Source organism: Pseudomonas fluorescens, assembly GCF_902497895.1.
GTDB classification, from domain to species: domain Bacteria; phylum Pseudomonadota; class Gammaproteobacteria; order Pseudomonadales; family Pseudomonadaceae; genus Aquipseudomonas; species Aquipseudomonas fluorescens_BP.
In genome coordinates this window covers 115,344-158,092 of record NZ_CABVHQ010000006.1, presented here as the reverse complement: position 1 = coordinate 158,092, position 42,749 = coordinate 115,344, and the positions used below count along the sequence as shown (strand labels likewise).

At 51.0% G+C, this 42,749-nt stretch carries 49 protein-coding genes and 3 pseudogenes (1 of these 52 only partly in view); 19 read left to right on the top strand and 33 right to left on the bottom strand.

Features of this window, described 5'->3' with window-relative positions:
- Nucleotides 1-528: 528 nt before the first annotated feature.
- Nucleotides 529-2,118: a peptide chain release factor 3 gene (locus F8N21_RS05125; RefSeq protein ID WP_150641089.1), complete on the bottom strand. Its 1,590-nt coding sequence runs from the start codon at nt 2,116-2,118 to the stop codon at nt 529-531.
- Between the two features lie 431 nt (nt 2,119-2,549).
- On the opposite strand from F8N21_RS05125, the gene F8N21_RS05120 reads away from it, so the two are divergent.
- From F8N21_RS05120 to F8N21_RS05100, 5 genes are all read left to right on the top strand, one after another.
- A complete protein-coding gene (locus F8N21_RS05120; protein ID WP_150641088.1) occupies nt 2,550-2,903 on the top strand; it encodes a hypothetical protein in 354 nt (117 codons plus the stop codon).
- Between the two features lie 19 nt (nt 2,904-2,922).
- Nucleotides 2,923-3,318, top strand: coding sequence for a hypothetical protein (locus tag F8N21_RS05115; protein WP_150641087.1), 396 nt, complete (start codon nt 2,923-2,925; stop codon nt 3,316-3,318).
- 85 nt (nt 3,319-3,403) lie between these two features.
- On the top strand, nt 3,404-4,198 hold the full coding sequence (locus F8N21_RS05110) for a TIR domain-containing protein (protein ID WP_150641086.1): 795 nt from the start codon (nt 3,404-3,406) through the stop codon (nt 4,196-4,198).
- 148 nt (nt 4,199-4,346) lie between these two features.
- Nucleotides 4,347-4,817 carry a helix-turn-helix domain-containing protein gene (locus F8N21_RS05105; protein WP_150641085.1) on the top strand — a complete coding sequence of 157 codons (471 nt, stop codon included), beginning with the start codon at nt 4,347-4,349 and terminating at the stop codon, nt 4,815-4,817.
- A gap of 882 nt (nt 4,818-5,699) precedes the next feature.
- On the top strand, nt 5,700-6,566 hold the full coding sequence (locus F8N21_RS05100; RefSeq protein ID WP_150641084.1) for a hypothetical protein: 867 nt from the start codon (nt 5,700-5,702) through the stop codon (nt 6,564-6,566).
- Nucleotides 6,567-6,690: 124 nt separating this feature from the next.
- Here the strand turns inward: F8N21_RS05100 and F8N21_RS05095 are convergent, their stop codons facing one another.
- The 3 genes from F8N21_RS05095 to F8N21_RS05085 all read right to left on the bottom strand — a co-directional run bounded on the left by F8N21_RS05095 (nt 6,691) and on the right by F8N21_RS05085 (nt 9,499).
- Nucleotides 6,691-8,283 (bottom strand): relaxase/mobilization nuclease domain-containing protein, encoded by a 1,593-nt coding sequence (locus F8N21_RS05095; RefSeq protein ID WP_150641083.1) that lies wholly within the window; start codon nt 8,281-8,283, stop codon nt 6,691-6,693.
- On the bottom strand, nt 8,280-8,624 hold the full coding sequence (locus F8N21_RS05090; protein WP_224788164.1) for a DUF936 domain-containing protein: 345 nt from the start codon (nt 8,622-8,624) through the stop codon (nt 8,280-8,282). Before F8N21_RS05090 ends, F8N21_RS05095 begins: the two co-directional genes overlap by 4 nt.
- A gap of 665 nt (nt 8,625-9,289) precedes the next feature.
- On the bottom strand, nt 9,290-9,499 hold the full coding sequence (locus tag F8N21_RS05085) for a hypothetical protein (RefSeq protein WP_150641082.1): 210 nt from the start codon (nt 9,497-9,499) through the stop codon (nt 9,290-9,292).
- A 333-nt stretch (nt 9,500-9,832) separates the two neighbouring features.
- On the opposite strand from F8N21_RS05085, the gene F8N21_RS05080 reads away from it, so the two are divergent.
- Complete coding sequence (locus tag F8N21_RS05080; RefSeq protein ID WP_224788163.1) at nt 9,833-11,329, top strand: type IV secretory system conjugative DNA transfer family protein; 1,497 nt, start codon at nt 9,833-9,835, stop codon at nt 11,327-11,329.
- A gap of 284 nt (nt 11,330-11,613) precedes the next feature.
- On the opposite strand, the gene F8N21_RS05075 is transcribed toward F8N21_RS05080, so the two are convergent.
- The 5 genes from F8N21_RS05075 to F8N21_RS05055 all read right to left on the bottom strand — a co-directional run bounded on the left by F8N21_RS05075 (nt 11,614) and on the right by F8N21_RS05055 (nt 14,264).
- Nucleotides 11,614-12,285: a hypothetical protein gene (locus tag F8N21_RS05075; RefSeq protein WP_150641081.1), complete on the bottom strand. Its 672-nt coding sequence runs from the start codon at nt 12,283-12,285 to the stop codon at nt 11,614-11,616.
- Nucleotides 12,286-12,293: 8 nt separating this feature from the next.
- The gene (locus F8N21_RS05070; RefSeq protein WP_150641080.1) at nt 12,294-12,491 is read right to left on the bottom strand and encodes a hypothetical protein; all 198 of its coding nucleotides are present in this window, start codon (nt 12,489-12,491) and stop codon (nt 12,294-12,296) included.
- On the bottom strand, nt 12,478-12,702 hold the full coding sequence (locus F8N21_RS05065) for a hypothetical protein (RefSeq protein WP_150641079.1): 225 nt from the start codon (nt 12,700-12,702) through the stop codon (nt 12,478-12,480). The genes F8N21_RS05070 and F8N21_RS05065 overlap by 14 nt, the downstream gene beginning before the upstream one ends.
- A 266-nt stretch (nt 12,703-12,968) precedes the next feature.
- Nucleotides 12,969-13,388, bottom strand: a complete 420-nt coding sequence (locus F8N21_RS05060; protein ID WP_150641078.1) for an ankyrin repeat domain-containing protein — start codon at nt 13,386-13,388, stop codon at nt 12,969-12,971.
- A 33-nt stretch (nt 13,389-13,421) separates the two neighbouring features.
- Nucleotides 13,422-14,264 (bottom strand): hypothetical protein, encoded by an 843-nt coding sequence (locus F8N21_RS05055; protein ID WP_150641077.1) that lies wholly within the window; start codon nt 14,262-14,264, stop codon nt 13,422-13,424.
- A 239-nt stretch (nt 14,265-14,503) separates the two neighbouring features.
- Between F8N21_RS05055 and F8N21_RS05050 the strand changes: the two genes are divergently transcribed.
- From F8N21_RS05050 to F8N21_RS05040, 3 genes are read left to right on the top strand one after another with little or no spacing between them, the layout of a single operon-like run.
- On the top strand, nt 14,504-15,196 hold the full coding sequence (locus tag F8N21_RS05050) for a hypothetical protein (RefSeq protein ID WP_150641076.1): 693 nt from the start codon (nt 14,504-14,506) through the stop codon (nt 15,194-15,196).
- Nucleotides 15,189-15,812 (top strand): J domain-containing protein, encoded by a 624-nt coding sequence (locus F8N21_RS05045; protein ID WP_150641075.1) that lies wholly within the window; start codon nt 15,189-15,191, stop codon nt 15,810-15,812. The genes F8N21_RS05050 and F8N21_RS05045 overlap by 8 nt, the downstream gene beginning before the upstream one ends.
- Entirely contained in the window at nt 15,803-16,381 is a 579-nt protein-coding gene (locus F8N21_RS05040) for a TerY-C metal binding domain-containing protein (protein ID WP_150641074.1), read from the top strand. Before F8N21_RS05045 ends, F8N21_RS05040 begins: the two co-directional genes overlap by 10 nt.
- A gap of 46 nt (nt 16,382-16,427) precedes the next feature.
- Here the strand turns inward: F8N21_RS05040 and F8N21_RS05035 are convergent, their stop codons facing one another.
- Nucleotides 16,428-16,757, bottom strand: coding sequence for a hypothetical protein (locus tag F8N21_RS05035; RefSeq protein ID WP_150641073.1), 330 nt, complete (start codon nt 16,755-16,757; stop codon nt 16,428-16,430).
- An 85-nt stretch (nt 16,758-16,842) separates the two neighbouring features.
- On the opposite strand from F8N21_RS05035, the gene F8N21_RS05030 reads away from it, so the two are divergent.
- Nucleotides 16,843-17,298 (top strand): hypothetical protein, encoded by a 456-nt coding sequence (locus F8N21_RS05030; RefSeq protein WP_150641072.1) that lies wholly within the window; start codon nt 16,843-16,845, stop codon nt 17,296-17,298.
- Between the two features lie 99 nt (nt 17,299-17,397).
- Here F8N21_RS05030 and F8N21_RS05025 read toward each other — a convergent pair whose 3' ends face one another.
- Nucleotides 17,398-17,910, bottom strand: coding sequence for an antirestriction protein ArdA (locus F8N21_RS05025; protein ID WP_150641071.1), 513 nt, complete (start codon nt 17,908-17,910; stop codon nt 17,398-17,400).
- 590 nt (nt 17,911-18,500) lie between these two features.
- On the opposite strand from F8N21_RS05025, the gene F8N21_RS05020 reads away from it, so the two are divergent.
- The gene (locus F8N21_RS05020) at nt 18,501-19,169 is read left to right on the top strand and encodes a hypothetical protein (protein ID WP_150641070.1); all 669 of its coding nucleotides are present in this window, start codon (nt 18,501-18,503) and stop codon (nt 19,167-19,169) included.
- A gap of 168 nt (nt 19,170-19,337) precedes the next feature.
- On the opposite strand, the gene F8N21_RS05015 is transcribed toward F8N21_RS05020, so the two are convergent.
- Nucleotides 19,338-19,712, bottom strand: a complete 375-nt coding sequence (locus F8N21_RS05015) for a hypothetical protein (protein WP_150641069.1) — start codon at nt 19,710-19,712, stop codon at nt 19,338-19,340.
- A 554-nt stretch (nt 19,713-20,266) separates the two neighbouring features.
- Here F8N21_RS05015 and F8N21_RS05010 point away from each other — a divergent pair.
- Nucleotides 20,267-20,488, top strand: coding sequence for a hypothetical protein (locus F8N21_RS05010; RefSeq protein ID WP_150641068.1), 222 nt, complete (start codon nt 20,267-20,269; stop codon nt 20,486-20,488).
- A gap of 95 nt (nt 20,489-20,583) precedes the next feature.
- Here F8N21_RS05010 and F8N21_RS05005 read toward each other — a convergent pair whose 3' ends face one another.
- Entirely contained in the window at nt 20,584-20,916 is a 333-nt protein-coding gene (locus tag F8N21_RS05005; RefSeq protein WP_150641067.1) for a hypothetical protein, read from the bottom strand.
- A gap of 428 nt (nt 20,917-21,344) precedes the next feature.
- Here F8N21_RS05005 and F8N21_RS05000 point away from each other — a divergent pair, with 428 nt between their 5' ends.
- From F8N21_RS05000 to F8N21_RS04990, 3 genes and pseudogenes are all read left to right on the top strand, one after another.
- Nucleotides 21,345-21,524 (top strand): hypothetical protein, encoded by a 180-nt coding sequence (locus F8N21_RS05000; protein ID WP_150641066.1) that lies wholly within the window; start codon nt 21,345-21,347, stop codon nt 21,522-21,524.
- A 566-nt stretch (nt 21,525-22,090) separates the two neighbouring features.
- Nucleotides 22,091-24,664 (top strand): EAL domain-containing protein, encoded by a 2,574-nt coding sequence (locus tag F8N21_RS04995; protein ID WP_150641065.1) that lies wholly within the window; start codon nt 22,091-22,093, stop codon nt 24,662-24,664.
- Between the two features lie 48 nt (nt 24,665-24,712).
- Nucleotides 24,713-25,007: pseudogene (locus F8N21_RS04990) on the top strand (hypothetical protein); the annotation flags it as partial.
- Nucleotides 25,008-25,045: 38 nt separating this feature from the next.
- Here F8N21_RS04990 and F8N21_RS04985 read toward each other — a convergent pair.
- From F8N21_RS04985 to F8N21_RS04970, 4 genes and pseudogenes are all read right to left on the bottom strand, one after another.
- Nucleotides 25,046-25,420, bottom strand: a complete 375-nt coding sequence (locus F8N21_RS04985; protein ID WP_191624193.1) for a chemotaxis response regulator CheY — start codon at nt 25,418-25,420, stop codon at nt 25,046-25,048.
- 60 nt (nt 25,421-25,480) lie between these two features.
- Entirely contained in the window at nt 25,481-26,329 is an 849-nt protein-coding gene (locus F8N21_RS04980) for a MinD/ParA family protein (RefSeq protein WP_150641063.1), read from the bottom strand.
- Between the two features lie 512 nt (nt 26,330-26,841).
- Nucleotides 26,842-27,564 (bottom strand): hypothetical protein, encoded by a 723-nt coding sequence (locus F8N21_RS04975; protein ID WP_150641062.1) that lies wholly within the window; start codon nt 27,562-27,564, stop codon nt 26,842-26,844.
- 252 nt (nt 27,565-27,816) lie between these two features.
- A pseudogene (locus tag F8N21_RS04970) lies at nt 27,817-28,168 on the bottom strand (transposase); the annotation flags it as partial.
- Between the two features lie 811 nt (nt 28,169-28,979).
- Between F8N21_RS04970 and F8N21_RS04965 the strand changes: the two are divergent.
- Nucleotides 28,980-29,216: a hypothetical protein gene (locus tag F8N21_RS04965; protein ID WP_150641061.1), complete on the top strand. Its 237-nt coding sequence runs from the start codon at nt 28,980-28,982 to the stop codon at nt 29,214-29,216.
- 377 nt (nt 29,217-29,593) lie between these two features.
- Here the strand turns inward: F8N21_RS04965 and F8N21_RS04960 are convergent, their stop codons facing one another.
- Nucleotides 29,594-29,908, bottom strand: coding sequence for a hypothetical protein (locus F8N21_RS04960; RefSeq protein WP_150641060.1), 315 nt, complete (start codon nt 29,906-29,908; stop codon nt 29,594-29,596).
- Nucleotides 29,909-29,941: 33 nt separating this feature from the next.
- A complete protein-coding gene (locus F8N21_RS04955; RefSeq protein WP_150641059.1) occupies nt 29,942-30,454 on the bottom strand; it encodes an antirestriction protein ArdA in 513 nt (170 codons plus the stop codon).
- Nucleotides 30,455-31,022: 568 nt separating this feature from the next.
- Between F8N21_RS04955 and F8N21_RS04950 the strand changes: the two genes are divergently transcribed.
- On the top strand, nt 31,023-31,202 hold the full coding sequence (locus tag F8N21_RS04950; protein ID WP_150641058.1) for a hypothetical protein: 180 nt from the start codon (nt 31,023-31,025) through the stop codon (nt 31,200-31,202).
- 9 nt (nt 31,203-31,211) lie between these two features.
- Here F8N21_RS04950 and F8N21_RS04945 read toward each other — a convergent pair whose 3' ends face one another.
- The 10 genes from F8N21_RS04945 to F8N21_RS04900 all read right to left on the bottom strand — a co-directional run bounded on the left by F8N21_RS04945 (nt 31,212) and on the right by F8N21_RS04900 (nt 39,428).
- Nucleotides 31,212-33,146 carry an AAA family ATPase gene (locus F8N21_RS04945; RefSeq protein WP_150641057.1) on the bottom strand — a complete coding sequence of 645 codons (1,935 nt, stop codon included), beginning with the start codon at nt 33,144-33,146 and terminating at the stop codon, nt 31,212-31,214.
- Nucleotides 33,136-33,642 (bottom strand): ABC-three component system middle component 5, encoded by a 507-nt coding sequence (locus tag F8N21_RS04940; protein ID WP_224788162.1) that lies wholly within the window; start codon nt 33,640-33,642, stop codon nt 33,136-33,138. The genes F8N21_RS04945 and F8N21_RS04940 overlap by 11 nt, the downstream gene beginning before the upstream one ends.
- A 1-nt stretch (nt 33,643) precedes the next feature.
- Nucleotides 33,644-34,192, bottom strand: a complete 549-nt coding sequence (locus F8N21_RS04935) for an ABC-three component system protein (RefSeq protein ID WP_150641056.1) — start codon at nt 34,190-34,192, stop codon at nt 33,644-33,646.
- Nucleotides 34,182-34,499: a hypothetical protein gene (locus F8N21_RS04930; protein WP_150641055.1), complete on the bottom strand. Its 318-nt coding sequence runs from the start codon at nt 34,497-34,499 to the stop codon at nt 34,182-34,184. Before F8N21_RS04930 ends, F8N21_RS04935 begins: the two co-directional genes overlap by 11 nt.
- A gap of 35 nt (nt 34,500-34,534) precedes the next feature.
- Nucleotides 34,535-35,275, bottom strand: coding sequence for a PaeR7I family type II restriction endonuclease (locus F8N21_RS04925; protein WP_150641054.1), 741 nt, complete (start codon nt 35,273-35,275; stop codon nt 34,535-34,537).
- 2 nt (nt 35,276-35,277) lie between these two features.
- Nucleotides 35,278-36,999 (bottom strand): Eco57I restriction-modification methylase domain-containing protein, encoded by a 1,722-nt coding sequence (locus F8N21_RS04920; RefSeq protein ID WP_224788161.1) that lies wholly within the window; start codon nt 36,997-36,999, stop codon nt 35,278-35,280.
- Between the two features lie 20 nt (nt 37,000-37,019).
- Nucleotides 37,020-37,319, bottom strand: coding sequence for a HigA family addiction module antitoxin (locus F8N21_RS04915; protein ID WP_150641053.1), 300 nt, complete (start codon nt 37,317-37,319; stop codon nt 37,020-37,022).
- Nucleotides 37,320-37,727: 408 nt separating this feature from the next.
- Nucleotides 37,728-38,879 carry a tyrosine-type recombinase/integrase gene (locus tag F8N21_RS04910; RefSeq protein ID WP_150641052.1) on the bottom strand — a complete coding sequence of 384 codons (1,152 nt, stop codon included), beginning with the start codon at nt 38,877-38,879 and terminating at the stop codon, nt 37,728-37,730.
- 17 nt (nt 38,880-38,896) lie between these two features.
- On the bottom strand, nt 38,897-39,169 hold the full coding sequence (locus F8N21_RS04905; protein WP_150641051.1) for a hypothetical protein: 273 nt from the start codon (nt 39,167-39,169) through the stop codon (nt 38,897-38,899).
- Between the two features lie 52 nt (nt 39,170-39,221).
- Complete coding sequence (locus tag F8N21_RS04900) at nt 39,222-39,428, bottom strand: hypothetical protein (RefSeq protein WP_224788160.1); 207 nt, start codon at nt 39,426-39,428, stop codon at nt 39,222-39,224.
- Nucleotides 39,429-39,696: 268 nt separating this feature from the next.
- On the opposite strand from F8N21_RS04900, the gene F8N21_RS04895 reads away from it, so the two are divergent.
- Entirely contained in the window at nt 39,697-39,969 is a 273-nt protein-coding gene (locus tag F8N21_RS04895; RefSeq protein WP_150641050.1) for a hypothetical protein, read from the top strand.
- Between the two features lie 90 nt (nt 39,970-40,059).
- Here F8N21_RS04895 and F8N21_RS04890 read toward each other — a convergent pair whose 3' ends face one another.
- The 4 genes and pseudogenes from F8N21_RS04890 to F8N21_RS31405 form a co-directional block, all read right to left on the bottom strand.
- Complete coding sequence (locus tag F8N21_RS04890) at nt 40,060-40,389, bottom strand: helix-turn-helix domain-containing protein (protein ID WP_150641049.1); 330 nt, start codon at nt 40,387-40,389, stop codon at nt 40,060-40,062.
- On the bottom strand, nt 40,382-40,750 hold the full coding sequence (locus F8N21_RS04885; RefSeq protein WP_150641048.1) for a type II toxin-antitoxin system RelE/ParE family toxin: 369 nt from the start codon (nt 40,748-40,750) through the stop codon (nt 40,382-40,384). The genes F8N21_RS04890 and F8N21_RS04885 overlap by 8 nt, the downstream gene beginning before the upstream one ends.
- Nucleotides 40,751-40,876: 126 nt before the next feature.
- Entirely contained in the window at nt 40,877-42,082 is a 1,206-nt protein-coding gene (locus F8N21_RS04880) for a tyrosine-type recombinase/integrase (RefSeq protein WP_150641047.1), read from the bottom strand.
- A 199-nt stretch (nt 42,083-42,281) separates the two neighbouring features.
- Nucleotides 42,282-42,344: pseudogene (locus F8N21_RS31405) on the bottom strand (hypothetical protein); the annotation flags it as partial.
- A 403-nt stretch (nt 42,345-42,747) separates the two neighbouring features.
- Here F8N21_RS31405 and F8N21_RS04875 point away from each other — a divergent pair.
- On the top strand, nt 42,748-42,749 hold a 2-nt sliver of the coding sequence (locus tag F8N21_RS04875; RefSeq protein WP_150641046.1) for an ABC transporter permease. The gene runs 715 nt beyond the window's last position; just 2 of its 717 coding nucleotides fall inside the window; only part of the start codon is in view: it crosses the right edge, with 2 bases visible at nt 42,748-42,749; its stop codon lies beyond the right edge, outside the window.

Here is a 42,749-nt window from a genome sequence, read left to right as displayed (position 1 = left end):
CCCTACCTGTGGCGAGGGGGCTTGCCCCCGCTGGGTCGCGAAGCGGCCCTAAAACCGGCAATCGCGGTTTTCCAGGTAGAACGCATCCGCCGGTTTTACCACTGCTGCGCAGCCGAGCGGGGCGGTGCGGCGTTCCGACAAGCCCCCTCGCCACAGTATTCGGCAGCCCTTAAAAGATGCGTAGATACCTATGCCCACGGGGGAGAGGGAGCAGAATGTGGGTTCTGAGGATGTACTGCGACCTGAAAGTAATTCGTTGAATCCATAGTCGACCCGGTTTCCCAGGTCGCAGCAACTCGATAGACACTCAAGATCAGTCCCCTCGCCCCCTTGGGGCGGTCCGACGTTTCGGGAGGGTTAGGGTGAGGGGTGGATCCTGAGCCTGGCGAACAATCGGAAGCGCTCCTCGCAAAAATGCCGTTTAACTGACTGGCATTAGGGCTTGCTCCTCACCACACCAAATTTCACCAGCCAATAAAAAACCCCGCAGCTTTCGCAACGGGGCTTTTGGGTATTACCGCTCAGCGCTTAATGATGCTCTCGCGTCGCGCGGAATTTCACGTCCGGCCAGCGTTCTTCCATCAGCGCCAGGTTGACCCGGGTCGGGGCCAGGTAGGTCAGGTGACCACCGCCGTCGATCGCGAGGTTTTCCACGGCCTTGATGCAGAACTCTTCAAGCTTCTTCTTATCGCTGCAGTCGATCCAGCGGGCGGAATACACGGTGATCGGCTCGTAGGCGCATTCGACCTTGTATTCCTCTTTCAGGCGGCTGGCGACCACATCGAACTGCAGCACACCGACGGCGCCGAGGATGATGTCGTTGCTGCGTTCCGGGAAGAACACCTGGGTCGCGCCTTCTTCGGCCAGCTGTTGCAGGCCCTGGCGAAGTTGCTTGGACTTGAGTGGATCTTTCAGACGCACGCGACGGAACAGTTCCGGGGCGAAGTGCGGGATCCCGGTGAAGCTCAGCGCTTCGCCTTCGGTGAAGGTATCGCCGATCTGGATCGTGCCGTGGTTGTGCAGACCAATGATGTCGCCGGCGAAGGCTTCTTCCAGTTGCTCACGCTCGGAGGAGAAGAATGTCAGTGCATCGCCGATCCGTACGTCCTTGCCGGTGCGCACATGGCGCATTTTCATGCCTTTGTCGTACCTGCCCGAGCAGATTCGCATAAAGGCTATACGGTCACGGTGTTTCGGGTCCATGTTCGCCTGGATCTTGAACACGAAGCCGGCGAATTTCTCTTCAATCGGCTCGACCGTGCGCTCGTTGGCGACACGGGCCAGCGGCTTGGGCGCCCAGTTGACCACGGCGTCGAGCACGTGATCGACACCGAAGTTACCCAGAGCGGTACCGAAGAACACCGGGGTCAGTTGGCCGTCGAGGAATTCCTGTTGATTGAATTCGTGGCAAGCGCCCTGCACCAGCTCCAGTTGATCGACAAAACGATCGTACTCGTCGCCCAAATGCGCACGGGCTTCGTCGGAGTCGAGCTTCTCGATGATTTTCACATCGGTGCGCTCGTGGCCGTGGCCAGCGGTGTACACGATGATGTAGTCATCGGCGAGGTGGTACACGCCCTTGAAGTCGCGGTAGCAACCGATCGGCCAGGTGATCGGCGCGGCCTTGATCTTCAGGACCGCCTCGATCTCGTCGAGCAGTTCGATCGGGTCACGAATGTCCCGGTCGAGTTTGTTGATGAAGCTGACAATCGGCGTGTCGCGCAGACGGCAGACGTCCATCAGGGCGATGGTCCGTGGCTCTACGCCCTTACCACCGTCGAGGACCATCAAGGCCGAGTCGACCGCCGTCAGGGTACGGTAGGTGTCTTCCGAGAAGTCTTCGTGGCCCGGGGTGTCGAGCAGGTTGATCATGTGATCGCGATACGGGAACTGCATGACCGACGTGGTAATGGAAATACCACGCTGTTTTTCCATTTCCATCCAGTCGGAGGTGGCATGACGGTCCGACTTTCGGGATTTCACCGTACCGGCAATAGCAATGGCCTTGCCCATCAGCAAGAGTTTCTCGGTGATGGTGGTCTTACCCGCATCGGGGTGGGAAATGATGGCAAACGTGCGTCTGGCGTTGACTTCATTGACAATTTTACTATCGGACATCGCTTAAAATCTCGATTGTGTACGCTGATATGTACACAGTTAAAAAAGTACCTTTGGCCGATTGCAAAGGCCAACACAGAGAACCGCGCATTGTAACAAATGGCGGCCAGGAGTGCCCGGTACGATGGCATCACCCACCAGAACGCGCAGAATCAACAGGCTTGTGTTCAACGCGTGCTGTCTCTGAACTTCAACCACACTGCAGCCCTACGGACTGCGCCAGCAGCAGGGATGGACGGGCTAGTGGCCAATTAGGTAGCGTTAGACTCGTTGCGTCCGTACCGCCGTTGAGATTGACGTATGTCGGCGCGCGTGTTAGTGGAGGCTGTCGCACTTTCCTCGGCGGACTCCGCATAAAGCAAGGCCTTGCAGGGCAACAAGGAACGTTATAGGACAGTAATATCGTCCCAATATTACTTATAAGGAAAAACATGACCGAGTTTATAAAGTCAGCATCAGAAAATGGATTAGCATCAACTCTGATTGGCGCTGTAGTTATTGGATTAATCAGCTGGTTGTGGCAGCTACGTCAAAATAGAAAAGATAGCCAGACTATTTTCGATTTCCTAACTGAATCAACCATTAAGACGCCGCACACTTTTCGGAGTACGGAAGCTATTGCATCCAAAACAAAATCACAGAATCTCGCATTGAAAGCCTATGCATTAAACATCCAAAAATACAGCGCAACGAAAAAGAAAAGCAATCTTGGAGACTCGTCGATTGAACCGCCATATAGAACCATCCACTACAGCATTCTAATTATTGTCGCCCAGCATAATTGATACGCAAGGACACAGAGCAATGAAATTTATCGGAAAATATGGCGAGCACGCAGTTATGCTAAAACTTCTATCATCAGGAGTGGAGGCTTACCTTGCCATAAAATCCAATCAAGAAGACTATGATATAACGGCAATCATTGATGGAGTGCGGGTCAAGCGGATTCAAGTGAAATCCACAGTCCTCCAAAATAAAAACACCAACAACTCTATAGATGGCACGGAAAAGAATTATGATTACCTAGTAATTGTAATTCGCGACTCTAATATCGATAGATTTTTTGTCTTGACAAAAACTGAGGCAGACATGGAAAGGCGTGATAGCGTAAAAATGGGTGCCTCTCAGAAATTGAAGGGCATTTATCATGTTAAGCATAGTTTCCTTCAACATGAAGATCAGTGGCAAAAAATCTTGTAACAATTGATTCCAGCTAGCGCATTTGGTGCGGCTGAATTTTGACTTTATACCTTAAAATAACTCCATTGAGTTTGGGGGATAAGTAATGAGCATTGATTTTTTAGAAACAGATTTTGAAAAAGCAAGCTACTTGTTAAACTTATTGGTTGCTCATGCCACAGGAAAAGCGGCAGATTCAGGGGAGTATGAAAAACTTCGGCATGAATTTCTTAGCAATCCGAAATTAAACACCCAACTTCCTGCATGGATAAAGCTACACCGGAACCTTGACTCGTTCTGGGGATTTATTCAGCCAAAATTTTCCACATACGCAGAACGAAGAACATTCCTTTCAGAACAGTTTACCCCGCTTTTAGACTCATTAGAATTTGGCGTGAGCGAGACCAAGCCCAGCCAAACTTTAAGCTCTCCCACAAAGGAGAAACTTATTGCCAGAAACAAAAGAAATGTATTCATCGTCCACGGCAGGGATAATGAAGCCAAGCATGAGATTAGTCGCTTTATAGAAGCTTTAGGGCTAAAAGCAATAATACTGCACGAACAAGCCAGCTCGGGCATGACCATTATTGAGAAAATAGAGCACTACTCTAACGACGCTGACTTCGCTCTAGTTTTATATACGCCGTGCGACCACGGCAGAGGTGTTCACGAGTCAAAGTCTCCTCCCAAAAACAGAGCGCGGCAAAACGTCGTTTTTGAACACGGATACTTAATGGCAAAGCTTGGTAGAGAGAATGTGTGTGCCCTGGTAAAGGGAGATATAGAAACACCTAACGACATTAGTGGGGTGGTCTATGTAAATTTGGACTCTGCTGGAGCTTGGAAAATTGAGGTTTCTAAAGAGCTAAGAGTATGCGGTTACGATATTGCTAACTGGTAGCTCCTGAATATTCTAACATGAGAATCATACGTTTTATCCAACTGGCTCAAGCGTCACATGAGATTAAAGAGCGGTGAAAATAGCATAACCCTTTGTTCCAGCGGACGGCCTTCAGTCGCCGCTGATACAGACCAGACAGGATGTCAACATGAAGCGCCAATCAATTTACAAGCCTGGTTATCAGGGAAAAAGCAGTTCGAAAAATCCTGATCCTATGGATATACATGTCGGGGCTCGCATAAAAATGCGACGTCAGTTACTTAAAATTAGTCAGCAGGGATTGGGCGAAGCGCTTGGCATCAGGCCCCAGCAGATTCAGAAATACGAAACCGGGATTAATCGCGTAAGCGCAAGCCGTCTCTTCCATCTGTCGAAAGTTTTGGGCGTCGAGGTCAAGTTTTTCTTTGACGACTTTAACGCAGAGAGCCTTGGCAACGCCTATGGTTATTCTGAACTGAAGCAAGAGGACTTATCTTGGCTGGAATCCCAAAAAGGAGACTTGATGGAGCGCAAGGAAACACATCTATTAGTGCGAACCTACTATCAGGTAAGGGATCAGTCCGTACGTAGGAGCTATATTAAAATACTCAAAACGCTTATTTCCAGCCAGCTTGATTAGTCTTTCACCGTTTCTGTTTGAAGCGTTTAGACGCCACTTTTTCCTGAGGCTCTCGGCACAAGGCGCTGGATTTTATGGGTGAGACGCTATCGACTCCGATCTTTGTCATTGTGCTCACGCTCAGATGACCTGATAAATGGCCTGGTTTGATCTGGCCCCTCGCCTCTTCTCTGCTCTTTATTGCCTTTACGAGACGCCTCTGCTGCACGTTCAAACGCGGCCATAAGATCGGGAGTCTCTCGGAACGGCTTCCGCTTTGCCTTCTCAAAAGCCGCCAGCACCTCGGGGGCTTCCCGAAGCGTAATTATTTAAACTTAGCCTCGTTAACTGGGACACGCTGACGCGCCCTCTTCATCTTAATCGTTATGTTTCACCAGGCACACATGCTAGTACCCCCTCAATGACTTATTCGTAAAGTATAATTTATTACGACTTGAATTGGAGTGGCCAGCCCTTACTCTCCAGATTATTCAAGCGCATTGAAAAACGTTCTCTTTCAGTCTGGTTTCAATTTGCAAAGCTCAACATGTCTACATCATTACAAACGGCCCGCAAAACTTTCGCCCTCTAGTTCATTACCTTTCTCTAACATACAAGCCCCCTTGCCTTTTTCCACGGCTTTACTATGATTTGCAACTCAGCTGTCGAGTCTTGCCTGCAGACTCATGATGCTTATTTGAATTAATTTAGTGTAAACCATATATACCAGATAATTAACAGACGTATAAATGGTGTCGTTTCTCGGATAGTCGGGATCATGATGCATATAAAATGGCTGCAACTTAATAACTTCGCGGCATTATGCGCACAACGACTTCCAACCCAGGCTACCAAAATAATTGCTGGTAGTTTTGTTTTTTTTAATTTTTTCGGAGGACTCTTATGCGTTTCACAATACTTCTGCCTTCGCTGCTCACCTTCTTGTTCACGCTCTCCATCAGTAATATTGCTTTTGCCGCTTGCACCGCGCCAAATGGTGTCGCGGGCAGCCTGGATTATGATGATGCGACAAAGACACGTAAAATTTGCGACGGCACAAACTGGAAAGTTCTGGAGGAAGTTGACTACTCCACCACCGGAGCAAGGCAGCGTCTGCAGGTTGCGGACGACGCGGGAACCTGCACGGCGCTAAAAACCGGGAGGCTGCGCTATAACGGCACGGCGACATGGGAATATTGCAATGGGAGTGCCTGGGTCCCTTTTGAGTCGGCGGGGTGCACCGGCCCCGCGAGTTGCCCTGCAGTAGGTGATGTATGCACCGACGGCAGCGTCTTCGCCGGATGCCCGTCACCCGGTTATCAGGCCACCTTTGTCACGCGCTGCGATGCGGGGCAGACATGGAACGGTACGACCTGTACGGGAACGAGATCCACATTTGCGTGGAACAATGGCAACTCCACGGGCTATACGACAACGAATGTGACTGGGTTCGATGGAGAAACCAACACTACGGCACTTGTTGCAGCCGATTCCAACAGCGGGGTGGGCGGCGTGCAGCCGCATTTGGCCGCTGCTTATTGTAGTTCTTTGAGTATTCACAGCCAAACAGACTGGTTTTTACCCAGCATCAGTGAAATCCACATGATCTGGGTCAATGCCACCGCTATAGGATTTCTTGGCACTGGTAATTTTCAAGTATCGAATGAGCTCGATAACACAGATTCCTGGTATCAGACCATTCCTGCTGGTGGCCAGCGCTCGTACACAAAAGACACCAACACGCGTTACATCCGCTGCGCCCGGCGTTAGTTACACAAAATTAATGGAGCAATCGGCCTCTTAACAAAGAGATGCTCTTGGATATTAGGAGTGAACTTGAACAGACCAGATTTTGGAAAAAATTTGAGTCGCAGTTTATTCTTCTGAGAAGACGTCATCTCTCTCGGTCATGCTCATCGCTCTTGCGATGAGGCGGTGAGATAATCGGCTTAGCTTGTTCCAAGCCTCCGCTTTCCACCTGTTCTTGATGTCCTTTACGAGACGCCTCTGCTGCTCGTTCAAACGCAGCCATAAGATCGGGAGTTTCTCTGAGCGGCTGACGCTTTGCCCTCTCAAAAGCTGCCAGCACATCGGGGGCAGCTCTCTCTGGCAGCAAATGCTCGTGATCAACGATCTCGACCAGCGACGGCATCACGCCATCCTCGCCGCGTGCCCTGACATGCTGATCGCGTTTGTTATCTCGCATGAATGCGGCCATCTCTCGTCTATCCACTTTTTCAAGGGATGCTGCCTTACGTTCAATGCCGCGTGCCTGAATCTTGAGGCGGAAATCCAGAGTTTTATCATCCTGTGTTTGGCGAGCTTTCAGCTGAGCCTGCTGTTCGAGATGAGCGCGAATGCGTTTGGCATCTTGATAATGATGCAATTTCTGGCGCAAGAAATTGACACCGCTGACCCGGCCCAAGAACTCGGACAAGCCCGTGGGGCGGTTTGGATACCGCTCCCGGCGAATGGCTTTCATCATGGCAAGGTGGCCTGTACGCAGATTTTTCCGCTCTGCCTGGTGCTTTTCCTGCTGCGCAAGACGCAGGCAATGCTGGCGGTGCTTGAGTGCTTCTCGCTCCTGCTCTATCGCGCGACGCCGCTCCATCTGGCCGTGCTTCAGCTCGGCGAGCCGGTCGGCGTAGTTATCTTCCTTAACGGCTCGCTCGATCAGCTTGCGGTGCGCCGCAATAAGCTTCTCAGCCTCCTGAACGGTCGGCAGTGATTCACACGGGAACTCTTTCTCAAGGAATTCGCGGATGTCTTTCGTGCGGATGGACTTGTCATCAATGAGCTTTGGCAGCGCGTTCACGTTGCCGTAAAGATCGATAAGAACATAGGGGCGGTTTCCGGTGGCCAGCATGTAGCCCCGCTCGGCGAGCGCATGCACGAACGACCGTGCATCGTCACTCTGTTGCCAGGCTTCGGTAACCTGCCGCTTATGGTCTTCTTTGGAAAGTCCGGTCTGCCGTAGCTGCGCCTGCTCGTAGAGGGAGATCTGCCCGACCTTCCTGGATTTTTCATACCCTGCGGGAAGCTCCAATTTGTGATCACGGGCGAAGCCCCGCGTCACCCGCATCAGCTTGTCCCGGTCAAAGGCCAGATGGACAGCTTTCTGATTATCAGCATCAATCCGTGACCAGACCACATGGCAGTGCTCACGACCATCTTTGATATGGAACACCACGGCGCGGGGTTGAGCGCCTAACCCCAGGGCGTCCTCGGTGCGCCGGATATAGTCCAGGTACTGATCGCGCGTCAGCGGTCCCTGCGCGGGATCAGGGTTGATCGACAGGCTATAGAGATACTTATCGCACCGGGTCAGGGTATCGGCCTGTACCTGCCACTCTTTGAACGCACCGTGCAAATCCCCGGCAATGGCTCCTCGCAGATCAGCCACCTCGGTCAGCTCATTGTCGTAGGCATTCAGAAGGTGAGTGGCGAGGTCTTGGCCGCTTCCCCGCTGTGATGCGAAAGGGATCATGGGTCCCTCCCCAAGGCCAGCATCAGGTAGCTCCTGATTTCAGCGAGCTCATCTCGGCATTCCTGGAGAATTAGGCTGGGACCGCTATCGGTGGACGAGCGGCCAGCTTGCTCCAGCCGGTCGTTAATGCGGGCTGCTTGCGACAGCAGCATGGCAATCATCTTCTGATCCAGCGGCGAAACGCGCTTAGACCGGGGAGCGGTCCTGCCGAAAATGGCGTCAGTGATGTAGCCGTTAATGGACTGACCTGAGTTCTGCACCCGCGCGTGAAACTCATCGCGCAACCTTTCGGGTGGGCGGTAAGAGATCGGCGCATCGCGTTTTTTCTTTGATCTGGTCATGCCGCCAACTTAGCTGCTTCTAAAAAGCCGTCGCCTCCTGGTTTCCTCTCGTCTTCAGCACCGCGCAGTGGTCGATGGAATTCCAAAGGGAGAGCTGACATCTCTCTTTGGTCGGCACCGGGCCGAAACCCGGTCGTGGGTCCAGGGATGCGAAAGTCCCTGGTCGTGGGTTGCAAGGGGCGATGAAGTAGCCCTTTGCTCGATGGGTTCAGGGAGAGCCGAAGTCTCCCTGATCGTGTGCAACGGCGAAACGTTGCGTCTAATCCCTTAGCAAAAATGTTCCCTAGAACATTTGCGCTTAGGGATTCCGAGGGGGGATCGCGGGGGACTGGAAGTCCCCACGCAAGGTGGGCGTGGTACTACCACGCACACCTTGTGCTCACTTCGTTCGCAACTGGCCCTTGAGTCCAGTTTAAGGCTGGGGGTATGAAGATTTTCTAAAAGAAACAGCGACTGCTAATGCAGTTTCCAAATTTCTTTTGCGCTACTCAGTGGCTGATAGCATTTGTTTTTGTGAATGTGAATTTAAAAATCAGAGCAGCCCGCATTACTGTATTGCGGCACTCGAAAATGCATGCAGGAGATTTATGCGGATCATGACGGACTCATATGGATTGAAAAAAAAGACGGACCTTGCGGCCCGCCTTTTCTTCAATCAGCGATGGCTATTCGCCTGACTGGTCGGTGCTTTCAATTTCGTAAAGCATGAAGTCAGAGACGATCTGCGTCCCGGCTAACTTTATGTAGAACGATCCATCAGTATTTTTCCAGGCGACGCCGATGCGTTCGTACACGGCATTTTCGCCTGAGCCTTTGCGTACCTTCGCAACGAAGCCGGGTTTCTTGGATTCAGATGCGGTTGTTTTGGTGTTCATGTTGAGTCTCCTTTTTCGCTTGAGGCTGGTTTATTCCAGCGACGAGCCCCCAGCAGCCAGCGAACGACGACGTGTCATGGGCAACACGGGCCTGCACAGGGCGATAGCCCGAACAGGTGCAGGCTTGGTGCGGGCCGCCCATTGACACGCCGCCAGGGCATCGGCGAACGATGGCTAAAGGGTAAAGGCTAATAGCTGGGATAAAGACAGCCCCGAAAACGGAAGCGCCTAAACGCCGCATACGCATGCTGACTGAGCGAGAGGATGTCGGGAGGAAGGCTGCATACAAGCGCATGCAATGCTCGTGGCAACACCGACGGTGAGGCCAAAATCATGAGCGATTTCTTTAAGGAGTTTATGCGGGATGTACCGCGTGGCGACTCTACCCGCCCCTTACGGGAGCAGAAAGTTCCTCAGGCGCGGTGGATGAAGCTCGAAGACATCGCAGCGAGCCGCACACTATCGTATGACCCACTCCAGCCAGGAAAAAAAGTCCTGATCGGTGCGCTGGGGAAGCAGCTCATTGGCATCGAGGATGACCGCCACATTCTTACTGTAGCGGGCTCCCGATCTGGTAAATCAGTCGGCCTGATCAGCAACCTGCTGTTCTATTCCGGCAGCATCCTGGCAACCGACCCCAAGGGCGAACTGGCTGATATTACGGCAGACAGACGCGCAGCCCTGGGGCAGAAAATTTATGTCGTTGACCCCTTCGGGGTTTCCAGCAAAGCAGCCGCGAAATACCGCGCCTCGTACAATCCCATGAGTCTCCTGAAAACAGGCAGTGAAACATTTCTTGAGGATGCTGCGCTGATCGCCGAGTCGATTGTCGTGCAATCGGCAGATCAGAAAGATCCGCACTGGGATGAGTCCGCCAAGAACTTTATCGAGGGAGTGATTATTCACGTCGCAACCTACCCTCGATACGACAAGGAACGGCACCTCATCATGGTGAGGGAGCTGATCAAGCGGGCGCTATGGGTTGAGCCGGGAGATGATGAAGAGAAGGCAAAGCCTCTCCTCTATGAGGAGATGATGGACAACGGCTACCGGCTGCAAGACCGTGCGGAAACAGAAGACATTGGCAGCGCCGTCATGGCGGCGGCGCTCGATTTCTACGGCAAGAAAGGGGCGGAGCTTTCCGGTGTTCACTCGACGGTGAACCGGCATACCAAGTTTCTCGACTACTCGGCCTTTCGCAAGGTTTTGAAAGAGCATGATTTTGATTTGTCGGAGCTGAAAAGCAAACCGTCAGGTGTCAGCATTTATCTGTGCTTCCCCGCGACGCGTATCGAGATCGCCAGACGCTGGATGCGGATTTTTATCAATCAACTGCTCGATACCATGGAGCGGGAAAAAACGATACCGCCTGCCCCCGTGCTGGCCTGCCTCGATGAGTTCCCGGTTCTTGGCTACATGAAGCAACTCGAAACCGCTTCCGGCCTGATTGCCTCATTTGGTGTGAAGCTCTGGGTCATCCTTCAGGACTGGAGCCAGGGCAAAGCTCTGTACGGCGAGCGGTGGGAAACCTTCGCAGGCAACGCAGGGATCATGCAGTTCTTTGGCAACAACGATATGGCGACGACTGAATATATTTCCAAGCTGCTTGGCAAAACGCAGGTGGAAGTCGCGCGCACAGGAGAGGTCGCGCAGGATCAGCAGCACAAGGGATTATCGGGCCGGTCGGAAGCTATCGAGCTATATGACCTGATGACACCAGATGAAGTCAGGCGTCATTTTTCCCGCAGTGATCGGTTTAAACGGCAGATAATCCTCTGGGCGGGCCGTCACCCGATGATGTTGCAGCGGGTGATCTGGTACGAACTTTGATTTTTCATACATGTCACAAGTTCAAAAAGCCCCTAATTATGCAAAAATAATTATGAATACCTTTGTAATATCAAACTATAAATTTGAATTACCGCCCATGACATTGTATCAATATATCCAACCACATTTAAAAACGCAGCGAGGAAAAAATGCAAAACGAAAATGGCGACGATTTCGATGCAAAGCGCCTTAAGGAAATTTACAAAGAGTCGGGAAAGATTCTTTCAGATGAAGAGGCAAACGCACTTTTCAAGCTGATCGAAAAAGCAGCTACCAAAGTATTATCAGAAGAAAATTCCCGCCAAGGAAAAACTGGGGAAAGCCACGTCAAAAACGAGCCTTAGATGCCTATAGATGAGCCAAACAGCAATCACTATTGAAATCGCATAAAATATCAAAATCACTAATCTCGCAAACCACTTTCTCTCATTCTCCGCATTCCAAACATTACGATAATTTAATATTGAGTCATCCGACGAATTTCTTTCGATAAAGCTCTCGTTAATCACCCTGGCAATTACATTAGCCAGCCTTACTTGCTTATCAACAGGCCAAGCAGAGTACCTATCCTTAACAAGCGTTGAAGCGGCCATTCTTTGTTCGCGGAGTTCATTTTCCCTGAGAATGATTTTTTCATTCTTTATAAAACCAGCAATGTTAGCCAAGTAATTATCTAGATCGCCATAAGATCGTATTATTTGCGGACACAACGTTTCATTGAGAAAATGCGCAAAGGAAAGACAAATACTTCCTGCAAACAACCAGAATAACGGCTCAGGAAGAGCTAAATCTATCTTTGCAGGAACGGCAGTCTGAGTGATCGTTTGTAGCTCCAGGCTATTTATTATATTAATAACATACGAAAGCAATGGAACAGCTACTACACCGGCGTACCCCACCTTCAGTACCGATGTTGTTCTAAAGGAGGACAGCCACACCCACGACCACTTACTCATGCACCCTTTCATTTATAGTCTCGCTTTTTCTCCTCTTCTGAAATTATTTTATCAATACTCTTCTGAACAACCTTAAGCATACGATCCGTCCTCGCCTTTATTAGCTCCCGACCTTGAAACCCATTCTCAGCAGAGTACGCAAAAACAATTCTCTTAACTTTCTCCACTATTTCTTCAGGAATATCGATATTTTTATTCTGGCTCATCTGAGTCTTCCTCCCACGAATCCACCTCATTCTGCATATCTTCATCAACCTCTTTTCTAACGACGTCAGTTAACCGCTTAACCTCCTCAGGTAGAGGATCACCTGTTGTGTTTGTTTTACCAAGACGTTTGGCCAAATATTCCGCCACAGACCTATCAAAGTCCTCATCATCTTTATGCGGCTCCAGTTCATGCTCAAGTTTCGAAGGCATAAACATTCTCTTTATTATTCAGACTGTAATGAAATTTTGGTTTGTATCGCTCGTGGCTAAATTCAGTGTAGTCCGGAAATTTCACGACTCAAGGAACCATAGCTTCTAAGTGACAGTCGGTATTACCAGCCAAAAATGATCATTTCTTATTCGATTTTTATCTATAGCGATCTTTTTTCATTTCGCAGCATGGAGGCAACCGTATCTCAACTTTTGGCCTCCTTTTGGTGTAGTCAGAGGATCAAAGTCTCCTTTCTTCCAAACCGCTAATGGGATTTCTCCCAAGCAGCCCGCCCCATTTCATAAGCTTGCTGAACCTGCTTTTTTGAAAGTAGAACTTCGACTGCGTAATCTCTCCCCCACTCTAAAGCCAGTTCCGAAGCATAGCGACCTTGATTATCTTTAATCAAATAATCGCACTTACCGCTATTGACCAATACACGGACACAATATCGAGCCCCCAATACTGCGGCATAGTGAAGCGCGGTCATCCCCTTTTCATCCCGTTCGTTCACATCCACGCTGCCGGAGTCGATAAGCTTCTTCGTTAAGCGTGCGCTCCCAAGCTTGACGCTGCCGATAAGGGAAATAGCTGATTCTTCATCAACGCCTGAAAAGCCTTTCACTAACTTTTTGTCCTTCGGCACACGCTCAAAATTTTCCGCACGTTTATTTTCTTCTTTCATAAATACTCCTAATAAAGTATCAGCATGAAAGTTTCAGTCAGGATCTGGATAAGTTCTGGCTGTATTAAAAAAATATAAACTATCAGCCCCCTCACCAAATGGTTTACCTTCAGGATCGATTAAATGTCTGTAGCCATGTCGTAGTAGATCTATATGCACAACGGATTCTTTATCAGCGGAACGATCAAAAATTGCACCTCCTTCCTGAACATAAGCAATATTGACTCCTGGCTCTCCACCACCCAGAAATAGATGTAAAAAATTATCCTTCGTCACTGAAAATCCATAACCGACTTGAACAATACGAAGGGTCGTAAATAGATTTTTTCTCTCGTAGGATTCGTAACGCGTGAGCTCCTCAGGGCTGTATTCGTAGATTTCTTCTACACGCACAAACTCTCTAGACGGATCGGGCATAATGCGAAGAGTGAACGTATCCCAGTTACCAAGTTTGTTTTTTTTGCGACAGGTATATGTACCTTCCATGATGGTCAAAAAACATTTCGCTGAGTCTGATGTAGAAGCTAAATATTCGTGAGCAGCCAGCATCTTCTTAAGCCCAATGTCACTTTCATCCATATCTTCCAGACTGAGAATTCCTTCATGCACTAAAAAACGTGTTAAATCTTTTAATCTCTTCAGATCAAGAATGCTTACCCTGGTAGCAAAGCGGCGCAAAGCTTCCGGCCTAAAGGCCAACTCTGCATCATCTTCAGAATAACGATCAATATTGACATCTGAATAAATTATCTCGTCACAAACCCGACTCCACGGCGTCAGGCGTCCATTACTAGCATTAGCGATGCGATATTTTCCTAAAGCAACACGGATTTTGTCGATCTGCCATTCAGTAAACGTGATGTCGTCAAAATCCATGCTCATCTCCTGTTCGCCAGCGCACAAGGAATGCGCGGTGTATCCAGAAAACCCAGCGGTTGCCTCTCTAATAGAAATCGAGGATACCGCGATGACACAACAACTGCTTAGCCGGCTGTCAGGGCATCCGTCCACCGTACTTACTGATCGTGCGGTAACGGCGCGAGGAAACGGCGAGGCAAGCATCATTGACCATTGTGTCAGCGTAGCTCCTAACGCAATCAGTTGAGGACGCTGCCATGAACTCTCCGATGAAAAGCCCACTTTTAGGGCGTCCCCCCACCAGGCAAACGACCGACGAAGCCGGTCTGCTGTCGTTCAAGCTTACGCCGCGCGAGTTGACCCCCATTCGGGCCAAGCTGGCGAATGGGATCAGCGCTGTCATCGGGCTAGGGCTGGCGGCAGCGAATTTCATTCCCCTGCTCCAGGAGCCTCATCCGTATTTGCCCGACCTGGTGACCGCTTTGGGGGTGACGGTGCTCGGATATCACCTGTTGCGCTGGGTCACGTTTGAAGCGTGCCGGGTAACCACCCGGATCGAACTGAGAATGGACGAGGTCAGGGTCAGACTTCTGTCGGGCTGGAAGAGCTACGACCGCCGCATCGAACATCGTTTTGTGCTGCTGCCGCATGACGCCGCCGAATATGAGCAGCGGTTCCATGAGTTCGCCACCCGTAAAGCAGCAGCGAACGGCCAGGTCGTGCAACCGCCCATTTATTACGGTGATTCCTTCCATGTCGTTCTGGTGTATGCGGGTCACCGCATTGATCTCCTGACCGTATATGGCAGACAGCAGGCGGCAGCCATCGTTGCCCGTTTGCAGCATTGCGACCAGCTCCTTGATGCCGAGGCGAAACGTGTCGGCGCGGGAAAAAATCCCCACATCGATGGGGAATGGCATCACACCCCTGGAGGGCTTAACGATGTTTGACCAAATCTACCCCTACTTAAAAATCGTGGCCGCCGCAGGTGGCGGGATCATCGTCGCCTGTATCGCTTTCAACTTCTTGATGTGGCTGGCTGGGGCGCTTTACCGGCAGTCTCTAATCTTCATCGACTACACAGTGCGTCTTCTCATAAAGGGCTCCAGCTGGACGGGCCATTACCTGGGAGCATTCGTCACCGGATGCCTGTCGCTGGTTTTCAACGTCATTCGGGGTACATGGATGTTCCTTTATCAGCCGTGCTTCCTCGCAGGCAGGAATGTGTCCCGCGCCGTTGGCCAGTACGTAAAGCTGCGCCAGTTGTTCTGGAAGTATGGACGCCAGGAGTTCGCAACATTCGGGCAATTCAAACGCCACATGCTGGGTGAAGAAGAGCCACCCCCGAAACCAGAAAAGCCTGCGCCAGAAAAAAGCGGTTATGCACAGGCGCTCGAAGTGCTGGGTTTCTCGGAAACTACGCCGCTCGACAAGACGATGCTTAAAAGCCGACATCGCGAGCTGGCGGCGATTCTTCACCCGGATAAGGCGTTTCCCAATCAGGTGTTCATGCAGCAGGTCAACGATTCCGTTGACTACATCAAGAGGGCAAGAAAATGGACATAACCAAACAGCAAGACAAGCCCCCGAGCTTGTTGGAAAAGGCTCGACAGGAACTGGCAGCGTTCAACCGCAAGCAGCTTTCTGTACCTGAGGCCGCGTCCATTCCCAATACCAGGATCACTACGCGGGAACCATCGCACGGCGAACGGATTCTCTATTGCTCCAAGGTGCCGCAGGCATCGGCTGTTCTGATCCTGAAGCTGCATGAGAAAGGCGCGGAAATCACCGACGTCATCGCGCGTCGCAATGCACCCGCGTCCGCGCAAGGCGGCACTCAAGCCGTGCACGACGATCTGGATATCCGCGCGTTGCTGCTGGGCAACTATCAGGGCTGCCCGTACTGCGATAACGCTGACCTGGTGCTGTGTCCCCGTTGCGGCAACCTGTCTTGCATTGGCAGTCAGCCGAGGATGACCTGCCCGGTCTGTGACCACAGCGCACGTGTGGTCAGCAGCGGGATCAGCCTGGAGGTTTCATGCGGAAAATCCGGGCAACAGGCAAGCTCACAAACGGAGCAACAACTTCTGGCAAAACCGGCAGGGCGACCGGCCCTGCCCCACAGGCCTGGATAGGGCCACCTTAGGTGGAGATCACCGCGATGAACGTGCGTGGCAGGGCTCAGGCGGAACCGAATGGCTCAGCGTCTTTGAGGAGCTTTGTCCGCAGTTCAACCAGCGCTTCGCATTGGGTTGTCAGCTCTTCTTCGTTAATAAAATCGCGGCCCGTCTGCTGCAAGAATTGCTTGATCCAGAGGCGGCTGCCAATGGATCGGTCGTACAGGTCTATGCAGAAAGCGAACAGTACCCGTGCCAGAGCGCGAGCAATGGTACGGGGTGGCAGCCCCTGGCGTTCCAGTCCGCGAATATGTGCCAGCAATTGCTGCTCAATCCATGCCGTGTCTGGTTCATTCAGAAGTTGGCTTAACGATATTGGCAGGTTCTCTCTCATAACACCCTCCTTGGAAAACTTTGCTTTATTGATCCTTTCATACCGCGCGCTCTTGCGTCCAGAAAATTCCGCCGCGTGAATTATTATGAACTCAAACAAAGAGCAGTTCAAAGAAGCGGCACAAGGCGAAGACAAGGATAAGGCGCAGGCCATTGCCGAGATAAAGAATAAACTTCAACAGCGCGTTATAGAACTTGACGAGCAGCAGGCCCTTCGTCGGCCCGATGATATGGAAAAAGCAAAGCAGCAGATCCTGCGCGAACATAACCGTCTGGATTGCAAGCCGTCTTATGCACAACGAAAGACGCTGACATCTAAACTCCTGGATGAACAGGCTGAGCGCATCGTTAAAACGCAGAACCTTAAAGAGTCTAACCAGCTAAGAGCTCAATATCAGAATGAAATTGATACACTTAAAAACTTAAATCGAACCGTCGAACAAAAATCAGATCTCATGCACGAAAGCCCGCGTGAAATCACAAAAATATTTAATGAGATTCCGAAAGACCGGGATAACCATGAACCAGAGCGCGAGCGCTGACCCCGCTTTTTTCTGCTGGCTTAAAAAATCATCGCCTATGGCGATACAGATACACCGTAAAGGTGACGCGGCCCGAAGGGCCGCGCGATTTATGAATGCTCACCGATTCCAGAATACATGCACCTCCCGGTAACCTGTTTCGAGAGTGAACACGTCGCCGTTCAACTCCATGTCACGAGCCATGGCTTCGTAATTAATGTAATAGCTCAGGGACTCAGGTATTTCGGTGGTCTCCTCAGTGAGCTCCTGCGCGTAATCCGCCAGCGATTCATAGCTGCCGCAATAATCCTCTTCGGCTGCCTTGCGGGCTTCCTCGACGCTGGAAAACTGGTTGAGCAACGCACCGCCATAGACTGGGAACTCTTCGATGAAGCAGGCGATCTCGTGCGCAGTATCGATGCCCTCATACTCGCCTAGGGCGTAACCCTCGAAACCTTCATAATCATGGATAGCGTATTCCTCGGCATCCGGTACGGGCGATGCTGCCAGCATGGCGTTAATCTGCTCCTGGATGTCGTCAACATCTTGGGCCGCGTCAATCCACACGCCATGCAAGTAACCGCTGTTATAGGCCGCCAGGTCTGCAACATAAATTCTGGGTTCGGTGGTCATGGTCTTGTCTCCTTTTAGGGCTTCGGGTGCTGTGCGTGAGGTCGCACATGCACCCCTGCCCGTCGGCGAGACCGGGGAGGTAAAACGCAAGGGCTCGATGAAGGGAGGGGGATCACCCGGCCTGCACAAACCTATGCTTTTTATGGGTGCGGAAGGCCGGGGATACCCTTCATCGGGGCAAAGCTTCACCCTTGCGTTGCGCCAGGGGCAGCGCCCCTTAGCAGCTTTTCATTTTTGCGAAAGGGATCGTCACCGGATGGCCGGGACAAGGCTTTCCATTTGGACCGGTGCGCATCAAGCGCATAGAGCCCGGTCTGCCGGAGCAGCCGTCAGATTCGCTATCGTAGTTCCACAGTAATTGTTATCTACCGTTACGCCTCAAGTCGATTACGCGGTGACAATCGACGACCAAGCCCGTCCTCAAACCGTACCAGCCCATAGTGCTAAGGGTTCGGGAAAGATCGGACTTGAATATGACTTGACCCTTGAGTTTTGCTTGTTAGCATTCTTTTAATCTAACTCATCTATCATTTTAATATTAATTAAAATTGGAAAACAAGAGTTGCAAGAGGTTGTCCATCGACAAATAAATGAAGCTGTACCATGCATCCCCATACCCCATAGAAACCAAAACCCTCCAGCCCGCAACGAAGAATATATCGCTGGCCATGCAGGATCAGTGTGTCGTCGCCAATATAACGAATTACTCAGACCAGAATACTCCTTATTTGTACGCCACACCCAATCCGCTGCTTGCCATGACCTACACTATGCCGAAGGGAGTACGTACCGCGAACTGTCACGGTTTATTTGGTACTGAACTCTTATTTATTGATAAGGAGAGTATTATTGGAGATCCGGAACTTCTGGGCGGCATGTACAGCTTCAACTCCCATCAATTTCTTCAGGCTCATCTAGACGGTGTACCAACTGACCAATGGGTATCATCAGAACATGTTGATATAAGCAAGGCCGAATTTATTAGAGTGCAATCAATAAATGATATAATGCGAAGTGGAGTACAGGTCTTTCAAATTTCCGACGACTACGATGCTTATGCATTTTCACTTGATGAGCCAGCGGACTCGTCCGAGTCCAGCATGATACATCACTACGCGCAACTGGTAGAAACTGGAAAACTGCGATGGCTTAACGAGGAACGTTGTATCAATCGCAAGCCTTGCCTTTCAAAAAATGAAGGTGACGACAACTCCGTGGCTTTGTTTTCAATGATCTCCCCTCCAGTATTGTCAAGGTAATGTTCTGCTCGCCTCCGGCCTGATATTGACAGGAAAAGCATCGCCAATTTTCGGGGACTTTATTTCAGAGACAGGACACTAGCGCCTTAATCAGCAAAGTCACACATCGAATGCAAATATGTGTTGAAGCGACAACTCCTTGTCGCTTCCCTCCTGGTAGGGTTCGTTTTAGCGGTGATGACCTTGATGTCCGCCCGAGTTTCTCGCGCATTCGCAGCAAGCCGCCGCGACTTGCTCCGTGTCGGTGAAAATCCAGTTGGTCGGAACGGTAACCTCCGGATCGATATCCGCCTTCTTGCGCGGAATGATCGTCAGCTTGCGTTCTTCGTGATCGGTGCACTCGGTCATCTCTTCATCCTCGGCGATGTCGAAGTGCTTGTGAATGAGGAAGACACCGAACCGTTGCAGGGCGTTGTGCCGCTTGAGAACGTCGCGGATTTCGCGGAAGCACTCGGTGTCGTCGTCGGAAAAAGGAACTAGCTCCGGGCTTCCCATGTAGGGGATCTCGCCCCATTGCATCGCCTGGATCTGCACAGTCGTCATACCGAACTCCTTGATAGAAAGAGAGCGTGATGCGTTGCGCGTGTCGGGACTACTGCACTCCGGTGACGAACATAAGCATCACAGGGAGAGGTTCGTCTGCGGAACGAAAGTTGACGTTTCGAAAACAATCCTCTGAGGACTTTATGCAGTAGGAGCCCCCCAAGAGTCAATCGCTACCAAGCATCTGGACACATCCACATGCGGACAGCGCCCCTTAGCAGCTTTTCGTTCTTGCGAAAGGGATCGTCACCAGAAGGCCGGGACAAGGCTTTACATTGGCCCGGTGCGCGGTCGCGTATAGAGCCCGGCCTGACGGTGCAGTCGTGAGGCTCACCTATCATCTGCGGATCTTATGGGGTTCCGGGGCAATTCCCCTGCCCTTGAGAATAAGGACATCAGCTTAAGGGTACGTCTGCCCCCGTTCTTGCTGTATCAGGCCTCAGGGCTATCATTACGAGTGACGAGATCACAAGAAACTCAAGATTCCTGATATGCCAAATTTCAGAGGCTTTTTTATTGTCTGCATGCCCAATGCACTCATGGAGGAATGAGCTATGGCTCACCCAAAACTATTTCCAGCTACGCTGGCTAGCCTTCAACTGAATCAGATGATGATCGGTGAGGCCTTCGAGGAGATCGCGGCCTGGCTGGAGAAGGAAGGTGCAACAGAGACGGCGATAAAGCTTAGGGTTCGTGTTGGCGATCTGAGGTTCAATGCGGAAGTCATGGAGAAGGCGATTGCTGAATTGCTCATGACGGATGAGAGCGTGCACTGACGACCCTTCTCAGGGCTTGCTCGCGGTCACTTCTCATACTTGAACGAGTTCAAACATGAGAAGTGACATTGGTTAATTATGGCCTTGTCAAAAAATTATTTGATCATTACCAAAAGTTTTTGCGAGAGCTTTCTATAGAAGTCCTCTCTGTTTCGCGGATTTTTTAATTCAGCACAACACTCGGATAATGCTTTGATAGCGTCAGCCTTCTTAATTATACCCTTTAAAATATGAGGCTCTAATTTTTCATCGTATATGTATTGAAGTTCGTTATATCCATTACACTGCCCGCACGCGACGAATTGTGAGTCTTTCTTTCCTTGCGGATGCTCATCCTTGTAATCGTAAAGGTCATTAATGTCCTTTATCGACTTCGGGGAAGCCTCATTCACTTTTCTCACAAGCTCGCGCAACCAGTCGTTACTCATAGGTATCCTTCCTCATTCCTGCATTTCTTCAGAGCAGATTACGCGACGCCTGAGAAAATGGCGACCCAATGATGGCACAAGGCCTGGCTTCTATTAGCAGCCTCACTGCAAGGTCGGGACAAGGCTTTCCATTGGTCCGGTGCGCACCAAGCGCATAGAGCCCGGTCTGCCGGAGCAGCCGTCAGATTCGCCAATATTTTTCCTGGTTCTGATGTCGCTACCTGAGCGTTCATTTCTCTTTCTACCTCACGGCACACCGCGCGCCCTTTGGTTTGACCTGTAGCACTGCCGTCGCCTCCTCCAGCAGCAAGTCATGAATGACTCCTTCTCTCGCGTTACGGCCCTCTGGGGTGCTGCGTGGCCGACGCCTGTGCTGGCACAGCGTCACAAGGCCGCGAAGGGTGGCCGAAAGACGTAGGAGACATGAAATGAAACTGATAACGATCTTTGAACTGGCCGCAAAATCTGAAGGCGAACTGCGCGTGCTGTACCGTGAGGTCTTTAAGGTCGCAGCGCGCGGTGACCGGGAAAGCCTGGAACATCAGAATGCCCTGGCCTCACTGGAGAATATCCACCGCGAGATGAACTCAAGGGCATTGCGCCCTTGATCTTTTACCAGGAAGAAGTACTCGCCTATGATTGAGAAGGTAATCTGTGCTGCATCATTGATGCATTGCTCATCAGCTGGCAATCCCTGCATAGCCACCCGCGAAGTCGGTTAGCTGCCTTTACCCCCTCCCCTCCGGCTGGGGAGAAAAAACTAGTGACAAATTTCCGACACAACGCTTGTAAGGTCAGTGTACCGTTAGAACAACTCATGCGGGCACCTATGCGATCCGGTTTACTGATGTTGAGAGAGCTTTAAGGGGCGAGTGCCAAGTAATTGACGATTGTTGGGCCCCGCGATGAACAGCGATATTGCTTGCACTTCCTCTAATGGGTGTGAAATCATTTTGACATCAAGCATGAATTCTGGAAATCGCAAGAGGCTAGATCGACGCCTAACGAGGGTAAGTCGAAAACTCTCAATGACCATTTTTTAAGGCTGAAGCGGCAACCTGTTCTTTATAGGCTACGGTGCATCCAAATGGGTGCTCGGTAACTTTTAAAACGGACAGTGGTAAGGGAATAACTAACCGTCCTGCAGATTCGCTTTTGCAGTTGAAGGATCTAAATGACTGGCTTCAACCTTTTCAACCCTCTCAAGACACCCTTTGGCTCAAGTACCGGTTTTGCTCGCCGAACCATGATGTCGTTCGCTGCCCTGTTGCTGCTGGCATTCACATTGGCGACAGTCATACTGGTTAAGATCGCCCACAACCAAAATGACCAGGCCCGCGACCAAAGTCTGTTCTTCGCCGAAAAAGCGCTGAAAATCCGCCAGGACAAACTGCAACAGTCCATTGGTGACTATGCCTTCTGGGGCGACGCCTACCAGAATCTGCATGCTCATGTCGATTTGGAGTGGGCCTATACAAGAGGCAATGTGGGAGCGACTCTGTTTGAGAATTTTGGCTATGAAGGGGTGTTTGTCGTCGCGCCGGACAATCGCACAATCTACGCGATGATTGAAGGGCAGTTGCAGCCAACGGAAATCCAGCAATGGTTGCAAGGAGATGTCACCGAGTTATTGGAGGAAGCCAAGGCTCGGGCGGCCGACGAGCAAAGCGTCGTGAAGGTTTTTCAAGTCGCGGGGCGACCTGCCTTGGTCGTTGCCGCGAGCCTCACGCCGGGCATTGATCCGTCAGTGCGGAAAGTGCCCGGGGCCCCTACGGTGCTGTTGTTCGTAGACGTCCTCCGTCCGGACAAGCTTCTGAGCTTGGGCGAGGATTATGCCTTGAAGCAACTGCGTGTAGCCCGAGATGAAGAGGATGCAGCGCTCGGGCCCAGCCTTCGTTTACCCACAGCTGACGAATCGGCCTTCTTGCTTCGCTGGGATCCCGCGCAGCCGGGCCGCCCGCTGTTTTTCTTCATGCTGCCCGCTCTTGGTATCGCCGGGCTGGTCATTGGCGCTCTGAGCTGGCTGGTGATGCGCCATACAATGGTAACCGCGAGATTGCTGGATGAAAGTTACGCCTCACTAGTGGCAAGTGAGGCGCGCTTCCAGGATATCGCGCAAGCGAGCTCTGACTGGCTCTGGGAAACGGATGCGGAGCAACGCTTCAGTTATTTATCCGGAAGATTCGAGGAAATTACCGGCTATACGCCCGAAGTCTGGTTGGGTCGGCCCTTAAGTGATTTTCTGAAATTCGAGTCAGATTCGCTGGCCAGCTGGATAGCCAACCCTGAGGTAAAGGCTACGCCCCACACGCCTCTTCCATGCAGGTATCAGTCAGCCAGTGGAAAGTACTGTCTGTGTAATCTGGTTGTATGTGCGATAAGCGGCCCTGCTGGTGTGCACGGTTACCGGGGAACCGCATGCGATATTACGACGGAGCTGGAAAACCGAGCACGCATTCAGCAATTGCAGCAATATGACGCTCTGACTGGTCTGCCCAATCGTAAACATCTGCAAGAGCGCCTTGAAAAGCGGATGAAGAGTGTCCAGAACAATTCTGTTGCCGTGCTGAGCATCAGTCTTAAACGATTTAAGCATGTTAATGACAGCTTTGGTCGCACGGTTGGAGACCAAGTGTTTGTCGAGATCTCGCAGCGTCTGACAAATTTTCTGCGCACAGAGGACTTACTCGCACGTCATTCCGGTAACGAGTTCATCGTGCTGCTCGATGGTGGATTCGCCCCTCAGGAATACATTGAAAAGCTGTGCAAACGCCTCATCGAATGTGTGGAGCGCCCATTCTGGGTTGCGCATCAGCAGGTCTTTCTCAGCGCCAGGATCGGCATCGCGATCGCGCCCCAGGATGCGGAAGCTGCGCACGAGCTTCTCCGCGCTGCCGAGATCGCGCTGTATCGCGCCAGACACCAGAAAAAAAGTCATTGGTGTTTCTTCACCCATGAGATGGATCGCCAGATTACCGAAAAGAAGCAGCTGGAGAACGATCTGCGCTTTGCCATCAGTAACGACGAATTACGCTTGCACTACCAGCCGCGCTATCGCACCAGCGATCGGCATCTAAGTGGTGTAGAAGCTCTGGTGCGCTGGCTGCATCCGCAGCGAGGGCTGCTCAGCCCCGGCGCGTTCATTCCGTTAGCTGAGCAAACCGGACTGATCGCCCCGCTGGGAGCCTGGGTGTTGCGCCAGGCCTGCTTTCAAGCCATGGGCTTTCCTGAGCCCATCTTCGTCTCGGTGAACCTTTCCCCTGACCAATTTCGCGACCCCAATTTGGTAGCGCAGGTGCAAAGCATTCTGGAGGAATCCGGCCTATCCGCCACTCGTTTGGAATTGGAAATCACCGAAAGCATGATGTTCGATGACGCCGAAGGCGCTCTTGCCACCCTGGATGAACTCAAGACTCTCGGGATTCGACTGTCCATGGACGACTTTGGTACCGGATATTCCTCACTCAGCTACTTGCACAGGTATCCTTTCGACATCCTGAAGATCGACCGTAGTTTTACCGCCCGCCTCGACGATGCCGAAGGCGGTCTGGCAGTTGTCCTAGCCATCGTTGGGCTCGGGCATGCCTTGTCAATGCAGGTGACGGCTGAAGGAGTGGAGAGCGAAGAACAACTGAACCGGCTTGGCGACATGGGTTGTGATGAAGTCCAGGGATTCTACCTCAGCCGTCCGATGCCCATTGAGCAGCTCTGTGCGCTACTGGCGCAAACGCATACGATCGTCACTTAAAACTGAGCCAGGTAAGACGGCTAGCGACAATGCTTCTTGCCCGGCGGATACCCAATGCAGCAGGTGATCCCGTTGCATACGATGCCTCACAAGCCAAAACCCGGACGCCCGAGGCTCCGAACGCCCAAAATACAGACAACACGACATCATCGAGCGGAGATTCAGTTGGTTGAAAGAAAATCATCGTATCTGTACCCGATACGACAAGCTGGCAAGAAGCATCGTGGCCATTGGCGCACCGGCATGTAAATCGCGTAGGCCAAGAACTTACTTCTCGTACAAAATTTATTGTCACGAGCAGAAAGCTCAATTACTTAGTATAATTATTTATCCTAATATTTGATTACAAACTATTAGTTATAAGATACTAAATGGCGCACCTTAATTATTAACGCGCTCGAAAATCTTCTCAATTTTTTCTTTCAATACTTGTGCAGTAAAGGGCTTGATTACGTAACCGTTCACGCCAGCCTGGGCGGCTTTGATGATCTGCTCTCGTTTAGCTTCGGCGGTCACCATTAAAACCGGAAGGTGTTTGATACGATCGTCAGCACGTACATAAGTCAAAAGATCAATACCGGACATACCAGGCATGTTCCAGTCAGTAATTAGAAAATCGAAGTTACCGCTTTGCAGCATCGGTAGCGCAGACGTTCCGTCATCTGCTTCAGACGTGTTGGTGAATCCAAGATCACGCAACATGTTTTTTATGATCCGTCGCATCGTTGAAAAGTCATCAACGATGAGGATTTTCATGTTCCTATTCAATTCAACCTCTAGATAATCTTCACTGCACCCATCAATTGGACGCGAATTTCAATTTAAATCCAAAGCGCCCGTGCCTCGCCGCATTGGCGAGGTTAACAGTCGCTCACCAAAAAACTCCAAGTGCCCGCGCGGGCTCACCGGTAATGGCCACGCATCTATTTTTTGCGCGATAGACTTGAATGCCAGGGAGCACGAAGAGCGGGGAAAAACATCATACACAGCACGCTGTTTTCTCACAGCCTTGCGCATGCATTCATCATAAGGCACGGCACCAACATATTGTAAGCTCACGTCAAGAAAAAGATTAGTAACACGGATCAACCTAGCAAAAAGGTTGACCCCTTCTTGGGGGCTTTGAGTCATATTGACGAGTATGCGGAAACGATTCATGCCGTAAGAATGGTTGAGCATTTTAATCAGCGCATAGGTGTTGGTAAGTGAGGTTGGCTCGTCACACACAACCATCAACACTTCCCGGGATGCACGAATACAACTGATAACTGAACCACCTATACCGAAGGCCGTGTCGATGACCAGCACGTCGAGCTTTTCGTCGACATCACTAAAGGCTTGAATTATTCCGGCGTGCTGAGCTGATGTTAGATGACTCATCCTTTGACAGCCCGAAGCTGCAGGAACGATGCTGATTCCGCGAGGCCCTCGCAGAAGTACATCCTGCAGTTCGCACTGCCCCTTGATTACGCTGGCAAGATTTTTTTGGGGGGCTAATCCGAGTAAAACATCTACATTTGCCAAGCCGAGATCAGCATCAAGCAGCATGACCTGGCGGCCACGCTCAGCCAATGCCAGGGACAAGTTTACTGCTACATTGGTCTTACCGACACCACCTTTGCCACCTGTCACAGCAATGACCTGCACGGGATGCATGCGGTTCATTTCTCTAATCTCCTAGTCGCGTAGGTGTTGGCCGCCTTCTGTCTTCGACATTTAATACAAGGAGGCTATTCTGATCTGATCGAGGTGAAGGCACGATTTTATCGTTTTGCTTGGGCGAACCTAAGTTGCACTAAAAACGTTACTATCTGAAGCTTTACTTATTTGGAGTCTTTAAAACTTTCACACCTGGTTAGACAAAGGAAAAAACGTACCAATTTTCAGCTGGCTATGCAAAAGCAATGCGAGTCTTCAAAACATTCCATTCTATCTGCACGACGGTGTTTCCAGCATCGGAATTTTGACTTATGAAGCGATTTTGCATGCCATAATTTAAGCGGATAACTTCCAATGAAGGCAGCAGCTTGATCAAAAACGAATTGTAAAACCTCGTCGACTTGCGCCTTAGCACCTGTATTTTCTTCAAGCTAACCCCGACAATAAAGCTGGCGCATGAATGATGATCGGTTACTTTTACAAATATTAACTTTCTAATTAAGCATCGTTTTTATTTGTCAATTTCCTGGTGTTAGCCAGCCTCTCACATTGTAAACTTCGTGTAGTTTGCTTACTACTTCTGCGGCCTCTGACTTGTTTTTGTAAGGCCCTACGACAATAAAATTATTTTCCAATCGAATTGTTGACAAGTGCATTCCCTTTATCGCTGCAGCGGATTTGTTACGGGTCAACGCGCTAGATAGCGTAATTTCTATCACCCAAATATCGGCGCTTTCGGTTGAGCGATCTTTATTCTTTGAATGCTTTATTATTGTGCTGCATTGAAAGCACGATTGATACGATAGCGGCGTTAAAACCGGCCTGAGAGAGCAGAGATGAAATGGTTTTTCCGATACATTGCTAGCCGATTTTTTTCTGCGGAAAAACATCACCAGCAATCCCGCCAACCCTATAAATCCACCTGCTACCAGCAAGTACCGCAACCAAGCAGTCATGGAGTTTATATCTCGGAAATCAGCGTTATCTGATATATTTTCTAAATCCGTAAATTTAGATGAGGTGAGAGTGCCTAGATTGCTTTGTAGATCGCCAAATTTCTGACTTAGCAGTGTTCTTGAAGAGGCCTCCTCAGCATGGTTAATTCCTGATGCGCTGTTTGAATGTATATGATTTTTCTCAGAGCACCACACAATAGTATTTTTTGTAAAAAACACCACTCCGAGCACTAATACTTGTATGGTCACCCCAAATATAATAACTTTTGAGTTTAGATTCCACATAAATACCCCTATAGAAGTCTGAAGTAGAGCAATCTACCCAAGGCCTCATAGCACGGCCTCTTCATTAAACAATGGCCCCACGAAAAACGGCATTTTTCAAGAATCACGTCAACGTTTTTCAGCAATCAGCGCCTTATAAGGCGGATTTTCCGTCTCACGGGTGCACCTCTCCTGCGATCAGAAATTAATTTGTAGCCATCCATAGGCTTGACAGAGCAAACATCGCGGTCAGTTTTGTCGTGATTCTCACTAACCCTTGGCAGAGTTCGTGTTTTCCTGCAACCGACGTAAGTTGAGGATCGTGGATTCATCAGGAGCTCGATCCAGATGCAGTCCCACGAACTGGCGCAGAATCGTGGTCTCGTAAAGCGCTCCGCCCATCGCAGAATCGCTATAGCTGAACGTGCTTTGCATTTCTTGAACCCGTAAATGGCCGTTAACGGATACGCCGGACGACCTCCTTCGTCCCTCGGATAATGCGACTCGATCAACGCAATCAAGCCTTTCCAGGGCCCGACCCAATCCATTTCAATCAGGAAACATTCGCGACGGGTCTGCTTACGCTGCAAGCGTACTCGGCGTCGAAAAAGGACATCTGCTTCACGGGTTCCACAGTTCGATTCGGAGGACGGGCTATATCACTAGATATGGAGGGCTTCTTCAGGGCCTCCCATGGGTGGCATTTTAGCATCATCCTAGAAGACAACGGAATATTGGCGTCAAGATAATGATAGATTTCTGATGAAAAAACCGCTTATCGAGGGCTTTTATGCTTTCCAGCTCCAGTACCCAGCGACGCCTCGAACTTCCTCTCCTGCATTGGCCAGAGCTAAGCGAACTCGACGTTGATGCTGCAACGAATGCGGAACGCAAGCCAGCCGCTGTCTACTCCAGCAACTGCGTGGCGTCGGCCCGATGATTCCACCCGCATCGGCGTCATAAACGGTGGCCGACAGCTGCCGCCTCACTGGGTCTGACACCGAAGCAACGCAGCTCCGTCGGTAAGGATCAATGCTTGGCTCAGCAAGCGCCGCCATGCATGTTTGCGAACACTGATGGTTCATGGCGCACGCTCTGTGTTGCCTACAACCAAGTCAAAAGGCGATCGACTTAGCCAGTTGGCCGCCGCCTAGCCCATCATGGCCCCGTATCGAAACGATGCCGTATCTGGAGGCCCAATATACGTATGCCGTCGGCACGGGGACAAAGCAAAGTGGCTTGCAATGAGGAGGATTCCATAGACGGCTATTGGTTAATTCATTGAGGCTCTCGATGAGCTCTCAGCCAAGCCATTCAGGTGGAACAAGACGGCCGAATCGATTATCAACTCTGTCACGATAAAAACAAATTATTGAACTATTCTTCAGGGTTCAAGATACATTTTTCATCAGTCCTTACCCATGGAGAACCTGTATATGCTTGTTGTTCCTCTACTGTCTGAGCGTGTAAATGGCCGTACGCGAGCCAGCTGGCGGCAATTGGTTCAGGCCGTCTATGAAAGCCCCACCTATGAACTGGCCTATAGGTACATGTGTCTGGCCGATGGCTACCTCCAAGCCCTCAACGATGCTGAACTGATTGATGATGCTCAGTATCAGAGCTTGTACGACTTTGTGCAGAAAATTCGAATCGACTGCTCTGAGGATAAATAGGGTAGCTCGCCAATCTCGGCTTATAAAATTCGAAAGTCTCATTTCCATAGCCGTCGGTGTGGAGAGAGAGTAGGAAGCTCAGTTATGCCCCAGTCGTTAGACGATCAATCGAACAGAGCCTTTGAGCAGCAGGCGCGGCTCAGTGCCCTCGACTGCTCCATGGCAATCCGAGCACAGTGACCGCACCATCGAAACAATGTGAAGATTCAGTGATGAGATACAAACAGTAACAAATTGCGTAGCAAGGTGTGTTTATAATAATGGTCATGCACAAAAACATATTAAAGAGGCGCAATGAATAACTTATTCACGCCTGCAATAGTTGACATACATAAATTGTCGGGACTGAAAAATGCGGCCCGCGGGGCCGCAATTTTTTAAAACAGCGAGAGCTGCCGGGCTTGCGCCTGTGCGTCGAGCCATGCCGGGGATTGAGCGGCGTGCTCCAGCCACGCGCGTACGCAGGCTACCGCGCCGCCTCCTGCCTCGATGTTGTCGGCGTGTTGGCGCGGTCGAAGCGCGAGCGATACCCGGTTGGCGCTGATCGGCAGCGGTGCCCGTCCTGCGGCGCTGATTTGCAGATGGGCAAGCGCATAGCCGTAAGTGGTGCGGTAGCTCTCCGACCAGTTCGGGGTGTACAGGGCCTCTATGGTGAGGCCCTGCCAAATGAAGGTTTCGCGGATGGCTGTCATGATGAAATCCTTTTCATGCGGTTGAGGGGAACGTTAGCGGTTCCAGAACACATGCACCTGCCGATAGCCCGTTTCGAGTGTGAACACGTCGCCGCTCAACTCCATGTCGCGAGCCATGGCTTCGTAATTGATGTAATAGCGTAAGTGTTCGGGGATTTCGGTGGTCTCCTCAGTGATCTCCTGCGCGTAATCCGCCAGCGATTCATAGCAGCCGCAATAATCCTCCTCGGCGGCTTTGCGGGCCTCCTCAACGCTGGAAAACTGATCCAGCAGAGCCCCGCCGAACGCGGGGAATTCTTCGATGAAGCAGGCGATCTCGTGCGCGGTATCGATCCCCGCATATTCGCCAAGCCTGTAACCGTCAAAACCTTCGTAATCGTGAATCGCGTATTCCTCCGCGTCCCCGACCGGCGATTGCTCCAGCATGGCGTTGATTTGATCCTGAATTTCTGACGCGTCCAATGTCGCGTCGATCCATACCCCGTGAAGATAACCGCTGTTATAGGCGGCCAGATCTGCAACGTAAATTCTTGGTTCGGTGGTCATGGTCTTGTCTCCTTCTAGGGCTTCGGGTGCTGTGCGTGAGGTCGCACATGCACCCCTGCCCGTCGGCGAGACCGGGGAGGTAAAACGCAAGGGCTCGATGAAGGGAGGGGGATCACCCGGCCTGCACAAACCCATGCTTTTTTATGGGTGCGGAAGGCTGGGGATACCCTTCATCGGGGCGAAGCTTCACCCTTGCGTTGCGCCAGGGGCAGCGCCCCTTAGCGGCTTGCGAAAGGGATCGTCACCGGATGGCCGGGACAAGGCTTTCCATTGGCCCGGTGCGCATCAAGCGCATAGAGCCCGGTCAGCCGGAGCAGCCGTCAGATTCGCCAATATTTTTCCTGGTTCTGATGTCGCTATCAGAGAGCTCTTTTCTCTTTCTTCCTATCGTCACGCCTCGCGTCCTTTTGTTTGACCTGTAGCACTGCCGTCGTCTCCTCCTGCAGCAAGTCATGAATGACTCCTTCTCTCACGTTACGGCCCAGTTGGGGTGCTGCGTGGCCGACGCCTGTGCTGGCACAGCGTCACAAGGCCGCGAAGGGTGGCCGAAAGACGTAGGAGACATGAAATGAAACTAATAACGATCTTTGAACTGGCCACAAAATCTGAAAGCGAACTACGGGTGCTATACCGGGAGGTCTTCAATATCGCAGTGCGCGGTGACCGGGAAAGCCTGGAGCATCAGAATGCCCTGGCCTCGCTGGAGAATATCCACCGCGTGATGATCTCAAGGGCGTTGCGCCCTTGAGGTCTAATTTTAATGCGCCTTACCTTTCGAGAACTTAAGCGTGTGCTCGCCTTTCTTGTAGAAAGGACCTACCACATAGTTGGAAGTATTCAGTTTTGGATCGATCATGGATGTGGTGCAGATCACTTGATAGTCATTCTCCAGCTCATCACACTTCTCTACCAAGACTCGCTGGAAATTCTGGCTTCTGGCTTCCATCATCCCCTTATCCTCAATGTTATCCAGCATAAGGAAACGTGGATAACGCGCCATCTGATCCTTTACAGAGTGAATGAATATGGCGACACGAATGGAGTTTTTCAGGATAACCATGGAACTGGCTGAGAATTTCGATCTGCCGTTTACAGCCATCTTGTCTCGTGCGAAATCAAAAGTAACGTCCTCGGGATCTTCAAAGACGTTTTCATAGCCGCCGTCCGCCTTAATGAACTCTTTGGCGATCTCCTCGATGTCAGAGTAAACGTCCTGGTAGCGATTTTTTGTCGCCTCGGCCAATGCCTCCAGCTTCTCTTTCAAGGTGGTGATACGAGTATTGGCGCCTGTCTTCCGGGTCGTAAGGTCTTCAATTTGATCTACCATCTTCAATTTTTCGCCGTAGCTGGTAATTTGGCTACGAGCAAACCCTATTTGCGCGCCGATCTCCGAGATCGCTGCGTCTACTGCGTCGGCATTAGACATCAGCTCGGCATACTCCATTTTCAGGGAGTTGAGTCGATGCGAGATCATGGGAAGCGAAGAGCTTATGCTGTCAGACTTGGCTTGATACTTTTTTAGCAAGTATTCGCTTTCACGAATCTGGAAGTGGATTTCATTTATTTTTTGAATGTATGAGTAATGGCGTTTTTCAAGATCAAAGCCAGCTTTGCATAAGCCGCACGCCGATCCATCGGGATGTGACTCGATAGGACTTAGACAGGCGGGACAATATTTGAATATCAATTCACCAAGAGAAGAGCTAGTTGTCTTGGAATTTTCGAGAGCGGCAAGGCGCTGCTTGAGAGATTGCAGAAATAGCTTTGTATCCACGATCTCCGAGGTGATGATGGATTTCCGCTCTTCCATGTCTGCCTTATCTGCGGAGAGCGTTTCAAGCTCTTCCGCGATAGCGGTTGCGCGCTCCCGGACACCTTCAGTTACATGTTCCAGCTTCTCATGCCTAATAGATTTCCGTTTTTCCTCCAGCACGATAATTTCGGCATTCAGAACAGCTAAATCAGACTCGATTCTTTCCCGCCTGATAAGAGCGGCGTCAGCGCCGAGGAAACGGTAAATAGCCTTCAGTTCACTGGTAAGCGCATCGAACTCTCTGTTGGCATCAATAAGCTCCTGACGCAGGTTGTGCGCTTCGAGGTCATCAATGCCAAGTAAGTACTCTCCGACAGCCTTGCGAATGTCGGCGTTGTCGTAGTTCTTGTCTTCTTTCAGAAGTTTAGTGGTTTGTGTTAACTGATCAACATACATCAAACGCAGAATCTGATGCATCGTCAAATTTTTCGATTCATCGGTTTTGTGTGATGGAAGGCCCATCAACAGGAAAAGCTGCTGCGAATAGCTATGAGTGTCCCTATTGCGGGCATTGGGATATCTAAACCAATTGAGATTGTCGGCCAGGGCAGCATCGGCATTCCCTTCATAGAGATACATCGCCGCTTTGCCTGTTTCTGAAATCTCTCGTTTCAGACAAAAGGCTTTATAGTTGAGCTTAACCTCCACAATAGTATCATCGCAGGCGATTTGCTCTTCTGTCCAGTCGGTAATCTCCGCACCTAAGCCGTAGTACAAGAGATCCATGATGGTGGATTTGCCTGTGCCGTTATCACCGCGAATGATATTGACGCCAAACTTGAATGTCTGGTCGTAGACGAACTCACCGGACTTGATAACCAGAAACCGGGTAACGAATAGGGTCGGCCCTTTATCAGCAAAAAAAACTTCAGGTATCATATTTATATTCCATTAATCCAGACCTGGACTTCAATCCAGACTTTCCATTGAATTCGAGAACGGGAAGTTCGTTCGCAATAAATCTGAACCATTCTTCGCTAACTGTTTCGTCGGACATGAGTCGTGCCATTAGCTCGCCGGGGAGCGCGGTTTCAGACCGGGCAACAATGCCTTCCTGAAATTTTTCAAGATCGATCAGATCCTTGGCCAGAATATTTTGAATGGCCGTATTCTGTATGGGCTCCAGCTCAAAAAGAATGCGTTTGGTGTTCAGCATCGATTCATAGGCGTCAGGCAGAGCATTGATGAGTTTCTTGTACGACCTCAGCGTAACCGGCAAGGGTGCTACCTGTTTAAGCAAATGCGGGAATAGAACATAAAAATCCATCAGCCTTAGCAGATCCCATTGAAACTCTTTGTGGATTGAAGAGTTCAGGATGAGCAGGATTCGATAAATACTATGATTTATATCGTATGCGGGGTGATAGATAAGCATGTTATTCGGCCCACACGAGATGGCATTTGCCGGTCAGGAAGTAAAGCATTCCGAGGACATGCTGTGTTGTAATCGAAGAATTAAAGCTGACGATTGACTGGTACACAGAATCGACGATGTGATCCTGCACTGCTTTGTCAACAACCGACTTGTCCTTCTTCTCCAGAATCAGGGGGCGAATCTTTTGATTGAAAGTGGTGTCGATCATAGCCAGAACGTGCGCATAAACCTTCTGTTCAATCAATGACATCTGGCGCTTCGCAAGCATCCTTTCAAATTTGTTCTTCAAGTAGATGGCATTTTCGATCAAGTCCTGACGATTGCCGTTCGCGAGCTTGCCTTCAACACCGATGATAGGCCGCCCTGGCCTATCCGTCGTGTATTCGGCGAGCTCCTCGATAATGGATTCGAGCTCGGGATTTTCCTGGATCGAAAGCTTCAAGGCGCGGATTGCCTTTTCCAGGGGAAGCAGCACTGCTTCATTGACGTACTTGTCCCCCAGAACCGCATCGCCTTGTACCTCGCCATGAAACGCAGCGCTATTCCCCATTTTCTTCCCTTGCGTTTACGGTTTTGTCGCCGAGAACAACATCGCCCTTGATGATGGTCCTGTGGAAGACGGCCTTGTTTTCTTTATGAATAGTGGTATCGGGCTTTTTTCCAAAATTAACGATGGCAGCGTACAGGCAGACAAATAGGCCGCCTGTGACCACCAGCACAAATTCAAACTTCTGCTCTGTGCCAAATATGGCTATCAGCTGATGTTCAAATGCCTGCCCCAGAAACCACCAGATCAAAAAGCAAACGATGGCTACGGGGCCACCAGCCTTCAACGCTGCTTTCCAAAACTCATCCATTGCCCCAACTCCTATTACTACAATCTTTTTTATGCTTATTCCAGCTGCGCCGCCACAGTGGCGACATGTCCTGCAAGACTGGTCACAAAGGTTTTGAGGCTGGTCAAATCGGAAAGAGATGCGTGCTCTCCTGAGCCAACAGCGTCACGCGGCGAGGCGATCAGCGCGGCGGAAGAATAGAGCTGCTCCTGCATCAGCCGCTGGCACAGAATGTCGTATCGGTTCAAATACGATGCCCCGTTGAACTCCTTGAACGTCGGGAAGTGAGGCGACTTGTCACGAACGGGTGTCCGCGAGCCTGGAGCATCTTCGACCACCATCAGCCAGCCAATGAAAGGCCGGGGGTGCTTACCGAACGCGCCTTCACGGTAGGCAGTCCACAGGCAGTGTGCTGTGCCGATGGCTTCTTCCGTTCTGTTGTTGAAGTTGTTCCCGAAAGACGGCCCCACCTGGCTCTTGAGCTCAATGGCGGCAATCAGCTGGCCCTTGTGTATGACGATAATGTCCCAGAGCTTGGTGGGCCTGAAGTAGCCCGGAAGCGTCAGGGCAGCCTTTTGCTGATGAATCTGCGCGTGGGCCAGGCCGTTTTTCTTTACGATCTCTGTGATGAGATCGGTAAAGCCATCCATATTCTTGCCGCCGGTTACACCGGCGCGCTCGCCTTGATCCGCTTTGCCGGATTCCATTTGCTTTGTCTTCGCGTCATCCCTGCTCTGCCAGAAGGCTTTTATAGCGTCAGGAGTCTTGCTCTCATAATCAACAAGGTCTAGCGGCACAGTTATTCTCCATTTCCACCAAGGGCGGCGCACTCCTCGGGAGTGAGTCCATAAAGTTTAAAAACAGCGCGATTACAGGCCGGGATATCGTGCATCTCGGCAGCTTCGGAAAGGTCTTTCCTCAAGGCTTCAGGAACGTCCTTCCAGAGCGGAACCCTGATACGACGGAGATACTGCGCCTGGAAGCGCAAATATCCGCCCCGCATTTTGGTCGAGTAGACAGATACAAAAAGTCTCGCTATGCCGGAAAGCAGCACCGCCTGAAGGGACTTGAGGTCCCAGTCGTCCGAGAGGATAAAGTACAGATTGTGATGGGGGTACAACGTACCCTCGTCATAGACGATATGGGCATCGCCCTTGATATCCGGAATCAACAGCTTCGGCTTTTTCGCAAGCGAAGGCGTAATGCGGTCAATGGTGCGATACCAGTTGGACGGCTGGCTTTTGGCGCAGTGCCGGTTGGAGATGACTTCTTTGTGGGTCTCCAGGTAGCGCCGCAAGCGCGGATATTTTTCGAGATCGACCAGCCCGCCTTCATCCTGGAAGGGGTTAATGACCCCGTAGCCGCGCCACTCAATATACCCGCTGACGATGTCGCGGGTCATCGCGAGCGGCAGCTTGCGGTCCGGCTCGACATCAAGTGTATCGAAGGGCGCGATGTAAACCTTATCCGCTCCAGTGGCTACACCGATACCAACTTTGCACCCTGCCTCTTCGATAGTCGGGAACACAGTTTCAAGACGACGAACCAGATTCAGTTGATCTGAGGACTCCAGAATCCAGGGCTCATCGCCTGACGTGACGCAGGCGATCTCGCGTATGGAATCCTCGTCTTTCGGCAGGGTCTTCTCAGCGATAAGGGCTGCAAGCTTTTTCAGATGCGAGCGGTCCAGCGAGGGGCTGTGCACGATCCGTGTCGGTCCGGATTTTTGCCGGGATATGACTGTAATCGCTGGATAGGCGATGACATCGGTATGGAACGCCTGCGTGTCGGTCATATCGATATAGGCTTTCAAGTGAAAGCCAGCGGCAACCATATGGCGAAGCGGTCCGCCATAACGGTTTTTCATCCAGCGGTCTGCGCAGATAAAGCCCAGATTACCGCCCTTCGTGAGGTGGTTAAGCGACCGTTCGATAAAGGGAATGTAGAGGTCAGCCCGGTCATAAATCGTTTTGTACCGGGATCTGTATTCGGCCATCAGCACGTCAGGGATCAGCTCTTGCCGCACATAGGGCGGATTGCCCACGACAAAGTCGAATTGACCCGGGATCTCGGCCAGCAGGAAATCGCCTTGGATGAGCCAGCAGTCAGCGAGCGCCAAGGCGTCTTTGTTGGAAATCCCCGAATCTTGCAACGCCTGGATCACCAGAGTCTTGGTCTGGATGAAGGTTTCGTGATGCAGCTCGACAGCACGAATGCACGTACCTAAGGAGCCGAGCGCATCGCCCTTGCAATCACTCGATTGCCAGACTTGAAGCAGGCGCTCGATAGCCGGAAGCAGAAAGTCGCCGCCGCCAAAGGAGGGCTCAAGCAGGCGAAGGCGGTGCAATGGCTGGTCGCTGCTGTAACCGCTAAGGTCCAGAATGAACTCGACAACCTCTCTGCGGGTAAAAATAGCCCCTCTTGCTTCCACACCGCCCGTGGTCGCCAGTTCATGGACGGCTGCCGTAACAGGGCAGAGGTCAGGAAGTGAAAGCTGATGAAGGTTAAGAGATGTTGTCATGGGACCTTAAAGGATCTGAATTAAATATGAGCGTTCGGTTGTACGTTAAGGGACCGAACTTTAATGGCAGCGGTGCGTTTCCTTGCTTCGGCCAGGTCGAATTTTAATTGGAGCTGGAGCCATGTTTCAGCACTGCTACCAAACACCAGATCAAGCCGGATAGCCATCTCTGGAGAAATTCCGGATTTACCCGTTAATAAATTGGAGAGCGCCTGTCGGCTGACCCCTAAGATTTCAGCCCCGGCGGTCACGGACAGGCCGCTGCGCTCAAGACACTCTTGCCGCACCAGCGCGCCAGGATGTTGCTCGTTGACGGACATCGCGAATCCTCCCGTCCCCATCGTCAGGACGCGCAATGGTCAAGCGTCAAGCGACACTTGTCAATGTGCTCAGAGCCCGAAAGCAGACCAGCCCAGATGATTCATCCTCCTCCAGGAGAATGGAATGCTGGCCTGCGAGCCAGGCGGATTCGCCACAAACCCGCCACAAGTTCAAAACGCCCACGGCGGACAATGGCGGATTTCTGCGGGTTTTAGCGTGTGGCATTTTGTGGCAAAAACGGCAAAGAACACCCGCTTCCCCGCCCTTAAGTAAACCTAACCTATTGATTTAATTGATGGAGCGGGTGAAGGGAATCGAACCCTCATAGCCAGCTTGGAAGGCTATTTTTTGTTTATGTTTTTCAAATAGATATGACTGCTTAGCCACAGTCCTGCCACAACCTTTTCCTAGGTGCTCAATAATTCACCGACGAGGGCACGGGTTGTGGCGGCGCGAGCATCATCCATTGATGGCAATAGATGGCCATAGGTGTCCAGGGTAAGGGCGGCGCGTGCGTGCCCCATCTGCGCTTGGACATACTTGATATCGCAGTTTTTCATCAGCAGACACGAAGCGAAAAAATGCCTCAGTGCATAGGGCGTGTATTTGGGGTGCTCCTTACCTGTCTCGCTATCTTTCACCATCAAGCCCGCTTTCTTCATAACGGGAGCCCATGCGCTGGCCCGAAAAGGAACCAGCTGCATCGGTTTACCTGTGCGAGTGCCAAATACTAAATCGTCAGGGTGACCATCCTTTTCCATGAAGTCCCGGATCATGGCTATAACCTCCGGTCCTACATCGATCACGCGGTAACCGGCGCGGCTTTTTGGAGTGCCTATTTTTCCCGAGCGATCCATAGCCTGACTCACTCGGATTCCGTTATTCAGAACGTCACGCCGGGAAAGTGCTACATACTCCTGGGGGCGCATACCCGATGCTACAGCCAGGTAGATCATCGGGCGGTATCGCTTCCAAGCCTCCCGAATTTGATAATGTGGCGCTTTCGCTAATTCGTCTGCGGCACGAAGAATTTTTTTAACTTCTACATGGCTAGGAACTTCTATCTCCGGCGCTTCAGCCTGAATGCGCACCCCTAACGCCGGGTCATGTCCAATATGGCCGCGACTGACCATCTCCAACATTACAGAGTGCAGAGAACTCAAAACCTTTCTTGACTGATCGCGACTATATTGTTTCAGCAGCCAACTGCGGAAATTCACGATGTCCGGCTTTGTGATGTCTTGTAGCGCTTTTTCCCAATGATAGGCATTGATTATTTCGGCGCGGCGGTTATATAGATTCATTACTGCCAATGAAACTGGCTCCCTACCGTCTCGCCCCTCAGCTTCACAGATGTCCAGCCAAGACCGCACTGCGACTTCAACTGTATTTACTTGCTTATTTAGGTGCTTTCTACTGGACAGGCTTTCTACAAAAGCTTGCGCTTCTTTGCGAAGACCAAAAGTTTCATATGAATAACCTGTGCTAGAGGATTTATCCGCGTAACGAACCTGGTACGCGGACCCTTTTTTTCCTGTTTTTTTTCTGATATCGGACATGATTCTGTATATAGCAATTAACGCTTCCGATCAAATACTCCCTTGATACTTTCTACGTTAATATGCGCGTTATCTTGAGCTTTGACCTGACAGGTGGCATAAATTTCCATCAGCAGGTTTTTATCTATTTTCAACCGACCATCAATGGGGTCAACAAAAAATGGGAGCTTTCGTTTTCCGTGTGCGTCCGGGTCTGCCGCGCGCTTTATTTGCCGCTGGGTAAGCTCAACTCCACTTTCAGCGAGTACATTTCTTGCTTGCTCTATATTCACATAACGAGGGAATTCCATGGCAATATTAATCTCCTTTTGCAATTATCTAGACGCAATACTTTATCTTTAATTATATCTTAAATTCTTCAGCCGAACTCCGATATGGCCCATGACTGAATAATTTATGGACTACTTGCCCGTACTTATTCCGCAAGATAACATCCTCTCCAAACTCATTAATCGGATTGACGTACAAGGTTGCGCCTTTAAAGCGCTCAACACCAAGCTCCTCCAACTCCAGGAGCTTTTCATAGAACGCCTGACGCAACTGAGTCATCGTCATCTCCCCTCTGATTATAATTTGCATTCTGAATATCTCTTTCTGTCATATACAAAAGTTTATGATCAATATTTTAATAATGTTACCAATACAGTTTATAACTTATTAATTTTTACACTTTTTGGTTGTGATTCTTTCTCAATCACCCTGTATTGATCCGCAACAGTCCGCCGCGATCCGGATAGGCCCCAAGAGGAATGCGAGAGGCGGCTAGCGCAGCGCCCTCATGTAGCGTGATAGCCATGATCCCGAATGGGGAAATGAGATGAGCGCCTATTATTCGACGAAGGATTTATGTGAGCGTTTTCGCTGCTCAAGCCGCACGCTGTTTCGCCGCATGAAGCGAATAGTGAATCCGTTCCCAGCTCCCTGCATGAAGCACGCCGGGAGCTGCAATCTCTGGGACGCTGGTGATGTTTTCGAGTGGGAGCAGCGCGAGCGGGAACGCACACGCAATGCAACCTGGATTTCAGGCTCAGCTTCTATTGATGGCTGGAGAATAAAAGCGATGGCAGGCGGTTCTGAGGTCGAATATTAGAGAAGTTTTTTTCAAAAAAATTGCATGAGCGTGCCAGGTTGGGATTCTGCTTTGGCGCGAGTCGCGATCATGCATGTGACGATCTGAAGGCTATTTGCAATCCGCATTCAGATCGCGGAAGCCTTCCAGTTTTACAGGCCCGCGACCGGGCAACCGGGCAACCAGCTCCAGCGTTCCACCCATAGCCTCAACATAACCGCGCAGCGTGGAAATCAGCATGTCTGCTCGCTTTTCCACTTTAGAAACGTTGGCTTGTTTCATATCCAGAAGGTCAGCCATTGCCTCTTGTGTGAGGTTCAGCTCCTTGCGCAGCGCCTGCAAGGTCAATTGCTCCTGAATGAGCTCATGGCCGCGCTGCTCGATCTTTTGCTTGCGTGCAGCCGGGAGCGCTTTCATTACCTGATCAAGTGACTTAGCCATTACCGTTCTCCTTCTTCAAAGAGGCCAGATGCCGGTCAAACCGCCCATCCGCACTCTTGATCAATACTTTATAAAACCTTTTCTCGCTGCTGCCCGACTTGTCGCCACCAACCAGAACAACTGCTTTTCTTTCCGGGTCAAACGCGAAAGCCACACGCCAAACCCCATCATCAGCCTTGAAGCGTAACTCTTTCATATTGGCATGCTTCGAGCCATTGAGCGTGTCCACGTGGGGTCGCCCCAACTCCGGACCAAACCGCTCAAGTACCTTGAGCTGCGCCAATAGCTCATCCTGAACCGCTTCCGCCATGGCCTCGAATTCAGGGTCAAACTCGTCACAAAATTCGATAAGCCACTTCATTGTTAAATATACCTTTAAATGACTATTCCGTCAAGGGAATAATCTGGGAGCTCCTGCTGGATGCTAGCCTGATTCCAGGAGGCTTTGTAGGGGGTAGAGGCCCAGTCGCTCTACCCCTGACGGCGGTTATGCCGTTAGGGCTGTGAGGCGCTGCCACCATGCGCTATAGGCGTCTTTCTGCTCCGCCAGATAGTCATACTGGTCGTAAACCTGCCAGCTCCCCGGAAGCTTGTGGCCAAGCATGATTTCGGCGATATGGGGCTCGGTCAGGGTCGAGAAATTGGTCCGTGCGGTCTTGCGCAGGTCGTGAACCGACCAGTGCTGCATTTCATATTTCTCATGCCGCCGCAGCCACTGCATGATGTTGTAAGGCAGCTGCAAGGGAGCCCCTGTCCCCATCGGCTTAATCGTTCCACTGTTCGTGAACAGGTACTTGCCCTCTGCGCTGAGCGCCATGGCCTGTTTGATCAGAGCCTCGATCTCCGGGGGGATCGGGCGGAGTAGCGGCTTCCCAGAGGCTTTGCCCAGCTTGTGGTTCTCGGTGGGCACTGTCCAAATCTTCTTGGCAAAGTCGAAATGGCTTTTTTCGCTAAGGCGCAACTCGCTGTTGCGGCATCCGTAGATCAGACAAAGCTTCATGAAGATCTTGTTCTTGGTCGCCATGCGCGATTGCTCCATGGCTTTCCACACAAGCTTGATTTCCTCGTCGGAAAGGGAGCGCGACCCGGCGATTTTTTTGATCTGCAAGTCTTCCTTGGCGTTGATATCCGATAGCGGATGCGAGGGGATCAACTGACGCTTCACGCCCCATTTCAGCATCTGCTTGGCATTGACCAGAATACGTTCGGCGATACCGGGCCTTGCTTTTGCCTGCCCTTCAAGAAGCGCCAGCCATTCGTGCAGGGTGACTTTCCCGGCAGGGAGTTTGCCGACTCTAGGGAACACATGGATCTCGAAAGAACGCAGGATCTCGTGATGCCCCTTCTTGTTACCTTTGCAGTACGCCTCGTACCACTGGCGAAATAAAGACTCCACGGAATCAGCCTGGAGGATCGCCTGCTTCTCCAACTGCTTCACCACCCTTGGATCATGCCCCTGCTCCAGCTGGGCACGCAGACGCTGCGTTTCTGCGCGCGCATCCTTGAGCGACATCAGCGGATAGGTGCCGAGATCAAGGCGGCAGGGGCGACCGTCATAGCGAAAGCGCAGCTGAAAAGTGATCTTCCCCTTCGGGGTCACGCGCACACCAAACCCGTCGCGGTCTGCTTTCTCTTCGCGGGTATCGTGGGGCTTGCCGCTATGGGCCTTAAGCCAAGTGTCTGAGATCGCCATGAGCTCTCCGGACTGCGTACATAATTTTCTGGGGCTTCCGAAAAGCTGTTTTGTGTACGCTGCTATGTACACAAATCGCGTGACTCAGCTTGTCTTCGTGTGTCTCAGATTGTCGCGGTCGCGGCGATTTTCATCAATGGAATCAGTAGATTAAATCGGAATATGACGAGGCATGTCTTCGCCTGACTCAGAGGGTAATGTCAGGGTGGGAAATAATGGCGAAAGTGCGGCGTTTCGCGACTTCGGCGGCCTGTTTGGTCATGGGAAATCGCCTGGCAGGTGATTCAAAAAAGGGCAGCGATTATAGCCCAAACTCAGCCCGGAACCGAACCATTGAGCACATTGGGGGTGGCTAAATGCCGCACATTAGGGGAACCTTTGGCCTGTGGAGGCGTCCACTTCCCTGTTACCACCTCGTATCAGGGGCTGAAATATCGGCAAATCAGCCTGACGAGGCTGCGCTTATGGTTCGACTTGTGCCGCTTTGCCGGCAGTTGCGAGCTGCTCTTCGCGAACGTTCTCCCGGCAGCCAGGAATGGCTGGCGACCAGTGTGGTCAGTTCGGCAGCTTAATTTCTTGCACTCGAAGTTGAGTTACCGAACTGACCACACAGGCCACACACCACACGGGAGAGCGTCCGCCGACTGAAATAAAGGAGTCCGCCTGT

Excerpts from the sequence above, each read along its gene's own strand:
- F8N21_RS05125 (WP_150641089.1), bottom strand. The coding sequence starts at position 2,118 with ATGTCCGATAGTAAAATTGTCAATGAAGTCAACGCCAGACGCACGTTT.
- F8N21_RS05120 (WP_150641088.1), top strand. The coding sequence starts at position 2,550 with ATGACCGAGTTTATAAAGTCAGCATCAGAAAATGGATTAGCATCAACT.
- F8N21_RS05115 (WP_150641087.1), top strand. The coding sequence starts at position 2,923 with ATGAAATTTATCGGAAAATATGGCGAGCACGCAGTTATGCTAAAACTT.
- F8N21_RS05110 (WP_150641086.1), top strand. The coding sequence starts at position 3,404 with ATGAGCATTGATTTTTTAGAAACAGATTTTGAAAAAGCAAGCTACTTG.
- F8N21_RS05105 (WP_150641085.1), top strand. The coding sequence starts at position 4,347 with ATGAAGCGCCAATCAATTTACAAGCCTGGTTATCAGGGAAAAAGCAGT.
- F8N21_RS05100 (WP_150641084.1), top strand. The coding sequence starts at position 5,700 with ATGCGTTTCACAATACTTCTGCCTTCGCTGCTCACCTTCTTGTTCACG.
- F8N21_RS05095 (WP_150641083.1), bottom strand. The coding sequence starts at position 8,283 with ATGATCCCTTTCGCATCACAGCGGGGAAGCGGCCAAGACCTCGCCACT.
- F8N21_RS05090 (WP_224788164.1), bottom strand. The coding sequence starts at position 8,624 with ATGACCAGATCAAAGAAAAAACGCGATGCGCCGATCTCTTACCGCCCA.
- F8N21_RS05085 (WP_150641082.1), bottom strand. The coding sequence starts at position 9,499 with ATGAACACCAAAACAACCGCATCTGAATCCAAGAAACCCGGCTTCGTT.
- F8N21_RS05080 (WP_224788163.1), top strand. The coding sequence starts at position 9,833 with ATGAGCGATTTCTTTAAGGAGTTTATGCGGGATGTACCGCGTGGCGAC.
- F8N21_RS05075 (WP_150641081.1), bottom strand. The coding sequence starts at position 12,285 with ATGAGTAAGTGGTCGTGGGTGTGGCTGTCCTCCTTTAGAACAACATCG.
- F8N21_RS05070 (WP_150641080.1), bottom strand. The coding sequence starts at position 12,491 with ATGAGCCAGAATAAAAATATCGATATTCCTGAAGAAATAGTGGAGAAA.
- F8N21_RS05065 (WP_150641079.1), bottom strand. The coding sequence starts at position 12,702 with ATGCCTTCGAAACTTGAGCATGAACTGGAGCCGCATAAAGATGATGAG.
- F8N21_RS05060 (WP_150641078.1), bottom strand. The coding sequence starts at position 13,388 with ATGAAAGAAGAAAATAAACGTGCGGAAAATTTTGAGCGTGTGCCGAAG.
- F8N21_RS05055 (WP_150641077.1), bottom strand. The coding sequence starts at position 14,264 with ATGGATTTTGACGACATCACGTTTACTGAATGGCAGATCGACAAAATC.
- F8N21_RS05050 (WP_150641076.1), top strand. The coding sequence starts at position 14,504 with ATGAACTCTCCGATGAAAAGCCCACTTTTAGGGCGTCCCCCCACCAGG.
- F8N21_RS05045 (WP_150641075.1), top strand. The coding sequence starts at position 15,189 with ATGTTTGACCAAATCTACCCCTACTTAAAAATCGTGGCCGCCGCAGGT.
- F8N21_RS05040 (WP_150641074.1), top strand. The coding sequence starts at position 15,803 with ATGGACATAACCAAACAGCAAGACAAGCCCCCGAGCTTGTTGGAAAAG.
- F8N21_RS05035 (WP_150641073.1), bottom strand. The coding sequence starts at position 16,757 with ATGAGAGAGAACCTGCCAATATCGTTAAGCCAACTTCTGAATGAACCA.
- F8N21_RS05030 (WP_150641072.1), top strand. The coding sequence starts at position 16,843 with ATGAACTCAAACAAAGAGCAGTTCAAAGAAGCGGCACAAGGCGAAGAC.
- F8N21_RS05025 (WP_150641071.1), bottom strand. The coding sequence starts at position 17,910 with ATGACCACCGAACCCAGAATTTATGTTGCAGACCTGGCGGCCTATAAC.
- F8N21_RS05020 (WP_150641070.1), top strand. The coding sequence starts at position 18,501 with ATGAAGCTGTACCATGCATCCCCATACCCCATAGAAACCAAAACCCTC.
- F8N21_RS05015 (WP_150641069.1), bottom strand. The coding sequence starts at position 19,712 with ATGACGACTGTGCAGATCCAGGCGATGCAATGGGGCGAGATCCCCTAC.
- F8N21_RS05010 (WP_150641068.1), top strand. The coding sequence starts at position 20,267 with ATGGCTCACCCAAAACTATTTCCAGCTACGCTGGCTAGCCTTCAACTG.
- F8N21_RS05005 (WP_150641067.1), bottom strand. The coding sequence starts at position 20,916 with ATGAGTAACGACTGGTTGCGCGAGCTTGTGAGAAAAGTGAATGAGGCT.
- F8N21_RS05000 (WP_150641066.1), top strand. The coding sequence starts at position 21,345 with ATGAAACTGATAACGATCTTTGAACTGGCCGCAAAATCTGAAGGCGAA.
- F8N21_RS04995 (WP_150641065.1), top strand. The coding sequence starts at position 22,091 with ATGACTGGCTTCAACCTTTTCAACCCTCTCAAGACACCCTTTGGCTCA.
- F8N21_RS04985 (WP_191624193.1), bottom strand. The coding sequence starts at position 25,420 with ATGAAAATCCTCATCGTTGATGACTTTTCAACGATGCGACGGATCATA.
- F8N21_RS04980 (WP_150641063.1), bottom strand. The coding sequence starts at position 26,329 with ATGAACCGCATGCATCCCGTGCAGGTCATTGCTGTGACAGGTGGCAAA.
- F8N21_RS04975 (WP_150641062.1), bottom strand. The coding sequence starts at position 27,564 with ATGTGGAATCTAAACTCAAAAGTTATTATATTTGGGGTGACCATACAA.
- F8N21_RS04965 (WP_150641061.1), top strand. The coding sequence starts at position 28,980 with ATGCTTGTTGTTCCTCTACTGTCTGAGCGTGTAAATGGCCGTACGCGA.
- F8N21_RS04960 (WP_150641060.1), bottom strand. The coding sequence starts at position 29,908 with ATGACAGCCATCCGCGAAACCTTCATTTGGCAGGGCCTCACCATAGAG.
- F8N21_RS04955 (WP_150641059.1), bottom strand. The coding sequence starts at position 30,454 with ATGACCACCGAACCAAGAATTTACGTTGCAGATCTGGCCGCCTATAAC.
- F8N21_RS04950 (WP_150641058.1), top strand. The coding sequence starts at position 31,023 with ATGAAACTAATAACGATCTTTGAACTGGCCACAAAATCTGAAAGCGAA.
- F8N21_RS04945 (WP_150641057.1), bottom strand. The coding sequence starts at position 33,146 with ATGATACCTGAAGTTTTTTTTGCTGATAAAGGGCCGACCCTATTCGTT.
- F8N21_RS04940 (WP_224788162.1), bottom strand. The coding sequence starts at position 33,642 with ATGCTTATCTATCACCCCGCATACGATATAAATCATAGTATTTATCGA.
- F8N21_RS04935 (WP_150641056.1), bottom strand. The coding sequence starts at position 34,192 with ATGGGGAATAGCGCTGCGTTTCATGGCGAGGTACAAGGCGATGCGGTT.
- F8N21_RS04930 (WP_150641055.1), bottom strand. The coding sequence starts at position 34,499 with ATGGATGAGTTTTGGAAAGCAGCGTTGAAGGCTGGTGGCCCCGTAGCC.
- F8N21_RS04920 (WP_224788161.1), bottom strand. The coding sequence starts at position 36,999 with ATGACAACATCTCTTAACCTTCATCAGCTTTCACTTCCTGACCTCTGC.
- F8N21_RS04915 (WP_150641053.1), bottom strand. The coding sequence starts at position 37,319 with ATGTCCGTCAACGAGCAACATCCTGGCGCGCTGGTGCGGCAAGAGTGT.
- F8N21_RS04910 (WP_150641052.1), bottom strand. The coding sequence starts at position 38,879 with ATGTCCGATATCAGAAAAAAAACAGGAAAAAAAGGGTCCGCGTACCAG.
- F8N21_RS04905 (WP_150641051.1), bottom strand. The coding sequence starts at position 39,169 with ATGGAATTCCCTCGTTATGTGAATATAGAGCAAGCAAGAAATGTACTC.
- F8N21_RS04900 (WP_224788160.1), bottom strand. The coding sequence starts at position 39,428 with ATGACTCAGTTGCGTCAGGCGTTCTATGAAAAGCTCCTGGAGTTGGAG.
- F8N21_RS04895 (WP_150641050.1), top strand. The coding sequence starts at position 39,697 with ATGAGCGCCTATTATTCGACGAAGGATTTATGTGAGCGTTTTCGCTGC.
- F8N21_RS04890 (WP_150641049.1), bottom strand. The coding sequence starts at position 40,389 with ATGGCTAAGTCACTTGATCAGGTAATGAAAGCGCTCCCGGCTGCACGC.
- F8N21_RS04885 (WP_150641048.1), bottom strand. The coding sequence starts at position 40,750 with ATGAAGTGGCTTATCGAATTTTGTGACGAGTTTGACCCTGAATTCGAG.
- F8N21_RS04880 (WP_150641047.1), bottom strand. The coding sequence starts at position 42,082 with ATGGCGATCTCAGACACTTGGCTTAAGGCCCATAGCGGCAAGCCCCAC.